General features: G+C 60.1%; 54 protein-coding genes and 1 tRNA gene. 28 read left to right on the top strand and 27 right to left on the bottom strand.

The features are described 5' to 3' along the window. Together ACTJK9_RS28230 and ACTJK9_RS28225 are read left to right on the top strand one after the other, a co-directional pair. A partial coding sequence (locus ACTJK9_RS28230) for an RHS repeat-associated core domain-containing protein (RefSeq protein ID WP_440817618.1) occupies positions 1 to 2,985 on the top strand: 2,985 nt, incomplete at its 5' end. After that, entirely contained in the window at positions 2,982 to 3,410 is a 429-nt protein-coding gene (locus tag ACTJK9_RS28225; protein WP_085613477.1) for a DUF6896 domain-containing protein, read from the top strand. The genes ACTJK9_RS28230 and ACTJK9_RS28225, both read left to right, overlap by 4 nt. Positions 3,411 to 3,438: 28 nt before the next feature. Here the strand turns inward: ACTJK9_RS28225 and ACTJK9_RS28220 are convergent, their stop codons facing one another. From ACTJK9_RS28220 to ACTJK9_RS28205, 4 genes are all read right to left on the bottom strand, one after another. Next, on the bottom strand, positions 3,439 to 3,603 hold the full coding sequence (locus tag ACTJK9_RS28220) for a hypothetical protein (protein ID WP_440817615.1): 165 nt from the start codon (positions 3,601 to 3,603) through the stop codon (positions 3,439 to 3,441). Between the two features lie 123 nt (positions 3,604 to 3,726). Next, positions 3,727 to 4,149, bottom strand: a complete 423-nt coding sequence (locus ACTJK9_RS28215; protein ID WP_085649385.1) for a YMGG-like glycine zipper-containing protein — start codon at positions 4,147 to 4,149, stop codon at positions 3,727 to 3,729. A gap of 137 nt (positions 4,150 to 4,286) precedes the next feature. Next, positions 4,287 to 4,655, bottom strand: coding sequence for a glycine zipper domain-containing protein (locus ACTJK9_RS28210; RefSeq protein WP_007952176.1), 369 nt, complete (start codon positions 4,653 to 4,655; stop codon positions 4,287 to 4,289). 310 nt (positions 4,656 to 4,965) lie between these two features. Further along, the gene (locus ACTJK9_RS28205) at positions 4,966 to 5,154 is read right to left on the bottom strand and encodes a hypothetical protein (RefSeq protein WP_039769953.1); all 189 of its coding nucleotides are present in this window, start codon (positions 5,152 to 5,154) and stop codon (positions 4,966 to 4,968) included. 242 nt (positions 5,155 to 5,396) lie between these two features. Between ACTJK9_RS28205 and ACTJK9_RS28200 the strand changes: the two genes are divergently transcribed. After that, the gene (locus tag ACTJK9_RS28200; protein ID WP_064594653.1) at positions 5,397 to 5,675 is read left to right on the top strand and encodes a hypothetical protein; all 279 of its coding nucleotides are present in this window, start codon (positions 5,397 to 5,399) and stop codon (positions 5,673 to 5,675) included. Between the two features lie 42 nt (positions 5,676 to 5,717). Here ACTJK9_RS28200 and ACTJK9_RS28195 read toward each other — a convergent pair whose 3' ends face one another. Continuing rightward, positions 5,718 to 6,038: a YbjQ family protein gene (locus ACTJK9_RS28195; RefSeq protein WP_039769949.1), complete on the bottom strand. Its 321-nt coding sequence runs from the start codon at positions 6,036 to 6,038 to the stop codon at positions 5,718 to 5,720. A 151-nt stretch (positions 6,039 to 6,189) separates the two neighbouring features. Next, positions 6,190 to 6,279: transfer RNA gene (locus ACTJK9_RS28190), tRNA-Ser, on the bottom strand. Between the two features lie 307 nt (positions 6,280 to 6,586). On the opposite strand from ACTJK9_RS28190, the gene ACTJK9_RS28185 reads away from it, so the two are divergent. From ACTJK9_RS28185 to ACTJK9_RS28175, 3 genes are all read left to right on the top strand, one after another. Then, a complete protein-coding gene (locus tag ACTJK9_RS28185) occupies positions 6,587 to 7,276 on the top strand; it encodes a crotonase/enoyl-CoA hydratase family protein (RefSeq protein WP_064594649.1) in 690 nt (229 codons plus the stop codon). Positions 7,277 to 7,492: 216 nt separating this feature from the next. Further along, on the top strand, positions 7,493 to 8,215 hold the full coding sequence (locus tag ACTJK9_RS28180; RefSeq protein WP_085613517.1) for a 1-acylglycerol-3-phosphate O-acyltransferase: 723 nt from the start codon (positions 7,493 to 7,495) through the stop codon (positions 8,213 to 8,215). Between the two features lie 134 nt (positions 8,216 to 8,349). After that, the gene (locus ACTJK9_RS28175) at positions 8,350 to 9,321 is read left to right on the top strand and encodes a magnesium and cobalt transport protein CorA (RefSeq protein WP_064594647.1); all 972 of its coding nucleotides are present in this window, start codon (positions 8,350 to 8,352) and stop codon (positions 9,319 to 9,321) included. 39 nt (positions 9,322 to 9,360) lie between these two features. Here the strand turns inward: ACTJK9_RS28175 and ACTJK9_RS28170 are convergent, their stop codons facing one another. From ACTJK9_RS28170 to ACTJK9_RS28160, 3 genes are all read right to left on the bottom strand, one after another. Continuing rightward, positions 9,361 to 10,083, bottom strand: a complete 723-nt coding sequence (locus tag ACTJK9_RS28170) for an amidotransferase (RefSeq protein ID WP_440817609.1) — start codon at positions 10,081 to 10,083, stop codon at positions 9,361 to 9,363. 95 nt (positions 10,084 to 10,178) lie between these two features. Further along, positions 10,179 to 12,323, bottom strand: a complete 2,145-nt coding sequence (locus ACTJK9_RS28165) for a 3-hydroxyacyl-CoA dehydrogenase NAD-binding domain-containing protein (protein ID WP_440817607.1) — start codon at positions 12,321 to 12,323, stop codon at positions 10,179 to 10,181. Positions 12,324 to 12,340: 17 nt separating this feature from the next. Further along, on the bottom strand, positions 12,341 to 13,546 hold the full coding sequence (locus ACTJK9_RS28160; protein WP_221399093.1) for an acetyl-CoA C-acetyltransferase: 1,206 nt from the start codon (positions 13,544 to 13,546) through the stop codon (positions 12,341 to 12,343). 624 nt (positions 13,547 to 14,170) lie between these two features. On the opposite strand from ACTJK9_RS28160, the gene ACTJK9_RS28155 reads away from it, so the two are divergent. After that, positions 14,171 to 14,950: a c-type cytochrome gene (locus tag ACTJK9_RS28155; RefSeq protein WP_440817621.1), complete on the top strand. Its 780-nt coding sequence runs from the start codon at positions 14,171 to 14,173 to the stop codon at positions 14,948 to 14,950. Positions 14,951 to 15,059: 109 nt separating this feature from the next. On the opposite strand, the gene ACTJK9_RS28150 is transcribed toward ACTJK9_RS28155, so the two are convergent. The 10 genes from ACTJK9_RS28150 to ACTJK9_RS28105 all read right to left on the bottom strand — a co-directional run bounded on the left by ACTJK9_RS28150 (position 15,060) and on the right by ACTJK9_RS28105 (position 24,031). Beyond that, positions 15,060 to 15,863: a transglutaminase family protein gene (locus ACTJK9_RS28150; protein WP_440817604.1), complete on the bottom strand. Its 804-nt coding sequence runs from the start codon at positions 15,861 to 15,863 to the stop codon at positions 15,060 to 15,062. Next, entirely contained in the window at positions 15,860 to 16,810 is a 951-nt protein-coding gene (locus ACTJK9_RS28145) for an alpha-E domain-containing protein (RefSeq protein ID WP_440817602.1), read from the bottom strand. Before ACTJK9_RS28145 ends, ACTJK9_RS28150 begins: the two co-directional genes overlap by 4 nt. Before the next feature lie 12 nt (positions 16,811 to 16,822). After that, entirely contained in the window at positions 16,823 to 18,232 is a 1,410-nt protein-coding gene (locus ACTJK9_RS28140; RefSeq protein WP_039769936.1) for a circularly permuted type 2 ATP-grasp protein, read from the bottom strand. A gap of 476 nt (positions 18,233 to 18,708) precedes the next feature. After that, positions 18,709 to 19,056 carry a ribonuclease E inhibitor RraB gene (locus tag ACTJK9_RS28135; protein WP_007959978.1) on the bottom strand — a complete coding sequence of 116 codons (348 nt, stop codon included), beginning with the start codon at positions 19,054 to 19,056 and terminating at the stop codon, positions 18,709 to 18,711. A gap of 210 nt (positions 19,057 to 19,266) precedes the next feature. Beyond that, complete coding sequence (locus tag ACTJK9_RS28130; RefSeq protein ID WP_085613485.1) at positions 19,267 to 19,500, bottom strand: hypothetical protein; 234 nt, start codon at positions 19,498 to 19,500, stop codon at positions 19,267 to 19,269. 184 nt (positions 19,501 to 19,684) lie between these two features. Beyond that, positions 19,685 to 20,560, bottom strand: coding sequence for a polyamine aminopropyltransferase (gene speE / locus ACTJK9_RS28125; RefSeq protein ID WP_011333216.1), 876 nt, complete (start codon positions 20,558 to 20,560; stop codon positions 19,685 to 19,687). Positions 20,561 to 20,694: 134 nt separating this feature from the next. Further along, complete coding sequence (locus ACTJK9_RS28120; RefSeq protein ID WP_007959984.1) at positions 20,695 to 20,886, bottom strand: PLDc N-terminal domain-containing protein; 192 nt, start codon at positions 20,884 to 20,886, stop codon at positions 20,695 to 20,697. Positions 20,887 to 20,956: 70 nt separating this feature from the next. Further along, positions 20,957 to 21,487 carry a hypothetical protein gene (locus tag ACTJK9_RS28115; RefSeq protein WP_440817598.1) on the bottom strand — a complete coding sequence of 177 codons (531 nt, stop codon included), beginning with the start codon at positions 21,485 to 21,487 and terminating at the stop codon, positions 20,957 to 20,959. 90 nt (positions 21,488 to 21,577) lie between these two features. Beyond that, positions 21,578 to 22,096, bottom strand: coding sequence for an ankyrin repeat domain-containing protein (locus tag ACTJK9_RS28110; RefSeq protein WP_440817595.1), 519 nt, complete (start codon positions 22,094 to 22,096; stop codon positions 21,578 to 21,580). Between the two features lie 96 nt (positions 22,097 to 22,192). Further along, positions 22,193 to 24,031 (bottom strand): long-chain-acyl-CoA synthetase, encoded by a 1,839-nt coding sequence (locus ACTJK9_RS28105; RefSeq protein ID WP_440817592.1) that lies wholly within the window; start codon positions 24,029 to 24,031, stop codon positions 22,193 to 22,195. Positions 24,032 to 24,420: 389 nt separating this feature from the next. Between ACTJK9_RS28105 and ACTJK9_RS28100 the strand changes: the two genes are divergently transcribed. Beyond that, positions 24,421 to 24,699, top strand: a complete 279-nt coding sequence (locus tag ACTJK9_RS28100) for a DUF3509 domain-containing protein (protein ID WP_039769924.1) — start codon at positions 24,421 to 24,423, stop codon at positions 24,697 to 24,699. A 78-nt stretch (positions 24,700 to 24,777) separates the two neighbouring features. Here the strand turns inward: ACTJK9_RS28100 and mtnC are convergent, their stop codons facing one another. The 5 genes from mtnC to aroC all read right to left on the bottom strand — a co-directional run bounded on the left by mtnC (position 24,778) and on the right by aroC (position 28,994). After that, positions 24,778 to 25,461 (bottom strand): acireductone synthase, encoded by a 684-nt coding sequence (mtnC, locus tag ACTJK9_RS28095; protein ID WP_221399088.1) that lies wholly within the window; start codon positions 25,459 to 25,461, stop codon positions 24,778 to 24,780. 4 nt (positions 25,462 to 25,465) lie between these two features. Continuing rightward, positions 25,466 to 26,011 (bottom strand): 1,2-dihydroxy-3-keto-5-methylthiopentene dioxygenase, encoded by a 546-nt coding sequence (locus ACTJK9_RS28090; protein WP_039770173.1) that lies wholly within the window; start codon positions 26,009 to 26,011, stop codon positions 25,466 to 25,468. Positions 26,012 to 26,102: 91 nt separating this feature from the next. Then, entirely contained in the window at positions 26,103 to 26,729 is a 627-nt protein-coding gene (locus ACTJK9_RS28085; RefSeq protein ID WP_007959997.1) for a methylthioribulose 1-phosphate dehydratase, read from the bottom strand. Next, complete coding sequence (locus tag ACTJK9_RS28080) at positions 26,726 to 27,871, bottom strand: MFS transporter (RefSeq protein ID WP_221399087.1); 1,146 nt, start codon at positions 27,869 to 27,871, stop codon at positions 26,726 to 26,728. The genes ACTJK9_RS28085 and ACTJK9_RS28080 overlap by 4 nt, the downstream gene beginning before the upstream one ends. Positions 27,872 to 27,902: 31 nt before the next feature. Further along, complete coding sequence (aroC, locus tag ACTJK9_RS28075) at positions 27,903 to 28,994, bottom strand: chorismate synthase (RefSeq protein WP_440817588.1); 1,092 nt, start codon at positions 28,992 to 28,994, stop codon at positions 27,903 to 27,905. A 130-nt stretch (positions 28,995 to 29,124) separates the two neighbouring features. On the opposite strand from aroC, the gene ACTJK9_RS28070 reads away from it, so the two are divergent. Both ACTJK9_RS28070 and ACTJK9_RS28065 read left to right on the top strand, forming a co-directional pair. Beyond that, entirely contained in the window at positions 29,125 to 30,078 is a 954-nt protein-coding gene (locus ACTJK9_RS28070) for an alpha/beta hydrolase (protein WP_039769918.1), read from the top strand. A gap of 96 nt (positions 30,079 to 30,174) precedes the next feature. Then, positions 30,175 to 30,966: a hypothetical protein gene (locus tag ACTJK9_RS28065; protein WP_085613492.1), complete on the top strand. Its 792-nt coding sequence runs from the start codon at positions 30,175 to 30,177 to the stop codon at positions 30,964 to 30,966. Between the two features lie 86 nt (positions 30,967 to 31,052). Here the strand turns inward: ACTJK9_RS28065 and prmB are convergent, their stop codons facing one another. Continuing rightward, the gene (gene prmB / locus ACTJK9_RS28060; RefSeq protein ID WP_064594620.1) at positions 31,053 to 31,961 is read right to left on the bottom strand and encodes a 50S ribosomal protein L3 N(5)-glutamine methyltransferase; all 909 of its coding nucleotides are present in this window, start codon (positions 31,959 to 31,961) and stop codon (positions 31,053 to 31,055) included. A 239-nt stretch (positions 31,962 to 32,200) separates the two neighbouring features. On the opposite strand from prmB, the gene ACTJK9_RS28055 reads away from it, so the two are divergent. From ACTJK9_RS28055 to ACTJK9_RS28035, 5 genes are all read left to right on the top strand, one after another. Beyond that, the gene (locus ACTJK9_RS28055) at positions 32,201 to 32,791 is read left to right on the top strand and encodes a cysteine hydrolase family protein (RefSeq protein ID WP_011333204.1); all 591 of its coding nucleotides are present in this window, start codon (positions 32,201 to 32,203) and stop codon (positions 32,789 to 32,791) included. Between the two features lie 131 nt (positions 32,792 to 32,922). After that, complete coding sequence (locus ACTJK9_RS28050) at positions 32,923 to 33,243, top strand: hypothetical protein (protein ID WP_007960009.1); 321 nt, start codon at positions 32,923 to 32,925, stop codon at positions 33,241 to 33,243. Positions 33,244 to 33,316: 73 nt separating this feature from the next. Then, positions 33,317 to 33,874 (top strand): Smr/MutS family protein, encoded by a 558-nt coding sequence (locus ACTJK9_RS28045; protein ID WP_039769915.1) that lies wholly within the window; start codon positions 33,317 to 33,319, stop codon positions 33,872 to 33,874. A 77-nt stretch (positions 33,875 to 33,951) separates the two neighbouring features. After that, on the top strand, positions 33,952 to 34,497 hold the full coding sequence (gene folE, locus ACTJK9_RS28040; RefSeq protein ID WP_003204506.1) for a GTP cyclohydrolase I FolE: 546 nt from the start codon (positions 33,952 to 33,954) through the stop codon (positions 34,495 to 34,497). Between the two features lie 101 nt (positions 34,498 to 34,598). Beyond that, entirely contained in the window at positions 34,599 to 34,970 is a 372-nt protein-coding gene (locus ACTJK9_RS28035) for a glutaredoxin family protein (RefSeq protein ID WP_085613494.1), read from the top strand. A 34-nt stretch (positions 34,971 to 35,004) separates the two neighbouring features. Here ACTJK9_RS28035 and ACTJK9_RS28030 read toward each other — a convergent pair whose 3' ends face one another. After that, positions 35,005 to 36,171, bottom strand: a complete 1,167-nt coding sequence (locus tag ACTJK9_RS28030; protein ID WP_440817581.1) for a PLP-dependent aminotransferase family protein — start codon at positions 36,169 to 36,171, stop codon at positions 35,005 to 35,007. Positions 36,172 to 36,253: 82 nt separating this feature from the next. Between ACTJK9_RS28030 and ACTJK9_RS28025 the strand changes: the two genes are divergently transcribed. The 4 genes from ACTJK9_RS28025 (at position 36,254) to ACTJK9_RS28010 (ending at position 40,638) form a co-directional block, all read left to right on the top strand. Beyond that, positions 36,254 to 36,697 (top strand): MarR family winged helix-turn-helix transcriptional regulator, encoded by a 444-nt coding sequence (locus ACTJK9_RS28025; RefSeq protein WP_039769905.1) that lies wholly within the window; start codon positions 36,254 to 36,256, stop codon positions 36,695 to 36,697. Positions 36,698 to 36,893: 196 nt separating this feature from the next. After that, the gene (locus tag ACTJK9_RS28020; RefSeq protein ID WP_440817578.1) at positions 36,894 to 38,243 is read left to right on the top strand and encodes an NCS2 family permease; all 1,350 of its coding nucleotides are present in this window, start codon (positions 36,894 to 36,896) and stop codon (positions 38,241 to 38,243) included. A gap of 87 nt (positions 38,244 to 38,330) precedes the next feature. After that, positions 38,331 to 38,960, top strand: a complete 630-nt coding sequence (locus tag ACTJK9_RS28015) for a LysE family translocator (protein WP_085649368.1) — start codon at positions 38,331 to 38,333, stop codon at positions 38,958 to 38,960. Between the two features lie 139 nt (positions 38,961 to 39,099). After that, the gene (locus ACTJK9_RS28010; RefSeq protein ID WP_440817575.1) at positions 39,100 to 40,638 is read left to right on the top strand and encodes a hypothetical protein; all 1,539 of its coding nucleotides are present in this window, start codon (positions 39,100 to 39,102) and stop codon (positions 40,636 to 40,638) included. Positions 40,639 to 40,760: 122 nt separating this feature from the next. Here ACTJK9_RS28010 and uraH read toward each other — a convergent pair whose 3' ends face one another. After that, the gene (gene uraH / locus ACTJK9_RS28005; RefSeq protein ID WP_011333195.1) at positions 40,761 to 41,114 is read right to left on the bottom strand and encodes a hydroxyisourate hydrolase; all 354 of its coding nucleotides are present in this window, start codon (positions 41,112 to 41,114) and stop codon (positions 40,761 to 40,763) included. Positions 41,115 to 41,543: 429 nt separating this feature from the next. Between uraH and puuE the strand changes: the two genes are divergently transcribed. From puuE to ACTJK9_RS27960, 9 genes are all read left to right on the top strand, one after another. Beyond that, entirely contained in the window at positions 41,544 to 42,470 is a 927-nt protein-coding gene (gene puuE, locus ACTJK9_RS28000; protein ID WP_064594599.1) for an allantoinase PuuE, read from the top strand. Then, positions 42,467 to 42,982: a 2-oxo-4-hydroxy-4-carboxy-5-ureidoimidazoline decarboxylase gene (gene uraD / locus ACTJK9_RS27995; protein WP_085613502.1), complete on the top strand. Its 516-nt coding sequence runs from the start codon at positions 42,467 to 42,469 to the stop codon at positions 42,980 to 42,982. The genes puuE and uraD overlap by 4 nt, the downstream gene beginning before the upstream one ends. 90 nt (positions 42,983 to 43,072) lie before the next feature. Then, on the top strand, positions 43,073 to 44,068 hold the full coding sequence (gene alc / locus ACTJK9_RS27990) for an allantoicase (protein ID WP_007960036.1): 996 nt from the start codon (positions 43,073 to 43,075) through the stop codon (positions 44,066 to 44,068). Positions 44,069 to 44,203: 135 nt separating this feature from the next. Next, the gene (locus tag ACTJK9_RS27985) at positions 44,204 to 44,707 is read left to right on the top strand and encodes an ureidoglycolate lyase (protein ID WP_027613342.1); all 504 of its coding nucleotides are present in this window, start codon (positions 44,204 to 44,206) and stop codon (positions 44,705 to 44,707) included. 51 nt (positions 44,708 to 44,758) lie between these two features. Further along, positions 44,759 to 46,072, top strand: coding sequence for a urate hydroxylase PuuD (locus tag ACTJK9_RS27980; protein ID WP_039769892.1), 1,314 nt, complete (start codon positions 44,759 to 44,761; stop codon positions 46,070 to 46,072). A gap of 169 nt (positions 46,073 to 46,241) precedes the next feature. Next, positions 46,242 to 47,600, top strand: coding sequence for a nucleobase:cation symporter-2 family protein (locus ACTJK9_RS27975; RefSeq protein ID WP_011333188.1), 1,359 nt, complete (start codon positions 46,242 to 46,244; stop codon positions 47,598 to 47,600). 87 nt (positions 47,601 to 47,687) lie between these two features. Then, positions 47,688 to 48,473, top strand: a complete 786-nt coding sequence (locus ACTJK9_RS27970) for an outer membrane protein OmpK (RefSeq protein WP_221399079.1) — start codon at positions 47,688 to 47,690, stop codon at positions 48,471 to 48,473. Position 48,474: 1 nt separating this feature from the next. Further along, a complete protein-coding gene (locus ACTJK9_RS27965; protein ID WP_129973340.1) occupies positions 48,475 to 48,816 on the top strand; it encodes a hypothetical protein in 342 nt (113 codons plus the stop codon). 30 nt (positions 48,817 to 48,846) lie between these two features. Next, positions 48,847 to 49,632 (top strand): outer membrane protein OmpK, encoded by a 786-nt coding sequence (locus ACTJK9_RS27960; protein ID WP_064594588.1) that lies wholly within the window; start codon positions 48,847 to 48,849, stop codon positions 49,630 to 49,632. Positions 49,633 to 49,698 lie beyond the last annotated feature (66 nt).

Genomic DNA, 49,698 nt, shown 5'->3' with positions numbered 1-49,698 from the left:
TTGTTGCTGCGCTATGAGCGAGCGCATCTGGTTGCGGTCGATTATCAGGTTTGGCGCGATGCGGTCTGGCGCACCGAGCAAACGCTGGCCAGCTACCGCTTTGATGCCCGCCATCGATTGATCGAGGCGTCGAACGCGGTCGGCGAGACTGAGCGTTACGACTACGACGACCAGCACGTCATCCTGCAACGGCAGCTGGCCGGCGGCGCGAGCTTCTTCTGGGAGTGGGAGCGTGCCGGCAAGGCAGCGCGTTGCGTGCGGCACTGGGCGTCGTTTTCGCAGATGGATACGCGTTACGTCTGGGATGACGCCGGCAGTGTCACGGTGCAGTACGTCGACGGCACTGAAGAAACCTACGTCCACGACGATACGGCGCGGCTGGTGCGTCAGGTCGCCGCCGATGGTGGCGAACAGCTCAAGGCCTACGACGCGCAGGGCCGGCTGATTGCCGAGCAGGATGCGCTGGGCGCGGTCACCGAATACCGCTATGACGACGCCGGGCGGCTGATCGCGCTGATTCCGCCGGACGATGCGCCGACGACCTACGAGTACCGCAACGGTTTCCTGCACAGCCGTTCGCGTGGCGATGCGGTGTGGACGTACCGGCGCAATGCCCAGGGTGATATCACCGAAGCGGTCGACCCGGATGGCCACGTCACCCATTACCACTACGACGCGCAGGGGCGGTTGCTGTCGGTCCGTTATCCGGACAGTGGTCGCCATGTGTTCATGTGGAACGACCTGGGCCAGTTGGTCGAGGAGAGTCTGCCGGACGGCGGGGTTCGCAAGTTTTCCTACGATGCCTTGGGGCGGCGGATTACGGCGCAGGACGAACATGGCGCGGTCACCCGTCATGCCTGGGACGCCGTTGGCCGGCTGATCCAGACCACCTCGCCGAATGGCGCCACCCGCGCCTGGTCCTACAGCGCCTACGGCCAGATCACCGCCGAACGCGATGAACTGGGGCGCATCACCCGCTACGAATATGACGACGACCTGCATTTGGTCAGCCGGCGGATCAACCCCGACGGCACGCGGCTGCAGTACCGCTACGACCATGCGCAGCTGCTGCTGACGGAAATCGAGAACGAGTCCGGCGAAAAGTACCGGCTGGACTACACGCCTACCGGACTGATCCGACAGGAAACCGGCTTCGATGGCCGGCGTACGGCGTATGTCTACGACCGCAACGGCCACCTGCTGGAAAAGACCGAGTACGGCGACGACGGCTCGACGCTGGTCACCACTTACCAGCGCGACAGCGCCGGGCGATTGCTGCTCAAGACCTTGCCGGACGGGGTCGAGGTCAGCTACCGCTATGACCGCCTCGGTCGGCTGGTCGGCGTGGATGACGGCCAGGATCACCCGCTGGCCTTCGAATACGACCTGCAGGACCGGCTGGTGCGCGAGCATCAGGGCTGGGGCACCTTGCGTTACACCTACGACGCCTGCGGCCAACTCACTCGCATGCGTCTGCCGGACAACAGCAAGCTCGACTACCACTACGCCAAGGGCGGCGCGCTGACCGCGATCGACCTCAACGGCGCCTTGCTGACCCGCCACGTCTACCAGCACGGCCGCGAACAGCAACGTCAACAAGGCCTGCTGCTCAGCGAATATGCCTACGACGAACAGGGCCGGTTGCGGGTTCATTCTGTTCATCAACATGACCGCGCGCTGTACCTGCGCCACTACAGTTACGCGGTCAATGGCAACCTCGCATCTATCGCCGACAGCCGTCACGGTCAACGTAGCTATTACTACGACGCCCTCGACCGTCTGGCCAGCGTGCGCCACACCCGCGACGACCTGCCGGAAAACTTCGCCCACGACCCGGCCGGCAACCTGCTGATGCAGGACCGTCCGGGGCCGGCACAGATCAAGGGCAATCGCCTGCTGATGCAGGGCGACCGTCATTACGACTACGACGCCTTCGGCAACCTGATCCGCGAACGCCGCGGCCGCGCGCAACAACTTGTCACCGAATACCGCTACGACAGCCAGCACCGCCTGATCGGCCTGACCCGCCCCGACGGCACCAGCGCCAGCTACCAGTACGACGCCTTCGGCCGGCGCATCCGCAAGACCGTCAATGGCCAGACCACCGAGTTTTTCTGGCAAGGCGACCACCTGATCGCCGAAAGCAGTAAAGAACAACACCGCAGCTTCATCTACGAACCCGGCACCTTCCGCCCATTGGTCATGCTCGACGGCAAAGGCCCGAAACGCGCCTGCCCGTTCTACTACCAACTCGACCACCTCGGCACCCCGCAGGAACTGACCGACTACAGCGGCGAGATCGTCTGGTCCGCCAAATACAGCGCCTACGGCAAGGTCACCTCGCTGGAGCTGGCAACCGAGGACTACCTGAACCAGCCGCTGCGCTTTCAGGGGCAATATTTCGATGACGAAAGCGGGCTGCATTACAACCGGCATCGGTATTACGACCCGGACGTGGGACGGTACCTGACGCCGGATCCGGTGAAGTTGGCGGGTGGGTTGAATCAGTACCGGTACGTGCCGAATCCGACGGGGTGGGTGGATCCGTTGGGGTTGACGTCCAACTGTCCGCCGCCGAACAAGCCGGGATGTCCGGTGCCGGATAACGTTAGTGGCAGTATGGCAATCGAGGGCAACCCACCGTTGCCTATCGTTAATCACGGTGTTGACCCAAAATCTTTAAAGCGGACACATGCGATTTCAGGAAAAACCTCAACTAAAGAAGTCGAGAAAATGGTGAATACAATGCGAAGCACGGGCTACGACAATCGATACCCCATAGACGTAGCGGAACACCAAGGCGAACTCTACATTTTGGATGGCCACCACCGCGCCGCCGCCGCTAGACAAACCTCCACCAACGTCAGTATTAAGCTAATAACAAATATTAGAGAGCACCACGGCACTCTAAACACCATTGAAGAGGTGTTGGAATCAGCACAAAGTATCGGAAACGACAGACTAGAGCACCGTAGAAGAAAATGACCAGACCTGAAATCACACTTGAAGATCTGATAACCGACTTCCTATCTAAAGTAGATATCGGCACGAAGCTATTAGAGGAAAAATTCGGCACCCGCAATATTCTGAGACTATGGCGTTCCAAACAAATAGAACGATGCGGAGAAATAAAGAATGGCGTTCAGTATGAGCTCCACGGCATTGGGTGCTTCATAATTTTCGCCACAGAGTCCGTGAATTTTGACTACGGGTCAGGCGATAGAATTGATGGATTTGATATTTGGCGCCTCTATTCATATGCCACCGACCGACCATTCAGATACAAAAAGTATTGTGACAAACAAACTCTCGAAAAAGAATTTAGAGAATATTTGTCCTCAAAAAAAATAGAAAAAATGTCTCCAATGGATGACCTGTATGTCCTGACAAGTCCTAACCAAACCCAATAAAACCCGGATGCGACAAGCATGCACCCCATTACTCATCATCATCAAAATCCTCATACTCAAGCTCCTCCTCACCCTCCATAAGCGGAACCGTCGCATCATCCATCAACGACCCCGGATCTTCATTCCCCGGATCATTGATAAACGGCAATCCGCTCGGGCCTTTTTCTTCCGTGCCTTCGGTTTCGGGAGTCATGGCGCACCTCATTAATCTCAAATGTGTAAAACGTTCGAAAAGTATGGCCGCTAATCGTTCCAGCGCATGACGCGCAGGCACAAAAAACCCGGCATAAAGCCGGGTTTCCGTAGAACCGATCACTCAACGATGACGGTTCTTGTGTTTGTTCTTGTGCTTGTGGCCGCCCCCGGAGTGCGACTTGCCGCCATCGTCACCCAGGTTGTTGCCGACCGCGCCACCCGCCGCGCCGCCCAAGCCTGCGCCGATGGTCGAACCGGTGGAGCCGCCGAGGCTGTTGCCGATCACTGAACCGCCAGCGGCACCGAGGCCACCGCCAATGGCGGCTTCCGTGCGGTTGCGTTTGTTCGCTCCGACGGCACTGCCGGCTGCACCACCAACACCAGCGCCCACCGCAGCACCGGTGCTGCCGCCGAGTTGGCCGCCAACCACGTTGCCCAGCGCGCCACCCAATCCGCCACCCACGGCGGCTGTGCCATCACCAGCGGCCATGGCGCCTTGGGCCACCAATAATCCCAAAACCAATGCGGATAATGTCAAGCGCATACAGACCTCACAAGTCCCGGATCGGGACGGTACGCCCGCGGAGGGGGCTATGTGGCATTGGAGGGGATTTCGGGAAAAACGTTCAGCAACGAAAAGGCCCGGCATCAAACCGGGCCTTTTCAGACATGCGTTGGCAATCAGTGACGTTTGTGACCCTTGGACAGGTTGCTGCCCACCGCACCACCGGCTGCGCCGCCCAGGCCAGCACCGATGGTGGCGCCCGTTCTGCCACCCAGGCTGTTGCCGATGACCGAACCGCCCGCCGCACCGACGCCGCCGCCGATGGCTGCTTTGGTACGAGCACCTTTTTTGGCAGCCAGTGCACTGCCGGCCGCACCCGCTACACCAGCACCAATCGCTGCACCGGTGCTGCCGCCCATTTTCTGGCCAACCACGTTACCCAGCGCGCCGCCGAGACCGCCACCCAGTGCGGCGGTACCGTCACCAGCCATTGCACCTTGAGCAACCAGAAGCCCCAGAACCAGAGCAGGCAGAGTTAAACGCATGACGAAAACCTCAACAGAAGGAAGAAAAAAGGGCGCAGATTGAATGCTGTTGTCGCGGCAATGTCCAGCGTTGCAGCGCACTTGGCGCCGATTGGACAGCGGATATGGAAAAGGTTTTATAACGGACAAAAAAAAGCCCGCTGGGGAGACGGGCTGGAGACTTGCTTTCTAACGGATGGCTTCACCCTACTCAGGCGGGTGTGAAAAGTTTGTGAAAAAACCGGACAAAAGCTTCAATCAATGTAGGACGCTTCTCTACCAGGCAGGCATAAAAAACCCCGTTCAATGACGGGGCTCTGCGGGATAGAACTCACTTTCTGGAGCGGGTGGTGACCTTGGGCAGAAACTTCGCCTTCGGGCCCTTGGGTGCCGTGGACTTGATCTTGCCGGTCTGCACCGGATCCTCGCCAAACCCGGCCTGATACTCCGTCTGGCCGCAGCGCACGCAATTGTTGAATGAAAATTCAGCCCCGTCGTCTTCGATGTACGGATCAGTCATCTTCGCTCCCCTTCTCAAATGCGGGCCGACACTGGCAAACCCTTTTGCCTGAAAAAATATCGACCTCCAAGGCTTTTGAGACTAGCCGGTCATTCCTGGACTTGTGGTTCAGATCACCCGGAGCCCGACGAATGGCCTACGGAAATTAAACACATTGGGGAACCGTTGGTCCCATGCGGCTAAAGATTTGCGGCGACCGGCCGCTGCCCTTTTTCCTACGCAATGAATCTCAAGGAGAGAACATGGAAATCAAAGGATTCCCGACACTGCCTGTTGTAAAACTCACGGATGAACAGATCGCCGCCGGCAAGGCCGGGGCGGAGAAACTCAAGGAAAAGATCGCTTCGGGTGAAATCGTCATCAAGCAGCCGACCGGACCGAGTCCGTTGCAGCCTGGCGTGATCTACCACCCGGACCCCGTTCAGCCAGTTCAACCCGGCGATACGCCGCCTCTCGTCGCGATCGACACGCCGCTGACCTACGATTCGAAAGGCACCATCCTGCTCAAACCGCAGGGCTGATTATCAGCACAGAGCCCATTCCGTTGAATGGGCTCACTAGCCTCAGCGCAACTTGACCGCCGTACCGGTCGCAAACACCACCACCATGCCACCCTTCCCTGCCGGCATGCTGATCTCGAAATCCACCCCGACCACCGCATCCGCCTGCAAAGCCCGCGCACGTTCCTTGATCTCGTCAGTCGCCTGGATACGTGCCTCCTTCAATGCCCGCTCCAGCGTCTGCGAACGCCCACCGAAAAAGTCGCGCATGCCCGCGAACATATCGCGAATCACATTCACGCCCTGCACCGACTCGGCACTGACGATGTCCAGATACGCCGTAATCTGCCGGCCTTCGATGGAGTGGGTGGTGGAAATGATCATGGAGGTCGTCCTTTTACATACCGGATAAAACCGCGATTGTAATGCCCTGGCAAAGGGAAGCCGAAGCAATCTCTGTGACCAAAAACCAGACGCCAGAATGCACAAAACCCCTGGCTTCTTTCGAAACCAGGGGTTTTGTTTACATCGAATTTGGCGGTGAAGGAGAGATTCGAACTCTCGATACAGTTTCCTGTATACACACTTTCCAGGCGTGCTCCTTAAGCCACTCGGACACTTCACCGTATCTCTTCAAACATGTTCTGTCTGTCGAGGCGCGCTAATGTAGTCGAAAGCTTTTCTGATGGCAAACTTTTTTTCAGAATTTTCATGCGGTTAAGCGAAAAAGCCGCGGCCGCCATCGAGAGTCCATGGCGATCCGGCCAATCTCGGGTAAACGCGGCCCTTCTATATAGGCGCGCAGGCGTCAGGCACCGGGCGCGTTGCAGCGCATCGGCCAGTAAACAGTGACTGGCGGGTCAGTCACAGTGCTTTACCTGACCGGCGACGGTGGGTAACGTCTGCCCATCTTTCTTATAAGGAATTGCGCCATGAGCGACCTGATTGCCTACCACCTCGAAGACGGTATCGCGACCCTGACCCTGAGCAACGGCAAGGTCAACGCCATTTCCCCGGACGTGATCGCGGCCTTCAACGCGGCGCTGGATCAGGCGGTGGCGGATCGTGCCATTGTGATCATCACAGGTCAGCCGGGCATTCTCTCTGGCGGCTATGACCTGAAAGTAATGACCGCCGGCCCTAAAGAAGCGGTGTCCCTGGTGACTGCGGGTTCGACCCTGGCCCGTCGTCTGCTGTCGCACCCTTTCCCGGTGATCGTTGCTTGCCCGGGCCATGCCGTGGCCAAGGGCGCGTTCATTCTGCTGTCCGCCGACTACCGGATCGGTGTCGACGGCCCGTTCAGCATTGGTTTGAACGAAGTGCAGATCGGCATGACCATGCATCACGCCGGTATCGAGCTGGCCCGTGACCGCCTGCGTCGCTCGGCCTTCCATCGCTCGGTGATCAATGGTGAAATGTTTGATCCGCAAAGCGCAGTGGATGCCGGTTTCCTCGACAAGGTTGTAGCGGCCGAAGAGCTGCAAGGCGCTGCCCTCGCCGCTGCGCGTCAGTTGAAGAAGATCAACATGACCGCGCACAAGAACACCAAGTTGAAAGTGCGCAAGGCGCTGCTGGAAGCCCTGGACAACGCGATCATTCAGGATCAAGAGCATCTGGGCTGATAGCCGGCTTGCACCGATTCAGAAAAGCCCGACCGTCGTGTCGGGCTTTTTCTTACACGCCCAGTTAAAAACTCTGCGGCAGCTCTAGGACGCCTCTGACCAACAAGTCGGAAACATGCGCTTAAACATCGCCCATCTCCGGACTCTATAGCGGCAATTGCCGAAAACAGTGCACATCCGTACACTGCGCCACCTTTTGTCCCGATGGGCCTGAAAATGCTGTTCGTGTTTCGTATGTTGTTGATGGGCCTGCACTTTATTCTGGCGGGAATCCTCGGTGTGATCCTCGGGCTGTGCCGCCCATTCAATCCGGACAACAGTCGCCTGTGCGCCCGTCTCTATGCACTGCCGGCCATGTGCATTTTGCGTTTGCGAGTGAAAGCCGATGTCGGGCCGTTGATGAACAAACCCGACAGCTGCGTGATTATCGCCAACCATCAGTCCAACTACGACCTGTTCGTGTTCGGCAACGTGGTGCCGCGCCGTACCGTGTGCATCGGCAAAAAGAGCCTGAAGTGGGTGCCACTGTTCGGGCAACTGTTCTGGCTGGCGGGCAACGTGTTGATCGATCGTGGGAACGCGCACAAGGCGCGTCAGTCGATGCTGACCACCACCGACACTTTGCAGCACAAAGACACCTCGATCTGGGTCTTCCCGGAAGGCACCCGCAACCTGGGTGAAGAACTGCTGCCATTCAAGAAAGGTGCGTTTCAGATGGCCATCGCCGCCGGGGTACCGATCGTTCCGGTGTGTGTCAGCAGCTACATCAAGCACATGCGCCTGAACCGCTGGCACAGCGGGAAAGTTCTCATACGCTCGCTGCCGGCGATTCCTACCGCTGGCCTGACCATGGATGACATGCCCATGCTCATCAACCAGTGCCGCGAACAGATGCGCGAATGCATCGATGCGATGGACCGGCAGCTGCAAGCTGCGTGAAAAAGAAGCCCGCCCTGTGCGGGTTTTCTTTTGCCCGGTGAACTGTGCAGATTTCACTGACTCTCAAGCAGCGACACGGCTAAGCTGAAGCCATGTCTCCCCTGCCATCTGCCAAGAAGAAGTGAATCACCACCATGGGTCGAGTTGTTGCTGCTGCGGTTTACAGCGCTGGTAAGAAAGTCACCAACATTTCCCTCGACGAAGGCGCGGCCTGGGCCGCCAAGACCGGCCACTTCGTCTGGATCGGCCTCGAAGAGCCGAGCGCCCAGGAACTGTCCAACCTGCAACGCCAGTTCAACCTGCATGAACTGGCCATCGAAGACGCTCTCGAAAAACACAGCCGGCCGAAGCTGGAAACCTTTGGCGACGCGCTGTTCATCGTCACCTACTCGCCGGTGCGCGAACACGGGATTCTGCAGTTCATCGAAACCCATATCTTCGCCGGTAACGGCTACATCATCACCGCCCGCAACGGTCATTCGGCGTCCTACGCCCAAGTGCGCCAGCGCTGTGAGGCACGGCCGCTGCTGCTGGAACACGGGGAAGATTTCGTACTGTATGCGCTGCTGGATTTCGTGATCGAGAACTATCAGCCGGTGGGCGAAGCGATCCACGCCGAGATCGATGAGCTGGAACGCAACGTGCTGTGCAGTGCGCTCAATGAACACGACATCCAGAAACTCCATGGCCTGCGCCGAGACGTCTTGCGTTTGCGCCGTTACGCGGCGCCGATGGTGGAAATCGGCGAGGAGCTGCAGAAGCTGAGCTTCCCCTTCATCGACAAGAACATGCGCCCGTATTTCCGTGATGTGCAGATCCATGTGACGCGGCAGATGGAAGACCTGACCACCTTGGCCGACATTGCAAGCCAGACCATCGAAATCGGCGTGCTGCTGGAAGCCTCACGACAAAGCGTGGTGCAACGAAAATTCGCTGCGTGGGCGGCGATTCTGGCGTTCCCCACGGCAGTGGCGGGGATCTACGGGATGAACTTCCAGAACATGCCGGAGCTGAGCTGGCACTACGGTTATTTCGGCGTGCTGGGCTTTATCACGGTCGGCTGCGTGAGCCTGTGGGCGAGCTTCAAGAAATCGGGCTGGCTATGAGAAAAAACGCCCCCGTGCAAAGCACGAGGGCGTTCGAATTCAAACGGCGGTCGGCTTGTGCGCCACGAAGCGCATCATCCATTCCGCAACGGTGGTGCCGTGGTGCTGATGTTCCAGGCTGGCCACACCCTTGCTGTACACCTGCTCGCCCAGCGCTTCCTGACGCAGATCCAGCAGCGCCCGCGAGTAGTCGTGAATGAATTCCGGATGCCCCTGGAAGCACAGCACCTGATCGTTGATGTGGTACGCGGCGAACGGGCAGAAATCGCTGGAAGCAATCACCGTGGCGTTCTCCGGCAACGCCGTGACCTGATCCTGGTGGCTGATCAACAGCGTCAGCTCTTCGCGCACCGGGCTCATCCACGGCGCCTTGGCCGCCAGTTTGTAGTTGTGAATGCCGACACCCCAGCCTTGAGTAGCACGCTCGCTCTTGCCGCCCAGCAACAGCGCCAGCAGCTGATGGCCGAAGCACACGCCGAGCAGTTTGTCGCCCCGCTCGTAGCGGGTCAGCAGGTATTGCTTGAGGGTCTGGATCCACGGGTCGGTGCCGAACGAGTCGGCCTTGCTGCCGGTGACCAGATACGCATCGAAAGTCAGGTCATCACTCGGATAGTCGCCCTGCATCACGTTGTACACCGTGAACTCGGCGGCGATCGGCTGTTGCGAGAACAGGCGCTGGAACATCTGCCCGTAACCCTGATATTCATCGACCAGTTCCGGACGCAGGATGTCGGTTTCCAGAATGCAGATGCGTAGCGACATAAAAAATACCTGACACGTGATGGGAATAATGCACACGCCAGAGCCTGCCTTGAAACCACCCGGCAAGGCAAGCCCCGAAATGCGTCCCCGCCCCGTTAGAACAACTCGCCCTTCGCGGCTTTTTCCAGCAGCAACGCAGGCGGTGCGAAACGCTCGCCGTACTGTTCCGCCAGGTACTGCGCCCGCGCGACAAAGTCCTTCACGCCATATTGGTTGATGAACTGCAACGCGCCGCCCGTCCATGCCGCAAAACCGATGCCGAAGATCGAGCCGACGTTGGCGTCCGCCGTCGAGGTCAGCACGCCCTCCTCCACACAGCGCACGGTTTCGATGGCCTGCACGAACAAAAGTCGATCACGCACATCCTTGGGCGAAATCTGCCCGTCTGATTTCTCGAAACGGGTTTTCAGTTCGGGCCACAGATGTTTCTGCCCCCCCGCCGGGTACTCATAAAAACCGCCTCCCGCTGCCTTGCCCGGCCGCTTGTATTCGTTGAGCAGCAAGTCAATCACGGCGAACGCCGGGTGCTCAATCAGCGGTTTCCCTTCTGCCTGCAGGTCTTTGGCCGTTTGCTGACGGATATGGCTCATCAGGCTGAGGGAAACTTCGTCGGAGATCGCAAGAGGCCCGACAGGCATCCCGGCCTTGCGGGCTTCGGTCTCGATCATCGGCGCACTGACGCCCTCACCCAGCATGGCAATGCCTTCATTGGTAAAGGTGCCGAATACTCGAGAAGTAAAGAAGCCGCGACTGTCGTTGACCACAATCGGGGTTTTCTTGATTTGCAGTACGAAATCGAACCCGCGTGCGAGGGTTTCGTCGCTGGTTTGCGCGCCTTTGATGATTTCCACCAGCGGCATCTTTTCCACCGGGCTGAAGAAGTGCAGGCCGATGAACTTGCTTTGATCCGGCACTGCGGTCGCCAACCCCGTGATGGGCAAGGTCGACGTGTTGGAAGCAATCACCGCGTCGGCGCCGACCACCTGCTGTGCTGCTGCCGAGACCTTGGCCTTGAGATCACGATCCTCGAATACCGCCTCAATGATCAGATCGCAACCTGCCAGATCGGCGTCGCTTTCGGTCGGATGGATGCGCGCCAGCACCGCTTCACGCTGCTGCGCAGTCATCTGCCCGCGAGCGACTTTCTTGTCCAGCAATGCCGCCGAATGCGCCTTGCCCTTTTCCGCAGCCGCGAGGTTGATGTCCTTGAGCACCACGTCGATCCCGGCCGATGCGCTGACATAGGCGATCCCGGCGCCCATCATGCCCGCTCCGAGCACGCCCACTCGCTTCGTCACATAAGGTGCCAAACCCTGCGGCCGTGAACCGCCGGCATTGATTTCATTGAGCTGGAACCAGAACGTGCCGATCAGGTTTTTCGAGATCTGCCCGGTGGTCAGTTCGGTGAAGTAGCGGGTTTCGATCAGGTGCGCCGTGTCGAAATCCACCTGCGCACCTTCCACCGCCGCGCACAGAATCTTCTCCGGCGCCGGCAACGTGCCCTGGGTTTTGCTGCGCAGGATCGACGGCGCAATCGCCAGCATCTGCGCGACTTTCGGATTGGAGGGCGTGCCGCCGGGAATCTGATAGCCCTTCACATCCCAACGCTGCACCGCCGCAGGATTGGCCAGAATCCAGGCCCGGGCCTTGGCCAGCAGCTCATCGCGATCCGCTGCCAGTTCATCAATCAGCCCCGCCTGCAACGCCTGCTGCGGACGGACTTTCTTGCCTTCGAGCAGATACGGCAAAGCCTTTTCGATGCCCAGCATGCGCACCATCCGCACCACGCCACCGCCGCCCGGCAACAGGCCGAGGGTCACTTCCGGCAAACCGAGCTGCACCGACGCATCGTCCAGCGCCACGCGGTGGTGGCAGGCCAGGCAGATTTCCCAGCCGCCGCCGAGCGCCGCGCCGTTGATCGCCGCGACCACCGGTTTGCCGAGGGTTTCCAGGGTGCGCAACTGGCCCTTGAGGGTCAGCACCATGTCATAGAAGGCCTTGGCTTCGGGCTTGCCGACCTTGATCAGTTCATTCAGGTCGCCGCCGGCGAAGAAGGTTTTCTTGGCCGAGGTGATGATCACCCCGGCGATGTCATCTTTTTCCGCCAGCAGTCGGGCGACGCTTTGAGCCATGGCCTCGCGGTACACCGCGTTCATGGTGTTGGCGCTCTGGCCCGGCATGTCGATGGTCAGGAGAACGATGCCGTCCTGGCCTTTTTCGTAACGAATGGCTTGGGTCATGACAGGATTCCTTGGGGTCAGAGGCGTTCGATGATGGTGGCGATGCCCATGCCGCCGCCGACGCACAGCGTCGCGAGGCCGTAGCGCAGGCGTCGGGCTTCCAGTTCATCGAGCAAGGTGCCGAGGATCGCGCAACCGGTGGCACCCAGCGGATGGCCCATGGCGATCGAGCCACCATTGACGTTGACCTTGTCCGGATCTACGGCCATGTCCTTGATGAATTTCAGCACCACCGAGGCGAACGCCTCGTTGACTTCAAACAGGTCGATGTCTTCCACCCGCAGCCCGGCCTTGGCCAACGCCTTGCGAGTGGCCGGCGCCGGGCCGGTGAGCATAATGGTCGGATCGGTGCTGGTGACCGCCGTGGCGACAATCCGCGCCCGGGGTTGCAGGCCCAACGCGCGTCCCTTGGCCTCGGAGCCGATCAACATCAGCGCCGCGCCGTCGACGATCCCCGAGCTGTTGCCCGGCGTGTGCACATGATTGATCCGTTCGACGTGGCTGTAGACCCGCAGCGCCGTGGCGTCGAAGCCCATCTGGCCAATCATTTCGAAACTCGGTTTGAGCTTTCCCAGACCTTCAAGGGTCGACTCGGCTCGGATGAACTCATCGTGATCGAGCAGGATAATGCCGTTCTGGTCCTGCACCGGCACCAGCGACTTGCTGAACGAACCGTCGGCCCGGGCACGGGCGGCTTTCTGTTGCGAGTGCAGCGCGTAGGCATCGACGTCCTGCCGGCTGAAGCCTTCAAGGGTGGCGATCAGGTCGGCGCCGACGCCTTGTGGCGTGAAGTGGCTGTGCAGATTGGTCTGCGGGTCCAGCGCCCAGGCGCCGCCGTCGCTGCCCATCGGCACGCGGGACATGGATTCGACGCCGCCGACCACCACCAGCTCTTCGAACCCGGAGCGCACTTTCATCGCTCCCAGGTTCACCGCTTCCAGCCCGGAAGCGCAGAAGCGGTTGATCTGCACGCCGGCGACGCTGACGTCCCAATCGGCCACCTGCACGGCGGTCTTGGCGATGTCCGAGCCCTGATCGCCAATCGGCGTAACACAGCCAAGCACCACGTCATCGACCTGGCTGGTGTCCAGCGCCGTGCGTGCCTGCAAAGCGGTCAGCAGCCCGGCCACCAGGTTCACCGGCTTGACGCTGTGCAGCGAACCGTCGGCCTTGCCCTTGCCACGGGGCGTGCGTAACGCGTCGAAAATCAAAGCTTGGGTCATGACGTCCTCGAACCTGTGCGGTGAGTGAAATTCGTGCTGTCACTGTTGTCTTCGCAGGCGACGGATTCAATGACCACAGCGCTCAATGACGTTGACGCGCACGCTCAGACGGACGGTCATCCATGGCTTGGTTAACCGGTTCAGGTGCGCGAGCTGTCTAGCAAACGGGCGGCAAAGAAGCTGGCAATGGGCCTCATGCCTTTTAAATCGCGATAGGTGGTAAATACATACGAAATGGATCTAAGCGAAGCGTGACGCGGGCCCTAAGGTGAAGATGTACGTCGTTGTCGTCGGGTTTTGCCGAGACAGGTGTTCGCTACAGGAAGTGCAGCGCTTGCCGTCATGGATATGCAGGCAGGCATCAGGAAATAACAAAAAAGGCGGTCAAGCCATGTTCAAACAACCGAAAGTTCGTCAAGCAGGACTCATTCTTTTCGCCACGACGCTGTTGTTGATTCTGCCGAACCTCACCAAGGTCATCGGCTGATTCAAGCGGCAGGTATTGTTTATCGCCACTGAAAATGTGACTGGCCCGCTATCCGGGCCAGCGTGGCTGTGCCAACCTTTGCGCACTTCCACGACACGGACGGCGATCACTTGAAAACGCTCATTCTGTTCGGGGCCATGCTGCTGAGCATGCCCCTGTCTGCCGCGCAGCTGAACCTGGAGCTGGGCGCGAACAGCCGCACCTGGCAGACCGAGGAATTGCTCAAGCATCCACAGGTACAAACCCTCACGGTCAAGAATGATGTGTCCTACAAGAAGGACATGACTTATCGGGCCGTGCCCATTGCCGCGCTGCTGACCGGCATCAAACCGGACGATCACCTGCAAGCCGTGGCGCTGGACGGTTTTGCCGCAGAGCTGTCCGCCGCGCCGCTACTGAACAATAAAGGCTCGCGCGCCTGGCTGGCCATCGAGGATCCGGCGCAGCCCTGGCCGCCGCTGTCGGAAGGCAAGCACAGCGCCGGGCCGTTTTATCTGGTGTGGACCGATCCGCAGGCCGGCAATATCAGCCCGGAACAATGGCCATTCGAAGTGGCGAGCATCAAGCGCATGGCGCCGGTGGCCGAGCGCTTCCCTGCCCTGTTGCCGGATCCTGCGCTGAAGGCCGATGACCCGGTGAATCAGGGTTTCGCGCTGTTCCAGAAGAATTGTCTGGCGTGCCATCGCCTGAATGGCGCGGGCGATGCGCAGTTTGGGCCGGATCTGAATATCCCGTACAACCCGACGGAGTACTTCGGCGCGGACTTCCTCAAGCGCTACATCCGCGATCCTCAGAGTCTGCGTCAGTGGCCGCAGGCGAAGATGCCGGGGTTTTCTGCCGAGGTGTTGCCGGATGCGGATCTGCAGAAGCTGATCGGGTATTTGCAGCATATGGCCGGGCGCAAGGTTAAGCCTTGATGCCTTCCTTGTGGGAGCGAGCCTGCTCGCGATGCGGTGTCTCAGTCATGCACGTGCCGGCTGAAAGATTGCCATCGCGAGCAGGTTCGCTCCCACAGGAGTAGTGCGGTTATTGCTGCTGAACCGAGATCACCGGCGTCGGCGACACCAGCACTTTCGCATGCATCTGCTCTGACCCGCCGCCCCGGCGCATGCCGCGCACCGGGCAGGCATCCAGATAATCCAGACCCACTGCCAGTTTCAGGTGTCGCTCCGGCCGCGCCAGTTCATTGGTCACGTCAAAGCTGTACCACGCGTCATCGATCCAGGCTTCGGCCCAGGCGTGGCTGGCCAGATGTTCGCAATCCTCGCTGTACAGATAACCCGACACATAGCGTGACGGCACCCCGAGGCTGCGCGCACAGGCCAGAAACGCGTGGGCATGATCCTGGCAAACGCCTGCCCGCCCGGCAAACGCTTCGGCGGCGCTGGTGTCGACTTCGGTGGCGCCCGGTTTGTAGGTCATGTGCTGGTTCAGCCCGTGCATCAGGTCGATCAGTGCATTGCGGTCACGTCGCTGCTTGCAGGATTGTTCGGCAAACGCCCGCAACGCCTCGTCAGCCTCGGTCAGCCGGGTGAACCGCAGGAACGGCAGCGCCGACTGACTCTCGTGCTCCGCCTCGCGCAATTCGTCGATATCAACCTGCCCCCGGGCGCCGATGATGATCGCTTCGTGGGGCTCGTCCATGGTCAGCACGTGCAGGATGTTGCCGAACGGATCGAGCTGGGCGCGCACCGGGCGCGGCAGGTCAAGCTGCCAGCTCAGCACGTGCTGACGCTCGCTGTCGTGGGGTGTCAGGCGCAGGTACTGGATGCTCGCGCGCACCTGATCTTCGTAGTGATAGGTGGTCTCGTGGCTGATGGAAAGTCTCATGCGGCCTCCAGGTAGGAACTGTGAATGGCGTTGCCCAACTGGCGCACCAGCGGGATGAATTCGGTGAGCCAGGCGTGCAGCCCTTCCTCGAGAATTTCTTGAATACCGGTGTAGCGCAGACGCGCGTCCATTTCCGCCGCCAGTCGTTGCGCGGGACGACCGTTGGCCCCAGGCAACTGCGCCAGAATCTGGTCGATTTCTTCGGTGCAGGCCCGCAGCGAGCGCGGCACATCGGCGCGCAACAGCAGCAATTCCGCCACATGCCGGGCGCCGGGCGCGTCGCGATAGATCTCGGTGTACGCCTCGAACGAGGACAGCGCCCGCAACAACGCACTCCACTGGTAATAGGCGTGGGCCGTGCCGTCGCTGACCGCTTCGGCCTGATCGCCGGCCATCTCGTAACGGGCGTCGAGCAGACGCAAGGAGTTGTCCGCCCGCTCGATAAACGTACCCAGCCGAATGAAACGAAACGCGTCGTTGCGCATGATCGTGCCGTAGGACGCGCCCCGAAACAGGTGCGAACGCTCCTTGATCCACTCGCAAAAGCGGCTCATGCCGTAGCGGCTGAGGCCCTGATTGGCGATCCCGCGGATTTCCAGCCAGGTGGCGTTGATGTTTTCCCACATGTCCGCGGTGATCCGCCCGCGCACCGCGTGGGCGCTGGCTCGCGCCGCGCCGAGGCAGCTGTAGATGCTCGCCGGGTTCGCCGCGTCGAGGGCGAAGAAGTGCAGCAATCGCTCGGCATGCAATTCGCCGTGGCGTTCCAGGTAATCGTCCAGCGTGCCGGTGATCAGCAACGGCATCGCCAGTTCGTGCAAACCGTCGCCACGGCCGTCCTGCGGCATCAGCGACAGCGAATAGCTGACATCGAGCATCCGTGCGAGGTTTTCCGCCCGCTCCAGGTAACGCGACATCCAGTACAGATCCGAGGCAGTTCTACTTAACATGGCAGGCTTCCTTCAATCCTCGACCACCCAGGTGTCCTTGGTTCCGCCGCCCTGGGATGAATTCACCACCAGAGAGCCTTCACGCAGGGCGACACGGGTCAAACCGCCGGGCACGACCCGGGTTTCGCGGCCGGACAATACAAACGGGCGCAGGTCGATATGGCGCGGCGCAATGCCGTTTTCGACAAAGGTCGGACAGGTCGACAGCGACAGCGTCGGTTGCGCGATGTACGCGTGGGGCTTGGCCTTGATCCGCTCGCGGAACGCATCGATTTCCGCGGTCGTCGCCGCCGGCCCCACGAGCATTCCGTAACCGCCGGAGCCCTGGGTTTCCTTGACCACCAGATCTGGAAGATTGGCCAGGACATGGGAAAGCTCGGACGGGTTACGGCATTGCCAGGTCGGCACGTTCTTCAGGATCGGTTCTTCGTCGAGGTAGAAACGGATCATCTCGGTGACAAACGGATACACCGATTTGTCATCCGCCACGCCGGTGCCGATGGCATTGGCCAGCACCACGTTGCCGGAGCGATAGGACGACAGCAGTCCCGGCACGCCGAGCATCGAGTCCGGGCGGAAGGCCAGCGGATCGAGGAACGCGTCGTCGAGCCGGCGGTAGATCACGTCCACCGCTTTCGGGCCGTCGGTGGTGCGCATGAAGACTTTGTCGTCGCGCACGAACAGGTCCGCGCCCTCCACCAGTTCCACGCCCATTTCCCGGGCGAGAAACGCATGCTCGAAAAACGCGCTGTTGAACCGTCCCGGTGTCAGCACCACCACACTCGGGTCGTCGATCGGACTCGAGCTTTTCAGGGTATCGAGCAGCAGGTTCGGGTAATGGTCGATGGGCGCGATGCGCTGGGCCGCGAACAGCTCGGGAAACAGACGCATCATCATCTTGCGGTCTTCGAGCATGTAGCTCACGCCGCTCGGCGTACGCAGGTTGTCCTCGAGCACGTAATACGTGCCGTCGCCGTCACGCACCAGATCGACGCCGGAGATGTGCGAATAGATATCGCGATGCAAATCCAGCCCCTGCATCGCCAACTGGTATTGCTCGTTGGCCAGCACTTGTTCGGCGGGAATGATCCCGGCCTTGATGATGCGCTGCTCGTGGTAAAGGTCGGCGAGGAACATGTTCAACGCCTTGACTCGCTGAATGCAGCCGCGCTCGACAATCCGCCATTCGCTGGCGGGAATGCTGCGCGGAATGGTGTCGAAGGGAATCAGACGCTCTGTCCCCTGCTCGTCCCCGTAGAGCGTGAAGGTGATCCCGGCGCGATGGAACAGCAGATCGGCCTCGCGTCGCCGCTGGGCCAGCAGCTCGTCAGGTGTCTCGGCCAGCCACCGGGCAAACTCCCGGTAATGCGGGCGGATCTGGCCGCCGGCATCGTACATCTCATCAAAATAGGTGCGGATCATGCCGTACTCCTTGTCACTCCGGACATACAGGCCTTCGCAAGGCCCGTGCCATCGGCATAAACGCTTTGATTTCAATCGGTTGGATATTCACGCCACACGCACCGCACCATTCCTGTGCGGCAAATGCTCCAACCTGATCGCCCCCGCTTCATTGCGACGCAGTCCCGTCGCCTATCACCAGCATAGTCAGAGTTGATTTCACTGCCCGCAGGCCACTGCGGATAATCCGCGCATCCGCTGCAAAAACGTCGTTGACGAAGTATGCAGCCTCACTGATCCGGCTTGCCTCGGCAGCCCTTTCGGCCGTAACCCTGACCGGTTTCCTCTCCTTCCGGTCTTCCCTTTCAGCCACCTTTTCAGGTGGCTTTTTTTTGCGCCGGTTTCTTGTTTCAGGGTTTTGCCATGCGCTTTCGGGCCATAGAAACGACAACGGCCGACCCGAAGGTCAGCCGTAGCTCGACGTGTTGCGAGAGTGATCAGTTCAAACGGTGCCGGTTGCGGATCTCCTGTTTCACGCCCCAGCCTTCGATGATGCCGCCCAAGGGCTCGACCACCGCCGAGAAGCCCTGCTCGAAATCGCCAATGTCGTCGTAGGTTGCGTACATCACCTTGCTCAATTCCAGAGACCAGGCGCCGTCGTCGCGCGCACTGACCTGGGCATTGATGGATTCACCGCGAAATTTGCCTGCCGCCCTGCGCGCCCGCTCCTCGTCCGGGAAAATGGCGTAGAACTCGATGGGATGGAATCGGGAAAAATCGAAACCGCCTTCTTTCATGCGGCGCAGCACGCTGCTGCTGATGTCTTCTTGATAGGCTGTGCTCATGAATCGTCCCCCTCGCATAGATGGATAGACTTTCCGTATTCCCTGCACTGGCCCAAAGGGCCCGGGTGCTTACGGCAACCGCGTTGCCGGCGGGAAACAAGCATGTAGCTGACAAGACCAGACCTTAGCGATCCGTTCGCTGATCTCGCTTGCAGAGTAGCCCCAAGATAGAGCTGCTGCCAAGGCCTGGTACATGAAGAAAATGAAGATTCAGATTGGGGTGATGCTGCGGATTTCGATGCTGTTCTGGGTTTTCAGGCTTTTCACTCCGGCATCGGCGGTGCGCCCTTCCAGATCGTTCAGGTCTAGCTCGGCGGCGACAGGAAGCAGTCGTTCCTTGATCAATCGTGCGGCCTCATCGTCGCTAGGGCATTCCGCACGCTCGAAGACTTCATCGACAATTTCACCGTGATCATCCACGAAAGTGACTTTCCACTTTTGCATTGGAGCCTCCTCGAACAAACCCGCAAATGGGCTTACCTCTATCTCGACTTTTGTCAGGATTGATCGTTCAAAAGGTTTACAGCCGCCGAACATGAAAAAAAGTTATCCCATGTGGAAGCGGGCTTGCTCGCGAAAGCGAACGNTTCGCGAGCAAGCCCGCTCCCACAGGGGTTTTACAGTGCTTTTAGTCGTTGCTTGGCTTGTTCACCGCCTGCAGCACGTATTGCGGCAAGGCGAAAGCACCGATGTGGATTTCCGGGTTGTAGTAGCGGGTGACGATGCCGCTGCCGATGAAGCGCTGTTGCAGAACTTCGCGGCTCAGCTTGCGGTAGGCCGGGTTGGTCGAGCCCCAGGCGAAGGTCATCGAACCGCCGATGTAGGTCGGTACGGCCGCCTGATAGAAGTGCCAGTCCGGGAACAGGCTGCGCAGGCGGCCGGCAGTGGTTTTCACTTCTTCGATCTGCATGAACGGCGTGCCGTTCTGGGTCACGAGGATGCCGCCCTCGTTCAGGCAGCGGTGGCAGGCCTGGTAGAAGTTTTCCGAGAACAGCACTTCGCCCGGGCCGATCGGGTCGGTGGAGTCGGAAATGATCACGTCAAATTTTTCGGTGGTGGTGGCGACGAAACGCATGCCGTCGTCGATCACCAGGTTCAGGCGTGGATCGTCGTACGCACCGCTGGAGTGGTTCGGCAGAAACTCTTTGCACATGTCGACCACGGTGCCGTCGATCTCGACCATGGTGATGTGCTCGACGCTGGCATGTTTGGTCACTTCGCGCAGCATGCCGCCGTCGCCGCCGCCGATGATCAGCACGCGCTTGGCGGTGCCGTGGGCGAGGATCGGCACGTGGGTGAGCATTTCGTGGTAGATGAACTCATCGGCTTCGGTGGTCTGGATCACGCCGTCCAGCGCCATCACCCGGCCCATGCGCGGGTTCTGGAAAATCACCAGGTGCTGGTGTTCGGTGCGCACTTCGTGCAGCAGTTTTTCCATGCGAAAACGCTGGCCGTAGCCTTCGTAGAGGGTTTCCAGGTATTCGCTGGTCTTGGTGACGGTCATGGTGAAGTGCTCCGATGAATGCGCGGGCGCCAATCGTCAGGTTCGATTGCCCGGGAAAGGCGCGCATTCTACGTTGCCGAAGATGACAGGTCGAACCTCAGTTCATCGGCCCGACCCGATCAGGGTGCGAACGGTCAGATCCGCACATTGCCCCGCGGCCCGGCAATCGCCCAGATAATCAGGCCCAGCACCGGCAGGAGGATGATCAGCAGCACCCAGAGGATTTTCATCCCGGTCTCGGCGCCGCTTTTCAGCACATTGATGATCGCCCAGATGTCGAGCGCAAGAATGATCAGGCCAACCAGGCCGTTGAACGTGGAACCCATGGTGTCGCTCCAGAATAGTGGCATGCACTTTTAGGATAGACGGTCGCGCACAGGGTTCCCTTTTATTGCGTCAGACGTGAACGGCGACCTTCAAGGCTTCCAGCGACGGCGCGGCGGCAATGCCGACTTCGGCGCACAGATCCAGCACGCGCGGCACGTCGTTGCCGTAGGCCAGCACCACTTGCAGCTCGTCGTCGAGCAACTGGCTGAAGTTCATCAACGTGTAACCGCCGTTTTCCTTGTTCAGGCTGCTCATCTGTACCTGGATGCGGTTGAGCGCGGTCAGCGCCTCGGTTTTGGCCAGTTGCTTGGGCTTGAGGTTGAATTCGACGCCCGGGCCGAACGAGGCAACGATCTGCGCGAACAGGTCGGCGTAGGTGTCGGCCTGGAACAGCACGGTCTCCGGCAGGCTGCCGACCACCACCCACTCGCCCAGCGGAATCGGGAAAGTGTCGTCGTAGTTGATGTCCGGGTTGGCGGTCAGAAAAGCGTCGGCATCGGCGTAGGCCTGTGCCGCTTCGTCAGCGACCTTCAGGATCTCGTCTTCGCCCATGCAGCCGGAGCTGATTTTGCTGATGAGTTCGGCGAGTGCGGCTTTCATGGGGGCGGATCCTGTGGCGAAGAGAATTTTGAGGGCGCGAAGGATAGCGCATTCTCGCCTTCGCCACAGAACAGGTTCCGGCCAGCGGCCTCAGCCCAGCAGTTTTTCCAGCTGCGCGGTGGTGTCCACAGCGCCCATGGTGCGGGCCGCGTCCAGCGCGGTGACGCCATTGGCATCCTTGGCTTTCGGGTCGGCGCCCTGATCGATCAAGTAGTCGACGATTTCAACGCGGTTGAACATCGCCGCCATCATCAGCGCCGTGCGGCCATCGAAGGAGGCGCCTTCAATCTGCGCCCCACTCTCGACCAGGGCCTTGACCACGGCCAGATCACCCTTGAACGCCGCGCCGGCAATCGGGCTCTGGCCGTTGCCATTGCGTTGTTCCGGATCGGCCTTGTGCTTGAGCAGCACCTGCACCGCGTCCACGTGACCGTAATAGCTGGCGAGCATCAGCAGGGTGTCGCCTTTGCTGTTGGTCAGGTTCACCGGCAGACCGGCAGTGATCAGGCGATCGAGCATCACCGCGTCGCCCTCGCGCGCCTTGTTGAACACCTGTTCAGTGAATTCGGCGGCTTCTTCGGGGGTCATCTGGCGGCTTTGGTCAGACATGGTTCACTCCACTTTCGGTCAATCGGAAAGCCGATAGTTTCCCGAGCGCGGCGATAGCTGTCATCCCCTTTTTTCCGAGTCCGCCGATAGCCAATATCAATAGCGGTATTTGCCTGCCCGAATGTCGGCAAGAATTTCATCCGTCACCTGCACGTAGGTTTCGGTCCCCGGCAGCCAGGCATAAATCGGGTCATCCCCCGTCAGGCTGGGGTCGAAGCCTTCGTTTTTCAGGCGCGTCTTCTGGTACTTGAAGGTGCCGGTGGTTTCCATCTTGACCTTGACCCGCAGGAACAGCGGCACCGCGTAGGCCGGCATGCGTTGGCGGGCGAAGGCCAGCAATTCGGCGAAATCCAGGGTCGCCAGCGACTCGGCCGGGGTGATCGCCGCCATCCCGGCGCGACCGTTGGTGTTGGGGATTTCCACGCCATAGGCCACGGCTTCGGAAATGTGCGGATGCTGGAGCAGCAGGTTTTCGACCTCGGTGGTCGAGACGTTCTCGCCCTTCCAGCGGTAGGTGTCGCCGAGGCGGTCGACAAACTGCGCATGGCCGAAACCGATGTTGCGCAGCAGATCGCCGGTGTTGAAGAAGCGGTCGCCCTTGGTGAACACGTCCTGCAACACGACCTTGGCGGTTTTCTGTGGATCGGTGTAGCCGTCCAGCGGTGCCTTGTCGTCGATCCGCGCCAGCAGCAGGCCCCGCTCGCCCCGGCCGACCTTGCGCATGAATCCGTCATCGCCGCGAATCGGCTCGCCGCTGTCCTGGTCATAGGCGACCAGTTCCCAGGCCATCAGCGAGAAACCGATGGTGTTGTCGAAATTGAGGATGTTGGTGAAGCCGATATTGCCGTCGCTGGCCGCGTACAGCTCGCAAATGTGATCCACGCCGAAGCGGGTCTTGAACTCGGCCCACGCGCCGGGCCTCAGGCCGTTGCCGATCATCTTGCGCACGTCGTGACGGCTGTCGTCGGCGCTGAGCGGCTGATCCACCAGATACCGGCACAACTCGCCGACGTAGCCGATGGTGGTAGCGCGGTAACGACGCACATCGCTCCAGAACTGGCGGGCGCTGAACTTGCGGCGAATGGCGAAACCCGACGCGCCATTGACCGCCGACCCCCAGCACACGCAAAGCCCGGTGGCGTGGTACAGCGGCAAGGTGCAATAGACGATGTCGTCCGGGCGCATATCGAGGGCGATCACGCCGAAGCTCGCCGAACTGCGCATCCAGCGTCCGTGCTTGAACACGCCGGCCTTGGGCAAACCGGTGGTGCCGGAGGTGTAGATATAGAAACAGGGGTCATCGAAAAAAATCTGCCGGCTGCTGGCCGGGTTATCGCCCGAGGCGTCGGCACTGGCGCTGATCAGATTGACGTAGCCTTCGGGCGCGATGCCCGGATGGCTGAAGGTATCCTGATCGGCAACGAACCAGGCGCGCGCTGCCGGGATCGACACTTGCTCGCGTACCGCCGCAAACGCCGGCAACAACTCTTCACCGACGACAATCGCCGCCGGCGTCACCAGATTGATACTGTGGATCAGCGTATCGCGGGTCTGCGAGGTATTGAGCAGCGCGCTGACCGCGCCGACCTTGGCCAGCGCCAGAATCGTCACCAGCAGTTCCGGGCGGTTTTCAATGAACACCGCCACCACATCGCCCTTGCCGATGCCCTGCCCGTTCAGATAGTGGGCGATGCGGTTGGCCCACTGGTTGACCTGTGAATAACTCAGCACCACCTCGCCCGACAGCAGCGCGGGGCCCTCGGGATTGCGCAGGGTCGCCTGCTCGAATGTCCAGCCCAGGCCACAGGTTTGGGTCGGATCCGTGACGTTGGCCACCTTCATGCCTTTCACCACCCGAGGGATGGCTTTGGCAATCATCGGCAGCTTGCGGAGCATCATGCCCCAGGTAATCGTGTCGCTAGGCGCGTGGCGCATGGCAGCTCCCGTTCGACCTTGACGTGCAGGCCGGATTTTTATTGTCGGGCAATCGGGTGACGGAACCGGCGCTTCTCGAGCGAGGGTCGAGGCCGAAAATACGTCAGGGCTTCTCAGGCTGTACACGCGGTTTTTGCAATGTTTTGTATCCGCCCGGCGCTGCAACGCACAGCGGGATTCCGGCCGCAGATATTGGTTCCATCGGATCGACAATGATCCCGCAAAATGCAGGATGCACGATGGCCATTCATGCAGATTGCACGACGGACAAAATTCTACTTAATCATAAGTCATTGATTTATAAAGATTTAAAAAAACATAAATGCTGGCACAATCGCTGCAACTCCCTATACATGCTTGCCATTCAAGTGCATACGGAGCTGAAAGACATGAACCTGATCCAAGAAAAATTTACCTCCCTGTTCTCCAACTTCGCCGTCACCACCCAGCCCCGTCCCGATGGCGGGATTCTGCTGACGCTGAAGAGTGCCGACGGCAAAGTGTTCAAGCGTGCACTCACCTATCAGCAATTGCATACCGGTGACCAACTGTCGTGGGCGATCAGCGCGATCCGTCGTGATCTGGCAGAACAAGCCAGCGAGCTGCCGCAGATCGGCATGTTGCAAAGCCAGCAGCGTTTCGCCCTGCCGACTTATCACTCGATGTAATTCGAACACCGTATAAACAGACAGGCCGTGGAGCTTTCGCTTCACGGCCTGTTTTTTTTGCGCGTCGATTGGGTGAACTCAGAACGCTTCCGGCTCAATCCCGGTAAAGCTGTCGACGGTCACATGCCCTGCCAACTCCCCGCCTTCACGGGCCAGCCCGCAGGTTTGCAGGCCGGCAGCCTGGGCAGCATCGAGTTCCTGGACGATGTCGGACAGGAACAAGATCTCCTGCGGCTCGACCCCGATGGCCTGCTGGATGTTGCTGTACGACTGCGCTTCGCGCTTGGGGCCCGACGTGGTATCGAAGTAGCCACTGAACAGCGGCGTCAGATCCCCTGCTTCCGAGCAGCCGAAAATCAGCTTCTGCGCCTGGATCGAACCGGACGAATAAACAAACAGTTGATACCCGGCCTGATGCCAGCGCTGCAGCGCTTCAACGGCGTCCGGGTAAACATGGCCTTTCAACTGGCCGGCCTGATAACCCTGCTCCCAGACCATGCCCTGCAACGCTTTGAGCGGCGTGGCTTTGCGGTCTTCGGCGATCCACGCCAGCAGAATTTCCACGACCCGCTCGACGTCAGCCTGCGGTTCGTTGCTGTCGCGGCGCACGGCGTCCAGTTGCTCGGCAACATCTGCGCGCTGAGCGTTCTGGCGAACGAAATCCGGCAGGTGCTTGGCGGCATACGGAAACAGCACGTCGAACACAAAACTCACCGCGCTGGTGGTGCCTTCGATGTCGGTGAGAATGACCTTGATCGACATTGGCTCAGTCCTCCAGACGCGGGAAGCGGCCGGCGATGTCTTCGCCGGTGAAATTGGCGACCCAGCCTTCAGGGTTGTTGAACAGGCGGATTGCCACGAAGTGCGGGTTCTCGCCCATGTCAAACCAGTGTTTGGTGCCGGCCGGCACCGAAATCAGGTCGTTCTTCTCGCACAGCACGGCGTAGACGTAATCATCGATGTGCAGGGTAAACAGACCGCGACCGGCGACGAAGAAACGCACTTCATCTTCGCCGTGGCGATGTTCTTCGAGGAACTTGGCGCGCAACTCGGCTTTTTGCGGGTGATCGCTGTTGAGGCTGATGACATCGACGGTGATGTAACCGCGCTCGGTCATCAGTTTATCGATCTGCTCTTTGTAGGCACCGATCACTTCTTCCTGGCTGGCGCCCGGCTGGATCTTCGCGGCGGCTTGCCAGCGGTCGAAGCGCACGCCCTGCTCGGCCAGGGTCGAGGCGATGTCTTCGAAATGGGTCAGCACCTTGTTCGGAATCTCGGGGCTGGAAACGTGATAGACGGACAGGCTGCTCATGGGGCATTCCTCGGTATCGGCCTTGCCGTCCGGTTCTTTCAGACCGGTCGGGCACTGCATTCATCAGGCAAAGGGGCTGGTTCTGGTGAAGTCAGCCTTGGCGGTTCATGACGCTGCGGGTCTTCAACTCGCATTCAAACAGGAATTCAAAGGCCTCGATCTGACGCAGCGCGTCACTCATCTGCGCGCCCCAGGTGTAGAGGCCGTGGCCGCGAATCAGATAACCCACGCAATCGGGATGGGCGTCGAGCCAAGGCTGCACCTTGGCGGCGAGGCGCGCAATGTCCTGATCGTTGTCGAAGATCGGCACGCGCACCCGGGATTCGTGGGTGGAGATGCCGCTGAAGGCTTTTTGCAGTTCGTAATCTTCGAACTCGATGAAGTCTTGCGGCGTCAGGCGCGACAGCACCGTGGCGTTCACCGAGTGGGTGTGCAGCACCGCGCCGATCTCCGGGCGCCAGCTGTAGAGCTGGGTATGCAGGAGGGTTTCGGCGGACGGTTTTTTGCCGGGCTCCAGGCTGTTGCCGGACAGGTCGGTGGCGAGCACGTCGTCCAGGCCCAACTGGCCCTTGTGCTTGCCGGACACCGTCAGCAGCGCTTCGCTCGGTGACAGGCGCGTCGAGTAATTGCTGCTGGTGGCCGGCGACCAGCCGCGACCATAAAGAAAACGCCCGGCGTCGACAATTTGCTGGGCAAGCTGTTCACGGGTAAGGCTCATGGCCTGTCCTCTTGCATTCGAATGGCAATGATAACGGCAGCGGCGAGCGCTGCGAGACTGGCAATACTAAAGGTCAATGTCGCGCCGAGGGCATTCCAGCTGTAGCCGGAATACAACGCGCCGAGCGCGCCACCGGTGCCGGCCAGCGCTGCATACAGCGCCTGGCCCTGCCCTTGCTGACGCGCGCCAAAGCTACGTTGCACGAACGCGATGGCAGCCGCATGAAAGCTGCCGAACGTCGCCGCATGCAGCACCTGGGCAAACAACAGGACCCACAGGAATTCGGCGAACGAACCTAGCAGCAACCAGCGCAACGCCGCCAGCAGAAAACTCGCCATCAGCACCCGCCGCAGGGAAAAACGCGCGAGGATCAGGCTCATGGCCATGAACATCAGCACTTCTGCCACCACGCCGACCGCCCAGAGCATGCCGATCACGCCACGGCTGTAGCCCAAGCGTTCGAGGTGCAGGGTCAAAAATGTGTAATACGGCCCGTGGCTCATCTGCATCAGCGCCACGCAACCGTAAAACGCCAGCACCCCGGGATTGCGCAGTTGCTTGAGAAAGCCTTCGCCCGTCGGCCGGTTGCCCTGAGGCGGTTGTGCGTTCGGCACCCACAGGCTACTGAGCACGATGCCGGCCATGATCAACACCAGCGCCGCCGGGTAGATATCGAGGCTGAGCCACTCGAACAGGCGACCGAGGGCGACCACGGTGATGATGAAACCGATCGAGCCCCACAGCCTGATCTGACTGTAGCGGGAGGTCTGGCCCTGCAAATGCGCCAGGGTGATGACTTCGAACTGCGGCAGCACCGCGTGCCAGAAGAATGCATGCAAGGCCATGACCATCGCCAGCCAGGCGTAGGTCTTGCTGACAAAAATCAGCGAGAAGGTCAACAGCGTGCAAACCGCACCAAAGCGCACAATGGCCAGGCGCCTGCCGGTGTAATCGCCGAGCCAGCCCCAGATGTTCGGCGCCACGCAGCGCATCAGCATCGGGATCGCCACCAGCTCGCCGATCCGCGCGGCACTGAAACCGAGGTGATCGAAGTACAGCGCCAGAAACGGCGCCGTCGAACCGAGCAAGGCGAAATAGAAGAGATAGAAACTGGACAGCCGCCAGTACGGGAGCGCCGCCACGCTCAGACCGCAGCGGCAGTGAGTTGACCCATCAGAGCTGGCCCAGCACCGGGGTGCTCACGCGCACATCGGCGTTCTGGCCACGGTGGCGCAGCAGGTGATCCATCAGCACGATGGCCATCATTGCCTCGGCAATCGGCGTGGCGCGGATACCGACACATGGGTCGTGACGGCCCTTGGTAATGACATCGACCGGGTTGCCGTCGATGTCGATCGAACGGCCCGGGGTGGTGATGCTCGAAGTGGGCTTCAACGCCAGATGCGCGACGATCGGCTGCCCCGAGGAGATCCCGCCAAGGATGCCGCCAGCGTTGTTGCTGAGGAAACCTTCCGGAGTCATTTCATCGCGGTGCTCGGTGCCACGTTGGGCAACGCAGGCAAAACCGGCGCCGATTTCCACGCCTTTGACCGCGTTGATGCTCATCAGCGCATGGGCCAGTTCGGCGTCGAGACGGTCGAAGATCGGCTCGCCCAGGCCCGGCATCACGCCTTCGGCAACCACAGTGATCCTGGCGCCGACGGAGTCCTGATCGCGACGCAACTGGTCCATGTAGGCTTCCAGCTCCGGCACTTTGTCCGGATCCGGGCTGAAGAAGGCGTTCTGCTCGACCGATTCCCAGGTCTTGAACGGGATTTCGATCGGGCCGAGCTGGCTCATGTAGCCGCGAATGACGATGCCCTGGCTGGCCAGGTACTTCTTGGCGATGGCGCCGGCCGCGACGCGCATGGCGGTTTCCCGCGCCGAGCTGCGACCGCCGCCGCGATAGTCGCGCTCGCCGTATTTGTGGTGGTACGTGTAGTCGGCGTGGGCCGGGCGGAACAGGTCCTTGATCGCCGAGTAGTCCTTGGACTTCTGGTCGGTGTTGCGGATCAGCAGACCGATGGAGCAACCGGTGGTGCGGCCCTCGAACACCCCGGAGAGGATCTCGACTTCGTCGGCTTCCTGGCGCTGGGTGGTGTGGCGGCTGGTGCCCGGCTTGCGACGGTCAAGGTCGCGTTGCAGGTCTTCAAGGGAAATCTCCAGGCCCGGCGGGCAGCCGTCGACAATGGCGACCAACGCCGGACCATGGCTTTCGCCCGCGGTGGTGACAGTGAACAGCTTGCCGTAGGTATTGCCGGACATGCAGGACGCTCCGTTAAATCGAACCCAGATTCGTGATGCGCGCCAGTATACGCAGGCTAACCGAGTAGTTCATCCTCGAACCTTAGCGGTGTGGGTGAGTCCAACCGGCACCTTGGCAAATGATGGCGTGATGATGCTGCGAGTTTTGATCTTGAGCCTTTCCCTGTTTACCGGCTTCGTCCAGGCGACTGTCCTGCAACGTCCGGTCACGTTGACGACTGACAACGGCGAACTTTTCGGCTCGCTGTTGCTGCCCAAATCCGACAACCCCGTGCCGGTTGTCCTGATCCTTTCAGGCTCGGGTCCTACCGATCGTGACGGAAACAACCCCGACGGTGGACGCAATGACAGCCTCAAGCGACTGGCCTGGGTGCTGGCCAAACACAACATCGCCAGTGTGCGTTTCGACAAGCGCGGCGTGGCCGCCAGCCTGGCGGCAACCCCGGACGAGCGAAACCTGTCGGTGGAAGCCTACGTGGCGGACGCTGTGGCCTGGGGGCAGAAACTGAAAGCCGATCCGCGCTTCGGTCCGTTGATTTTGCTGGGCCACAGCGAAGGTGCATTGATCGCCAGCCTGGCGGCGCCGAAGGTGGACGCCGCCGCGGTGATCTCCCTCTCTGGCACAGCCCGGCCCATTGATCAGGTACTGCGCCGGCAACTGGCCCGCAGCCTCCCTCCTCCTTTGATGCTGCGCAGCAACGAATTGCTCGACAGCCTCAAGGCCGGGCGCACCGACGACAATGTGCCGGCGCCCTTACAGGTGATTTTCCGTCCGAGTGTGCAGCCGTACCTGATTTCGCTGTTCCGTCAGGATCCGGCGGCGGCCTTCGCTCAACTGCAAATGCCGGCGCTGATCGTGCAGGGCAGCAACGACATTCAGGTTCAGGTCGATGATGCGAAATTGCTCAAGGCTGCCAAACCGGACGCGCAACTGGCGCTGATCGAAGGCATGAACCACGTGTTGCGCATCGTGCCAAACGACGTGAAGCGGCAATTGGCGTCCTACAAGGATCCGAATTTGCCCTTGGCGGCTGAACTGGGGACACGCGTCCTTGAATTTATTGACGGACTTCGCACCCGTTAAGCTCTTTTACCCTCCAGTCTTGCAGAAAACGGCCGATAAGCCTTTGTCGCCAGCGTACTGGCTGGCGGCAAGCAGCTTGGACAGGATCTCGCCGTTATGACCGATACCCAGACTTCACCCGACACCACCGCTGAAAAAGACGCACCGCCAGCGGTCGAGCTGCCATGGGCGGATGTCCACGTCGAGCACCACAAGATGCTCCGCCTGGCGCCGTTGCAGACCGACCGCAACACCGGCGGGCGGCCGCTGCGTTTCGTTGAATTCGGATACGCCGAGCGCAACGGCAAAGAACACAGCCTGATGCGCATGGCGATCAAGTTGCCTGCTCAGCGTGTGCGCAAAGAACAGAATCATCTGGACGTGTGGGTCGATCACACGACCAAACGCGTGCATTTCGGCCCGGACAGCGGTCTGCAGATCGAACCGATGAACCGTGGCATCGGCCGCTTCATGGCCGCCCAGGGCATCAACTGGGCGAAAAAACGCTGGCCCACCTACACCGTCGACGGCATGGACTTGAACAACAAGGACGCGCTGAACGAAGACACTCGCTTGCGCCGCGATCACTTTTTGCGGGTGCATGGCTTTGATGTGGCTTACGCCGACGCCCAGCATTTGAAGGGCAGCGTCAAGGAAGTGAAGGTTGGTGACTTGCTGGGCGACTGGAACAGCGAGAAGCTGCAGATCGTCGAAATTCTTGAAGCTGCGCAAATGCTGCAGCAGGCCGAGCAGAACCTCGCCGAGCAGGAAGTGAAGCTGAAGAAGCAGGAAGACAAGGTCAGCAAGTTCAAACGCGAAGACGCCGGGTTGCGGTTCACCATTACTTGTCTGGTGGCGTTTGCGGTGTTTCAGGCTGGGTTGCTGATCTGGATTGCAACGCACCGTTGATGGCTTGAGACCACGGTACCGCCATTCGCGAGCAGGCTCGCTCCCACAGGGGAATGCATTTCAGCTGTGGGAGCGATTCATGCCATTTAGACGCGGGAAGCGAAGAGTGCCTGATGGGCGCGGCACTGTTCGGCGGTCAGCATGAACACGCCATGCCCGCCGCGCTGGAACTCCAGCCAGGCGAAATCGACTTCCGGGTACAGCGCTTCGACGTGTACCTGGCTGTTGCCCACCTCGACAATCAGCAGACCCTTCTCGGTCAGATGATCCGCCGCTTCGGCGAGCATCCGGCGTACCAGGTTCAAACCGTCGTCGCCGCAGGCCAGGCCCAGTTCCGGCTCGTGCTGGTATTCGTCCGGCATGTCGGCGAAATCTTCCGCATCGACGTAAGGCGGGTTCGACACGATCAGGTCGAAACGCTGGCCCGGCAGGCCATCGAAACCATCGCCCTGCACGGTGAACACCCGCTCATCGACGCCATGGCGCTCAATGTTCTGGTTCGCCACTTCCAGCGCTTCGAACGACAGATCCGCCAGCACCACTTCGGCATTCTGGAACTCGTAGGCGCAGGCGATGCCGATGCAACCGGAGCCGGTGCACAGGTCGAGAATCCGCGCAGGTTCGTCACCGATCCATGGGGCAAAACGGTTTTCGATCAGCTCGCCAATCGGCGAACGCGGGATCAGCACGCGCTCATCGACGATGAACGACATGCCGCAGAACCAGGCTTCGCCCAGCAGGTAAGCGGTGGGAATGCGTTCTTCGATGCGGCGCTTGAGCAGGCGCTGAAGATTGACCAGTTCATCGTCTTCCAGCGCGCAATCCAGATAGCTGTCAGCGATTTCCCATGGCAGGTGCAAGGCACCGAGCACGAGCTGCCGGGCTTCGTCCCAGGCATTGTCGGTGCCATGGCCGAAAAACAGATCCTCCCCATGGAAGCGGCTGACGGCCCAACGAATGTGGTCGCGCAGGGTACGAAGTCGGGAAGTGATCACGGGGCAGAACTCCAGAAAAAACGACTGGCGATTCTAGCAGCCAAAACGCGCCGCGACGACGCAGGAAAGATCCCGGGGCGACGGTAGGACTCTTCCGATTTTCCCCTCGGCTATTGAACAGATCGTGTAACTTGACAAGGCTGCAGGCCAGCAACGACGGTGTCTACGATGGTAGCGATTCACAGAACCGCTCAGCCAGAGGACAATGTCGCAAAAGCCCCACCCGAAGGAGCCCCAGAATGTCCGTTCCAAAAACGATGTTTCAACTCAGCGGTCGCGGTTACGCAGCGGCCACGTTGAGCCATGCCACCGTGGTCATCATCGATGCCCAGAAAGAGTACCTCAGCGGCCCGCTGGCCCTGAGCGGCATGGACGCGGCTGTCGCGAACATCAAACAACTGGTTGCCGCCGCCCGCGCGGCCGGCCGGCCGATCGTGCATGTGCGCCACCTCGGCACCGTCGGCGGTCTGTTCGACCCGCAGGGCGAACGCGGCGAGTTCATCCCCGGCCTGGAACCCCAGGGCGATGAAACCATCATCGGCAAGTTGCTGCCGAGCGCTTTTCACGGCACCGAACTCTACGATCGTCTGCAAACCATCGGCTCGCTGGACCTGATCGTCTGCGGTTTCATGAGTCACTCCAGCGTCAGCACCACCGTGCGCGCGGCGAAGAACCTGGGTTTCCGCTGCACCCTGGTCGAAGATGCCTGTGCCACCCGCGATCTGCCATTCAAGGGCCGCGTGCTCAGCGCCGAACAGGTGCAGGAAGCGGAAATGGCGATCATGGCTGACAACTTCGCTACCCTCGCCCTGACCCAGGATCTGATCTGATCTTCCGTAAATGAGCGGCTCAGCCCGCCGCTCATCTGCAAAAACCTCGCATTTGCTTCAATTACCCTAGCCTCAGGAACAACCCGGTCAACTCCCGGTCGAAGGGCCGATACCCATTGAGGAAGGTCGGAATGAAGTTATCCGATGGATTTGACGCACGCCGCTTGCGGCCCAAAGGCCAAAGCAACTGGCGATTTCGATTCGGCGCGGCGATTGCGGCCATACTGGCGACGTTCGGCGTGCTGCTGGCGATGGCCGGGGCCGCCAGCCTGCTGGGGCGCCCACCGGCGCTCGGCGACCTGAACGCAACCCCGCTCGGCTCCGCAATCATTCTCGCAGTCGGCCTGCTGTTCCTGTATTTCGGCGTGGCCCTGTGGCGTCGTTGCCGGCGTCGCGCACGGCAATCGCGAGAATTGAACATGTCCCCGCACCTGATGAAAAAACACGATTGATCGACGGCCTGGCTTTTTGCCGGGCCGTTTTGTATCCGTTTGGGTAAACTGGCCGCCCTTCGCGGAGGCTGATATGCAAGACGACGATTTTTCCCTGTTCAAAAGTGCGATCCAAGGCGTCAAGCCGATCAAGCACGACCGCGCCGACACCGGCAAACCCAAGGCTGACCGAGACCGGATCGCCAAGCTGCGCCAGTCCGCCACCGTGCGCACCGACACCACCACCGTTGACGGCCTGTCCGATCAGTTCGTGATTGACGTCGGCCCCGAAGACGAGCTGATGTGGGCCCGTGACGGCGTGCAGGAAAGCCAGATGCGCAAGCTCAAGATCGGGCAGATCCCGTTCGAAGGCAGCCTCGACCTGCACGGCATGAGCGTAGAAAAAGCCCGCGAAACCCTCTGGGCGTTTCTCGCCGAAGCGACCAAATTCGAAATCCGCTGCGTGCGCGTCACCCACGGCAAGGCTGTGCGTCTGGACGGCAAGCGGCCGATGATCAAAAGCCACGTCAACACCTGGCTGCGCCAGCATGCGCAAGTGCTGGGTTTCTGCTCGTGCCAGGCGAAACATGGCGGCGCCGGCGCCGTGTATGTGATGCTCAAACGCACCATGATGGAAGGCCGCGACGAATAATCCCGTCACACCGAACTTGCAGGGTCGTGTCCGCCACCGTACCCTTGCCCTTTGCGAAAATCCCCACAGGTAGTTTCATGTCCCTGGAACAGAATTACACCGCGATTCTCGGCCAACTGGGCGAGGACGTCTCCCGCGAGGGCCTGCTCGACACGCCAAAGCGTGCCGCCAAAGCCATGCAGTACCTCTGCCGCGGTTATGAACAGACGCTCGAAGAGGTCACCAACGGTGCCCTGTTCAGCTCCGACAACAGCGAAATGGTGCTGGTCAAGGACATCGAGCTCTACTCGTTGTGCGAACACCACCTGCTGCCGTTCATCGGCAAGGCCCACGTCGCGTACATCCCGAGCGGCAAAGTGCTAGGCCTGTCGAAGGTCGCGCGGATCGTCGATATGTACGCCCGCCGCCTGCAGATTCAGGAAAACCTCAGCCGCCAGATCGCCGATGCGGTCCAGCAAGTCACCGGCGCGCTGGGCGTGGCCGTAGTGATCGAGGCCAAGCACATGTGCATGATGATGCGCGGTGTGGAGAAACAGAATTCGTCGATGATCACTTCGGTGATGCTCGGTGAGTTCCGTGAAAACGCAGCGACCCGCAGCGAGTTTCTCAGCCTGATCAAGTAATGCGTGACAGAAAAAACCGGCGTTGATCGCCGGTTTTTTTTCGTCCGTGAAAAATCGGGTAAGCTGCGCGCCTTCTTCAATCTCCCTGTGAGGCTTGTAACGTGTTCGTCAAAGCGCTTCGTGTCGGCCTCGGCCAACTGATCATCTTCCTTGATTTCCTCACCCGCCCGGGCAAGAAGCAGCGCCCCGCCGCTGCCCAGGCTCAGGTTGATGCCGCCGCCAGGAGCCTGACCCTGTATCAGTTCCACGCCTGCCCGTTCTGCGTGAAGACCCGCCGCAGCCTGCGCCGCCTGAACGTTCCGGTGGCCCTGAAGGATGCGAAGAACAACGAGCAGGATCGCCAGACCCTGCTGGAAGAGGGCGGCAAGATCAAAGTGCCGTGCCTGCGCATCGAAGAGAACGGCCAGACCACCTGGATGTATGAGTCGAACACGATCATCGAGTATCTGAACCAGCGGTTCGCCGCAGTCTGAATCAAAAAAACCGGCCTGATGAAGGCCGGTTTTTTCATGCGGCCTCGGCGGCCTGCGCCTGGCGCACCACCGCTGCCAGGCGTTTGAGCCCTTCGTCCAGTCGAGCCGGGTCGATGTGACTGAAGTTCAGGCGCAGATGACCGGGGTTGCGATCCGGATCGGGAAAGAACGGTTCGCCGGGCATGAACGCCACATCGTTGGCCAGCGCGGTGTTCAGCAACGTGCGGGTGTCCAGCGGTTGCTTCAGGGTCAGCCAGAAAAACAGCCCGCCCTGCGGCGTGTTCCAGTCCGCCAGATCGGCGAAATGGGTTTCCAGCGCCACTTGAAAGGCATCGCGGCGCTGACGATAGAAGCCACGCAATTCACTCAAGTGCTGCTGATATTTCTCACTGCCAATCCACTGCAATGCCTGCCACTGACCGATGCGGTTGGTGTGCAGATCCGCCGACTGCTTGAGTTTGAGCAGATGCGGAAACAGGTCCGGACTGGCGATCAGGTAGCCGACGCGCAGACCCGGCAACAGGGTTTTGGACACGGTGCCGGTGTAGATCCAGCTGGATTTCTTGAGGCGCCCGGCAATCGGCTGGGCGCTGGCGCCGTCGAAGGTCAGCTCGCGGTAAGGCTCGTCTTCGATCAGGGTCACGCCGAATTCGTCGAGCAATGTCGCAACGGCTTCGCGCTTGGCTTCGCTGTAGCGCACGGCCGATGGGTTCTGGAAGGTCGGAATCAAATAAATGAACGCCGGGCGGTGCTGCTCCAGACGCTGGCGCAACTGTGCGAGGTTCGGGCCATCAGCCTCCAGCGGCACGGTCAGGCAATCGGCGCCGAACAGCTGAAAAATCTGCAAGGCCGCCAGATAGGTCGGTGCTTCGAGCAGGATTTCGGTGCCCTTGTCGATGTACAGCTTGGCCGCCAGGTCCAGAGTCTGCTGGGAACCACTGACTACCAGCACCTGACTCGCCTCACACGGCAAACCCAGTGCCCTCGCCTCTGCTGCCAGCGCTTCGCGCAGTGCTGGCTCACCTTCACTCATGCCGTACTGGCCGAGAGAAACTGGCATCTCAGCCCACTCGACCTTCGGCAACATGGCTTCAGCCGGCAAACCGCCAGCGAAAGACATCACTTCCGGACGCTGGGCCGCGGCAAGGATTTCACGGATCAGAGAACTTTTGAGGCGCGAGACACGTTCGGAAAAAGCCATGGAAGTCACCGCTAGCGAGGCATGGGAAAAATGAGTCAAACTTGTTGACTGAAATTACGACACCTCACTCGGAAACGTCAACATGCTTGACCTTAAAAACTGCGCCAGCCAACAACAGGCCATGGAAGCCTTCTTCTTCGGTTATCAGGCGTTCACCGCCAAGGCTGACGAAATGCTCGAGCGTCGCGGCCTGTCCCGAGTGCATCAACGCATTGTGTTTTTCATAGCTCGCTATCCGAACCTGAGCGTCAAGGAATTGCTCGCGCTGCTCGGCGTCAGCAAGCAGGCGCTGAACATGCCGTTGCGGCAATTGCAGGAAATGCACCTGGTGAACAGCGTGGCGTCCGAGACCGATAAACGTAAACGCCTGCTGGAGCTGACCGTCGAAGGTGCGAAATTTGAGCAGGCGCTGCGTCGTGAACAGGTGAAATTGCTCGAGCGCGTCTTTGCCGAAGCCGGCGAAACGGCGGTCAACGGCTGGCTGGCGGTCAATCTGGCGCTGGGAACCAATCGCCCAACCGAGTGATATAGCTCGATCACCAGTCTTTTCGTCTACAAAACCAAAAACAATATTTGCTTTATTTGTACACAAAAGCATAATCCACAGCGTGCGAGTTCCTGACCGCATGGTCAACAAATTCGCGTATGCCTCAAAGGACCGCTGCCACCCCTCATGGGTCCGGTCCTGGAAATAACAATAAAACTCTTGAGGAGTACTCGCTGTGGAAAGCCGCAAATCCGAAGCATCGACGCTGGAACTCTCGCCGCCGTTACGCACTGGCCTGCTTGAGCGCATCTTCAAACTCAGCTTGCATGGCACCACGGTGAAGACCGAGCTGATTGCCGGTCTGACAACCTTCATCACCATGGCCTACATCATCTTCGTCAACCCGAACATCATGGCCGATGCCGGGATCGATCACGGTGCAGCCTTCGTCGCCACCTGTATCGCCGCCGCGCTGGGCTGCCTGCTGATGGGCCTCTACGCCAACTGGCCGGTGGGCCTGGCGCCGGGCATGGGTCTCAACGCTTTCTTCACCTACACCGTGGTCGGCACCATGGGCTACAACTGGGAAACCGCCCTCGGTGCGGTGTTCGTCTCGGGCGTGCTGTTCATGATCCTGACCTTTTCGCGGATTCGCGAATGGCTGCTCAACAGCATTCCGGTCAGCCTGCGCTATGCGATGGGTGCCGGCGTGGGTCTGTTCCTCGGGCTGATCGGCCTGAAAACCGCCGGCATCGTCGTCGATAGCCCGGCCACCCTGATCAAGCTCGGCTCGCTGCGTGAACCCGGTCCGCTACTTGCCGCCATCTGCTTCCTGATGATCGCGATCCTCAGCTATCACAAAGTGTTCGGCGCAATCCTCATCAGCATCATCACCGTGACACTGGCCGGTTGGGGAATTGGTCTGGTGCACTACGAGGGCATCATGTCCGCGCCGCCAAGCCTGGCGCCAACCTTCATGGCCATGAACGTCGTCGGCGTGTTCAACGTCAGCATGATCAGCGTGGTGCTGGCCTTCCTGTTCGTGCACATGTTCGACACCGCCGGCACCCTGATGGGCGTCGCCCAGCGCGCTAACCTGGTGAACCCTGACGGGCGCATCGAAAACCTGTCCCGCGCCATGAAAGCCGACTCCGCCTCCAGCGTATTCGGCGCGGTAGTTGGTGTCCCTCCCGTCACCAGCTACGTGGAAAGTGCCGCCGGCGTGGCCGCTGGTGGTCGGACTGGTCTTACCGCCGTCACCGTGGGTGTGCTATTTATAGCCGCGATGTTCTTTGCACCGCTGGCCGGCATGATTCCCGCCTATGCCACCGCTGGCGCGCTGATTTATGTAGCGATGCTGATGATGGGCGGCATGGCGCACATCGAATGGGACGAAGCGACCGACAGCATTCCGGCGATCGTCACCGCGATCATGATGCCGCTGACCTTCTCGGTCGCCGACGGTATCGCGCTGGGCTTCATTACCTATGTCGCGCTGAAGGCCGGCACCGGTAAATACAAGGAAATCTCCGTCAGCCTGTGGGTGCTCTGCGCGATCTTCATCGCCAAGTTCATCTTCCTGTAAGCACTACGCGGTTCATGCTTCAAAACAGCCTCACCTCACCGGGTGGGGCTTTTGCACATTCTTGATAACGATAAAAAGGAGCAAGTGATGAGTCTGGAAACCTGGCTGCTGTTCAGCGGCGCTGCGCTGGTGGTGATCCTGATTCCGGGGCCGCTGTCGTTGCTGATGATCAGCAACAGTCTGAATTACGGTCTACGCCGTTCCTACCCGGCCTTTCTGGGTGGCGTGAGTGCATCGATCTGCCTGCTCAGCGCTTCGGCTCTGGGCCTGGGTGCCCTGCTGCTGGCATCGGAAAAGCTGTTCAGCGCATTGAAGATCGTCGGCGCCCTGTACCTGTTCTACCTCGCCTGGCAGAGCTGGCAGCAATCGCGTCAGCCATCGGTCGGGGCCGAAGTCCCGAATGCAGCGCCGGCTCCACGCTTTCGCGCGCTGTTCGGTCGAGCCTTTGTACTGGGTGCAAGCAATCCAAAAGATATCCTGTTCTTTGCCGCCTTCCTGCCGCAGTTCCTTAATGCCGAGCAGCCATTTCTGCAACAACTGCTGGTGATGATCGCGACCTGGACGGTGCTTGATCTGTTGTGCAAGCTGACCTACGGCCTCGGCGCCCACGGCGCGGCGCGTTACCTGCGCAGCGGCAAGGGCCAGAGCTGGTTCAACCGCATCAGCGCCGGATTGTTTGGTGGCGCAGGGGCGGCATCGTTGCTGAGCAGCCACTGACCCCGGCACACCGGCTGACACCTGGAAACATCTGATTCGGTGCGTAGACATATCTACCGCATTTCGCCGAGTCGATTCATTGAACATCCAGCCTCTCCCGTCCGGAGAGACATGAATCGACTCTGCGAGTACCTATCCCATGAGCCCCAAACGTCCAACACGCCCCAAACCAGCAACCTCATCACAGGAATCGAACGTCGGGATCCGCGATTCAACGATTCCGATCATTTCACGTCCACCCCCGACAGCCCCTCATCACGGTATCGACGCAACACCCACAATCGCCCCGCGCGAGTTTGTTCATACATATCCCGAACACAGTGTCCTTGAGATCGTCGACCTCCCCGCTGACACGCTGATCACCCCTGTCGCTCCCCACATGCCGATCGACCAGTATTTTCTCCCACCGAGACTGCTCACCCGCCTGCCCGATCCCGATCCACGATCAGGCATTCGATCAGCCGGGGCGCTGAGGCACTATGTCGATCTCCAGGAAGGTGGAACAGTGCTGGTCGGCAACGATGCGGAAAACGGTTTCAGGGCCAGGCTTGCGAGTGAAATCAACCCTTCCGGCCCTTGGCTCGAACAGATAGAAGGCTCACTTCAATGGCGCGTACGCTCGAGGGCTGAAACCGACGACGCGCCTTCCACCCTGTTCATCAGTCGCGTGCCAGTGCCGCAGGACGCTGCCACATCCGGACAATGGGCTGACCCGTGGCGACAATGGGAACCTCCTCTCCATCACCGATCGCCAGACGACATCATCGTCGACGGAATCCATTACAAATTGCTGCCGCGTGGCACCGATGCCGGAGATCCGATCGTATATATCAAGAACCCGGAGCACATGATTTACGACTTCGCGCTGCTGGAGCGGGTTCTGCGAAGAGATTTCATGCAACAACCCCGTGGCGCGATCCGCGTACCTCCTGCGTTTCACTGGGAAATCGACCCGAATCCGCCCTTCCAGCAACCGTTGACGGACTATGTCGCCAATCGGTTTCCACAACTGTCCCAAACCACGGTCCGCAACGTGGCCAGACACCAGTTCGTCCTCGCCAATGGCGGCGACATTGCCACGGGCAGCGGACTTACCCGGCTCAGGCAAACCTTCAATGACTGGCGCATGGGCAACGATGCACTGCGCCCGGAGCTGGCCGATCCACTGCTGATGCTGCCGATACTGCATACGTCCAGCAACGCCCACAGCAACGATCTGACGCTGGAGCTTCCGACTCCCAATACGGACGGCTCCCTGCAACGACTGGACTTCGATCCGGAGAGGTTTCGGCCGCAATGGCGAAATTACATGTTGACGCAGTCAGCGGTCGACCTGAAGCGCTTCATGGCGTACGTGCTGCGACACAATGGCTACGAAGTTTTCGATCCCAGCAGGGCAACCGTATATCCAACGTTGGTTCTTCGCCAGAAGATGCACGACTTTGTGTATTGCCTGAGCCTATATCGCGTCAGGGGCCGGAAAATTCATCGGCTGACGAATCTCGAGCCGAACGACTTCGACGCACGACTGGAGCATCTGGTCGACCCGCCGGCAGCACAGGTGGTCAGAGAGGCACATGCACAAAACCGGTTGATCTGGCTCAAGGGTGGATCTCAAATACTCGCCTCCCACGCGGATACCGTTTTCATCGTCAGGGACAATGACGCGAGGCTTTGAAACCGTGACTCTGCCTGCCGGTGGTGGTTCGAAACGCAAAAAAAAGCCCGCAGTGTGAGCGGGCGAAAGACCAAAGAAGCTATATGCGCAGTCGCTTCCCGGTGGGGGCAGCTGCTTGGGGGTCAGCTGCCCCGATAGGTGGAATAGCTGTAAGGCGAGATCAGCAACGGCACGTGGTAGTGATCCTGTTCGGCAGAGATGCCGAACCGCAGCACCACCACGTCCAGAAATGCCGGCTCCGGCAACTGGACGCCACGGGCGCGGTAGTAATCGCCGGCGTGGAACTGAACCTGATAGACACCGGTACGGTAGTCATCGCCTTGCAGCAGCGGCGCATCGACCCGGCCATCGCTGTTGGTAAGCGCACTGGCGACCAATTCCAGGTGCGAACCTTCAACGCGGTACAGCTCGACCTTGATCGAGCTGCCCGGGCAACCGTGTGCAGCGTCCAAAACGTGTGTTGTCAAACGTCCCATTGATTCTGCGCGCCTGCCTGCGTGGAGCAGTCAGGCCTCGCGCCTCCCGAAGTCAGTTGAAAAGGAGACCGCACCGTTTCGGAGCACGAAAAGCTGCGGCGAGCGACTGATTAAGACACTTTTAAAAAAAATTGTACACAATAAAAACGACATTTTTCCTCTCACCCCCAGCCTCCGCCGATTTTCCGCTGCTCAGCCCTCGAACCATACATTCATTGAACCTCTGATCCATTAGCTGACTGATCAGGCAGATTTCTTGCAGGCTCTCACCGTTATCAGCAAAAGAGGACGGCCGGTGAAAAATGCGAAAATTCAGGCTTACAAATTGAGAATAAAGTTGTATACAATCAGCCCATCGCTGTGACGCCAGCTGCCATCCCATCTTCAAGGCGCCACACAATCTGTCAACGAATAAGAAGGAAGACTGCAGTGAGCGCTGACTACCCACGCGACCTGATCGGTTACGGCAGTAACCCTCCTCACCCACACTGGCCGGGCAATGCCCGGATCGCCCTGTCCTTCGTACTCAATTACGAAGAAGGTGGCGAGCGCAACATCCTGCATGGCGACAAAGAATCGGAAGCCTTCCTCTCGGAAATGGTCGCGGCCCAGCCTCTGCAAGGCGCGCGCAACATGAGCATGGAATCGCTTTACGAGTATGGCAGTCGCGCCGGCGTCTGGCGGATCCTGAAACTGTTCAAGGAATTCGACATTCCGCTGACCATCTTCGCCGTGGCCATGGCCGCCCAGCGTCACCCGGATGTGATCCGCGCGATGGTCGCGGCCGGTCACGAGATCTGCAGCCACGGCTACCGCTGGATCGACTACCAGTACATGGACGAGGCGCAGGAACGCGAGCACATGCTCGAAGCGATCCGCATCCTCACCGAACTCACCGGCGAGCGCCCGCTGGGCTGGTACACCGGTCGCACCGGCCCGAACACTCGTCGTCTGGTGATGGAAGAAGGCGGTTTCCTCTACGACTGCGACACCTACGACGACGACCTGCCCTACTGGGAACCGAACAACCCGACCGGCAAGCCGCACCTGGTGATCCCGTACACCCTGGACACCAACGACATGCGCTTCACCCAGGTCCAGGGTTTCAACAAGGGCGACGATTTCTTCGAATACCTCAAGGATGCGTTCGACGTGCTTTATGCCGAAGGCGCCGAAGCGCCGAAGATGCTGTCGATCGGTCTGCACTGCCGTCTGATCGGCCGTCCGGCGCGTCTGGCTTCGCTCAAGCGCTTTATCGAATACGCTAAAAGTCATGAACAGGTGTGGTTCAGCCGCCGCGTCGACATCGCACGTCACTGGCACGAAACCCACCCGTACCAAGGGGCTGCCAAATGAGCACCTTTCAAACCCTGCAACCGTCGACCCTGAGCCGCGACGCCTTCGTCAACGCCTTCGCCGACATCTACGAACACTCGCCATGGGTGGCCGAGAAGGCCTTCGACCTGGGCCAGGATGCGTCGATCGACCAGATCGAAACCCTGCACCAGCGCATGAGCGACATCCTGTTGAGCGCCGATCACGCCAGTCAGCTGGCACTGATCAACGCTCACCCGGACCTGGCCGGCAAAGCTGCCGTCCAGGGCGAGTTGACCGAAGCCAGCACCCATGAACAGGCTGGCGCCGGTATTCACCAATGCACGGCCGAAGAGTTCCAGCGCTTCACCGAGCTGAACGACGCCTACAAAGCCAAGTTCAAGTTTCCCTTCATCATGGCGGTAAAAGGCAGCAACCGGCATCAGATCCTCGCGGCGTTCGAAACGCGCATTCACAACCCGGTCGACACCGAGTTCAAATGCGCGCTGGCGGAGATCAACAAGATCGCCCTGTTCCGATTACTGACTCTCTAGCAAGCCTGGCCCGAGAAACCTCTAGAACGCTTGTGTTTCCCAGGGCCCTGCAAGCATCCCCAGCCACTTATTTAAAGGCAGACAAGAAGAATGAAAGCTTACGCCGTACCTTTCGAGAAGTTCGTCAACCTGGCCGATGCCCGTCTGGGCACCAAAATCATCTCGGTCACCGATGACTGGTTTGCAGACGCCAATCGTCTGTTTCAGCCGACCCCGGCCGTGTGGAAGGAGGGCGTGTTCGATGACAACGGCAAGTGGATGGACGGCTGGGAGTCCCGCCGCAAGCGCTTCGAAGGCTACGACAGCGCGGTGATCCGCCTGGGCGTACCGGGTTCGATCAAAGGCGTGGACATCGACACTTCATTCTTCACCGGCAACTTCCCGCCATCGGCCTCGCTGGAAGCGTGCTTCCTGGCGTCGGGCGAGCCGGACGAAAACACCCAGTGGACTGAAGTGCTGTCGGCCGTCGAACTGCAAGGCAACAGCCACCACTACCACGAAATCAGCAACGACAAGGCGTTCAGCCACCTGCGCTTCAACATCTACCCGGATGGCGGCGTGGCCCGTCTGCGCGTGTACGGCATTCCGTTCCGCGACTGGTCGGCTGTTGGCGACAACGAGCAAGTCGACCTGGCCGCAGCCCTCAACGGTGGCCGCGCCCTCGCCTGCTCCGACGAACACTTCGGCCGCATGAGCAACATTCTCAACCCGGGCCGTGGCATCAACATGGGCGACGGCTGGGAAACCGCACGTCGTCGTACCCCGGGCAATGACTGGGTGATCGTCGCGCTGGGCCACCCGGGCGAGATCGAAAAAATCATCGTCGACACGCTGCACTTCAAGGGCAACTACCCGGACACCTGCTCGATCCAGGGCGCGTTCGTCAAGGGCGGCACCGACAGCCAGATCGAAACCCAGTCGCTGTTCTGGCGTGAACTGCTGCCGAGCCAGAAGCTGGAAATGCACGCCGAACACACCTTCGTCGAGCAGATCAAGGCACTGGGCCCGATCACCCACATCCGTCTGAACGTGTTCCCGGATGGTGGTGTGAGCCGCCTGCGCGTTCTCGGCAAGGTCGCTAAATAAGCGGTGCGCCCTTCGCGAGCAAGTCGAATCGTCGCACCGCCGCTCCCACAGGGGAATGCGATCGAATGTGGGAGCGGGCTTGCTCGCGAAGGCGTCAGAACCAACAACACAGAACTCAACGAAAAGAAGAACAGCATGCGCACACTGACGATTGAACCGCTGACCAAAGAAGCCTTCGCCCCTTTCGGTGACGTGATCGAAACCGACGGCAGCGATCACTTCATGATCAACAACGGTTCGACCATGCGCTTCCACAAACTGGCGACGGTCGAAACCGCGACGCCTGAGGACAACGCGATCATCAGCATCTTCCGCGCCGACGCGCAGGACATGCCACTGACCGTCAGCATGCTGGAACGCCATCCGCTGGGCAGCCAGGCTTTCATTCCGCTGCTCGGCAACCCCTTTCTGATCGTGGTCGCGCCACTTGGCGATGTACCTGTATCAGGCTTGGTCCGCGCCTTCGTCACCAACGGCAGGCAGGGCATCAATTACCATCGCGGCGTCTGGCACCACCCGGTGCTGACGATCGAAAAGCGGGATGACTTCCTGGTGGTTGATCGCAGTGGCACAGGCAATAACTGCGATGAGCATTTTTTCAAAGAGGATGAGCGTTTGATCCTCGCCCCCCACCAATAAGAGAAGGTCTGATCACTCGACAACAAGAGTGACAGGCGAGAGGTAAAGACTGTGGAAGCACATCTGTTGGAATGGCTGAACCTGAGCGTGCGCTGGGTTCACATGATCACTGGCGTGGCCTGGATCGGCGCGTCGTTCTACTTCGTCTGGCTGGAGAACAACCTCAACCGCGTCAATCCGAAAACCGGTCTTGCCGGTGATCTGTGGGCGATCCACGGCGGCGGTATCTATCACCTGGAAAAATACAAACTGGCCCCTCCGTCGATGCCGGAGAACCTGCACTGGTTCAAATGGGAAGCCTATTTCACCTGGATGTCGGGGATCGCGCTGCTGTGCGTGGTGTTCTACTCCAACCCCGTGCTCTACCTCGTGGCACCCGGCAGCGGCCTGACCGGCCCTGAAGGCGTGGCCATCGGCATCGGTTCGCTGATCGCCGGCTGGTTCATCTACGACTTCCTCTGCGACTCGCCTCTGGGCAAGAAACCTGCCCTGCTCGGCTTCATCCTGTTCGTGCTGATCATCGGCGCGGCGTATGGCTTCAGCAAGGTATTCAGCGGTCGCGGTGCCTACCTTCACGTCGGCGCGATCATCGGCACCATCATGGTCGGCAACGTGTTCCGCATCATCATGCCGGCCCAGCGCGCCCTGGTCGCCGCGATCGCCGAGAACCGCACGCCGGATCCGGCCCTGCCGGCCAAAGGCCTGCTGCGTTCGCGTCATAACAACTACTTCACCCTGCCGGTGCTGTTCATCATGATCAGCAACCACTTCCCGAGCACCTACGGCAGCCAGTACAACTGGCTGATCCTGGCCGGGATCGCGGTGTTGGCGGTGTTGGTGCGTCACTACTTCAACACCCGTCACGACAGCCACAAGTTTGCCTGGACCCTGCCAGTGGCAGCGGTGGGCATGATCAGCCTGGCGTACGTCACCGGCCCGGCGCCGATGTCGACCGCGCCGGACGTGGCCAAGGCACCTGCGAAAATCGAGTACCAGCCACTGCCGGAAACGGCGCTGGGTGGTGGCGCGAAACCGGCTGAAGCGGCACAACCAGCCGCCCCTGCTGCACCGGCCGCAGCTCCCGCTCAGGCGTCCAATGCGGGCCCGGGTTTCGACAAGGTGCACTCGGTGATCCAGGAACGCTGCGCGGTCTGCCACTCGGCCAAACCGACCAGCCCGCTGTTCAGCGCGGCACCGGCCGGTGTGATGTTCGACACCCCCGAGCAGATCCGCCAGAACGCGGCGCGGATCCAGGCGCAAGCCATCACCACGCAGATCATGCCACTGGGCAACATCACGCAGATGACCCAGCAGGAACGTGACCTGATCGGTGCATGGATCGCCCAGGGAGCCCAGACCAACTAAGCAGTAAAAGCATCGCTGGCAAGCCAGCTCCCACAGGGTTTTGCACTGCCTGTGCGGGAGCTGGCTTGCCAGCGATTAGCCGCAACGCGGTTTACCTGATGCAAAGAAACAGCTGTGAGCAACCCGGCAGCTGTTCAATCACAAGAATAAAAAAGATCCGAGGTGTTGCATGTCCGAGCTGTCCAAAGCGCGCATCCCCGACGCACCCGCCATTCAGCGTTTGCCCCTTTTGCAACTGATCCTGGTCGGTCTGCAACATGTACTGCTGATGTATGGCGGCGCCATCGCGGTACCGCTGATCATCGGACAGGCCGCTGGCCTGAGTCGTGAAGAAATCGCCTTCCTGATCAACGCCGACCTGCTGGTCGCCGGCATTGCCACCATCGTGCAGTCCTTGGGCATCGGCCCGATGGGCATCCGCATGCCGGTGATGATGGGCGCCAGTTTCGCCGCCGTCGGCAGCATGGTCGCCATGGCCGGCATGCCCGGCATCGGTCTGCAGGGAATCTTTGGCGCCACCATCGCCGCCGGGTTCTTCGGCATGATCATCGCGCCGTTCATGTCCAAGGTCGTCCGCTTCTTCCCGCCGCTGGTGACCGGCACGGTCATCACCTCGATCGGTTTGTCGCTGTTCCCCGTGGCCGTGAACTGGGCCGGTGGCGGCGCTGGCGCCGCTCAATTCGGTTCACCGATTTATCTGGCCATCGCCGCACTGGTGTTGGCCACCATTCTGTTGATCCACCGCTTCATGCGCGGTTTCTGGGTCAATATTTCCGTGCTGATCGGCATGTGCCTGGGCTACGTGCTCTGCGGCGCCATCGGCATGGTCGACCTGAGCGGCATGGCCAACGCGCCGTGGGTTCAGTTCGTCACCCCGCTGCATTTCGGCATGCCGAAGTTCGAACTGGCACCGATCCTGTCGATGTGTCTGGTGGTGGTGATCATCTTCGTCGAGTCCACCGGGATGTTCCTCGCGCTGGGCAAGATCACCGGTCAGGAAGTCTGCCCGCGCATGCTGCGTCGCGGCCTGCTGTGTGATGCCGGCGCGTCGTTCTTCGCCGGTTTCTTCAACACCTTCACCCACTCCTCCTTCGCGCAGAACATCGGCCTGGTGCAGATGACTGGCGTGCGCTGCCGGTCGGTGACCATCGTCGCCGGCGGTCTGCTGATCGTCCTGAGCCTGCTGCCCAAAGCCGCGTTCCTGGTGGCATCGATTCCACCGGCGGTACTGGGAGGCGCGGCGATTGCGATGTTCGGCATGGTCGCGGCCACCGGCATCAAGATCCTGCAAGAGGCCGACATCGGCGACCGTCGCAACCAATTGCTGGTGGCGGTGAGCATCGGCATGGGCCTGATCCCGGTGGTGCGTCCGGAGTTCTTCGCCCACCTGCCATTGTGGATGAGCCCGATCACCCACAGCGGGATCGCCATGGCCACCCTCAGCGCGCTGACGCTGAACCTGTTGTTCAACATCCTCGGTGGCGCCGAACGCGCCGCGATCAACGACTGCCACGCACACCCGCACTGATCCGAAGAGTAAAAAAAGGGGGCTCGCCCAAGCCTGCCCCCTCGCGACAGCTTTGCCTCAAACAATAAAAACAAGAGGGAGCAACAGATGATCCGGACTCAAACCAGCGTGTTGTTGGGCGGCGGCCTGCTGGCCGCATCGCAAGCCATGGCCGGCGATTTATTGCTGTGGCAGACCAACAGCCTGAGCTACCTGTACGGCAAGAACTTCGCGATCAACCCGTCGATCCAGCAGACGGTGACGTTCGAGCACGCCGACAAGTGGAAGTACGGCGACAACTTCCTGTTCGTCGACAAGATCTTCTACAACGGCCAGGAAGACCGCAACAAAGGGCCCCACGCGTTCTATGGCGAATTCAGCCCGCGCCTGTCGTTCGGCAAGATCTTCGACAAAAAGCTGGAATTCGGCCCGATCAAGGACGTACTGCTGGCCATGACCTACGAGTACGGCGAAGGCGACAGCGAGGCCTACCTGATCGGCCCCGGCTTCGACCTCAAGGTACCGGGCTTCAACTATTTCACCCTGAACTTCTACCGCCGCCAGACCGAAGGCCCGCGCCCCGGCGACGGCGTCTGGCAGATCACCCCCGGCTGGTCCTACAGCATTCCCGTGGGCAATTCCGACCTGTTGATCGACGGCTATCTGGACTGGGTGGTCGACAACGATCAGAACTCGCGCGGCACCTATCACGCCAACCTGCACATCAACCCGCAGATCAAATACGACCTGGGCAAAGCCCTCGGCTGGGGTGAAAAGCAGGTGTACGTCGGCACCGAATACAGCTACTGGAAAAACAAATACGGGGTCGAAAACACCCACAGTTTCGACACCAACCAGAACACCGCCAGCCTGCTGGTCAAGGTGCACTTCTAAGATGACCCGCAACCGTGCCCCGTACCTGTCGTCGGTGCTCTGTTGCGGGGCACTTGAGGCCTGGCCGTTGAGTCAGTATTCTCCGCGGCCTCCTGAATTCGGTCTAAAAAAAAGCCCGAATTTAATTTCTGACCGAAAAGCCAACTTATCCAGGCTTCGGTCAGTACCGAGGCATCCCGAAAACACGCTCAATCGACTGTTTTTCAGCAGCCGACGGGCGTTTTTTTGCTTTTCGAAAAGCCTTGGCTCAGCTCTTGCTAACAGCATGAAAGCTGACCGGATGGATGATTTTTTGCTGCAACGAAAAAAGGCGCCACACCAGAGCGCCGACTCAAAAAAATAAACGTGGAACACCTACTTTGGGAGCAACCGAATGAAACGTATGTGCACCAGCCTGATGCTTGCGGGATCGCTGCTGGCAGGGGGTCAGGCCATGGCCGACGGCCTGCTGCAATGGCAGAACAACAGCCTGACCTACCTCTATGGCAAGGACTTCCAGGTCAACCCGCGCATTCAGCAGACCGTCACCTTCGAACACGCCGATGCCTGGAAGTACGGCGACAACTTCGTGTTCGTCGACAAGATCTTCTACAACGGCAAGGATGACGGCGGTGTCGGCTCGAACACTTACTACGGCGAAATCAGCCCGCGTCTGTCGTTCGGCAAGATCTTCGATCAGAAACTGGCTTTCGGTCCGGTCACCGACGTACTGCTGGCCATGACCTACGAATTCGGTGAAGGCGATACCGAGTCGTACCTGATCGGTCCAGGCTTTGACCTGGCGATCCCGGGCTTCGACTACTTCCAGCTGAACTTCTACCAGCGCCACACCGAAGGCTCCCGCGCCGGTGACAACGTCTGGCAGATCACCCCGGTCTGGTCCTACACGATTCCGGTCGGCGACTCGAACATCCTGATCGACGGCTTCATGGACTGGGTGGTCGACAACGACTCCAACTCCAAAGGCGATTACCACGCCAACCTGCACTTCAACCCACAGGTCAAATACGACCTGGGCAAGGCGCTGAGCATTGGCGAGAAGCAGCTGTATGTGGGTGTCGAGTACGACTACTGGTCGGACAAGTACGGGATCAAGGACAGCCAGTACTTCAAGACCGATCAGAGCACCACGAGCTTCCTGGTGAAGTTCCACTTCTGATCCTGGTGTCAGTGGCGTCTGAAAGGACGCCTTCGCGAGCAAGCCCGCTCCCACACTGGTTTTGTG

Source organism: Pseudomonas sp. 22082, assembly GCF_052046055.1.
Classification (GTDB): Bacteria; Pseudomonadota; Gammaproteobacteria; order Pseudomonadales; family Pseudomonadaceae; genus Aquipseudomonas; species Aquipseudomonas pharyngis.
The sequence above is the reverse complement of the archived record's forward strand: the minus strand, read 5'-3'. Positions and strand labels throughout refer to the sequence as shown.

Bases quoted from the DNA above. Each gene is read 5' to 3' on its own strand.
- ACTJK9_RS28070 (WP_039769918.1), top strand. From the start codon at position 29,125: ATGATGCTGCGAGTTTTGATCTTGAGCCTTTCCCTGTTTACCGGCTTC.
- ACTJK9_RS28100 (WP_039769924.1), top strand. From the start codon at position 24,421: ATGAACCTGATCCAAGAAAAATTTACCTCCCTGTTCTCCAACTTCGCC.
- aroC (WP_440817588.1), bottom strand. From the start codon at position 28,994: ATGTCCGGCAATACCTACGGCAAGCTGTTCACTGTCACCACCGCGGGC.
- ACTJK9_RS28055 (WP_011333204.1), top strand. From the start codon at position 32,201: ATGTCCGTTCCAAAAACGATGTTTCAACTCAGCGGTCGCGGTTACGCA.
- ACTJK9_RS28085 (WP_007959997.1), bottom strand. From the start codon at position 26,729: ATGAGCCTTACCCGTGAACAGCTTGCCCAGCAAATTGTCGACGCCGGG.
- uraH (WP_011333195.1), bottom strand. From the start codon at position 41,114: ATGGGACGTTTGACAACACACGTTTTGGACGCTGCACACGGTTGCCCG.
- ACTJK9_RS28030 (WP_440817581.1), bottom strand. From the start codon at position 36,171: ATGGCTTTTTCCGAACGTGTCTCGCGCCTCAAAAGTTCTCTGATCCGT.
- ACTJK9_RS28205 (WP_039769953.1), bottom strand. From the start codon at position 5,154: ATGACTGATCCGTACATCGAAGACGACGGGGCTGAATTTTCATTCAAC.
- ACTJK9_RS28140 (WP_039769936.1), bottom strand. From the start codon at position 18,232: ATGATCCGCACCTATTTTGATGAGATGTACGATGCCGGCGGCCAGATC.
- ACTJK9_RS28220 (WP_440817615.1), bottom strand. From the start codon at position 3,603: ATGACTCCCGAAACCGAAGGCACGGAAGAAAAAGGCCCGAGCGGATTG.
- ACTJK9_RS28165 (WP_440817607.1), bottom strand. From the start codon at position 12,323: ATGACCCAAGCCATTCGTTACGAAAAAGGCCAGGACGGCATCGTTCTC.
- ACTJK9_RS28025 (WP_039769905.1), top strand. From the start codon at position 36,254: ATGCTTGACCTTAAAAACTGCGCCAGCCAACAACAGGCCATGGAAGCC.
- ACTJK9_RS28150 (WP_440817604.1), bottom strand. From the start codon at position 15,863: ATGAGACTTTCCATCAGCCACGAGACCACCTATCACTACGAAGATCAG.
- ACTJK9_RS28170 (WP_440817609.1), bottom strand. From the start codon at position 10,083: ATGTCGCTACGCATCTGCATTCTGGAAACCGACATCCTGCGTCCGGAA.
- ACTJK9_RS28155 (WP_440817621.1), top strand. From the start codon at position 14,171: ATGCTGCTGAGCATGCCCCTGTCTGCCGCGCAGCTGAACCTGGAGCTG.
- ACTJK9_RS28185 (WP_064594649.1), top strand. From the start codon at position 6,587: ATGAGCGACCTGATTGCCTACCACCTCGAAGACGGTATCGCGACCCTG.
- ACTJK9_RS27960 (WP_064594588.1), top strand. From the start codon at position 48,847: ATGAAACGTATGTGCACCAGCCTGATGCTTGCGGGATCGCTGCTGGCA.
- ACTJK9_RS28225 (WP_085613477.1), top strand. From the start codon at position 2,982: ATGACCAGACCTGAAATCACACTTGAAGATCTGATAACCGACTTCCTA.
- ACTJK9_RS28130 (WP_085613485.1), bottom strand. From the start codon at position 19,500: ATGCAAAAGTGGAAAGTCACTTTCGTGGATGATCACGGTGAAATTGTC.
- mtnC (WP_221399088.1), bottom strand. From the start codon at position 25,461: ATGTCGATCAAGGTCATTCTCACCGACATCGAAGGCACCACCAGCGCG.
- ACTJK9_RS28105 (WP_440817592.1), bottom strand. From the start codon at position 24,031: ATGCGCCACGCGCCTAGCGACACGATTACCTGGGGCATGATGCTCCGC.
- ACTJK9_RS28160 (WP_221399093.1), bottom strand. From the start codon at position 13,546: ATGACCCAAGCTTTGATTTTCGACGCGTTACGCACGCCCCGTGGCAAG.
- ACTJK9_RS27985 (WP_027613342.1), top strand. From the start codon at position 44,204: ATGCGCACACTGACGATTGAACCGCTGACCAAAGAAGCCTTCGCCCCT.
- ACTJK9_RS27975 (WP_011333188.1), top strand. From the start codon at position 46,242: ATGTCCGAGCTGTCCAAAGCGCGCATCCCCGACGCACCCGCCATTCAG.
- folE (WP_003204506.1), top strand. From the start codon at position 33,952: ATGTCCCTGGAACAGAATTACACCGCGATTCTCGGCCAACTGGGCGAG.
- ACTJK9_RS28090 (WP_039770173.1), bottom strand. From the start codon at position 26,011: ATGAGCAGCCTGTCCGTCTATCACGTTTCCAGCCCCGAGATTCCGAAC.
- ACTJK9_RS28115 (WP_440817598.1), bottom strand. From the start codon at position 21,487: ATGAAAGCCGCACTCGCCGAACTCATCAGCAAAATCAGCTCCGGCTGC.
- ACTJK9_RS28120 (WP_007959984.1), bottom strand. From the start codon at position 20,886: ATGGGTTCCACGTTCAACGGCCTGGTTGGCCTGATCATTCTTGCGCTC.
- ACTJK9_RS28015 (WP_085649368.1), top strand. From the start codon at position 38,331: ATGAGTCTGGAAACCTGGCTGCTGTTCAGCGGCGCTGCGCTGGTGGTG.
- ACTJK9_RS28175 (WP_064594647.1), top strand. From the start codon at position 8,350: ATGGGTCGAGTTGTTGCTGCTGCGGTTTACAGCGCTGGTAAGAAAGTC.
- ACTJK9_RS28050 (WP_007960009.1), top strand. From the start codon at position 32,923: ATGAAGTTATCCGATGGATTTGACGCACGCCGCTTGCGGCCCAAAGGC.
- ACTJK9_RS27970 (WP_221399079.1), top strand. From the start codon at position 47,688: ATGATCCGGACTCAAACCAGCGTGTTGTTGGGCGGCGGCCTGCTGGCC.
- alc (WP_007960036.1), top strand. From the start codon at position 43,073: ATGAAAGCTTACGCCGTACCTTTCGAGAAGTTCGTCAACCTGGCCGAT.
- ACTJK9_RS28145 (WP_440817602.1), bottom strand. From the start codon at position 16,810: ATGTTAAGTAGAACTGCCTCGGATCTGTACTGGATGTCGCGTTACCTG.
- ACTJK9_RS28180 (WP_085613517.1), top strand. From the start codon at position 7,493: ATGCTGTTCGTGTTTCGTATGTTGTTGATGGGCCTGCACTTTATTCTG.
- ACTJK9_RS28045 (WP_039769915.1), top strand. From the start codon at position 33,317: ATGCAAGACGACGATTTTTCCCTGTTCAAAAGTGCGATCCAAGGCGTC.
- ACTJK9_RS28215 (WP_085649385.1), bottom strand. From the start codon at position 4,149: ATGCGCTTGACATTATCCGCATTGGTTTTGGGATTATTGGTGGCCCAA.
- uraD (WP_085613502.1), top strand. From the start codon at position 42,467: ATGAGCACCTTTCAAACCCTGCAACCGTCGACCCTGAGCCGCGACGCC.
- ACTJK9_RS28200 (WP_064594653.1), top strand. From the start codon at position 5,397: ATGGAAATCAAAGGATTCCCGACACTGCCTGTTGTAAAACTCACGGAT.
- ACTJK9_RS28210 (WP_007952176.1), bottom strand. From the start codon at position 4,655: ATGCGTTTAACTCTGCCTGCTCTGGTTCTGGGGCTTCTGGTTGCTCAA.
- ACTJK9_RS28010 (WP_440817575.1), top strand. From the start codon at position 39,100: ATGAGCCCCAAACGTCCAACACGCCCCAAACCAGCAACCTCATCACAG.
- ACTJK9_RS28065 (WP_085613492.1), top strand. From the start codon at position 30,175: ATGACCGATACCCAGACTTCACCCGACACCACCGCTGAAAAAGACGCA.
- speE (WP_011333216.1), bottom strand. From the start codon at position 20,560: ATGACCGTCACCAAGACCAGCGAATACCTGGAAACCCTCTACGAAGGC.
- ACTJK9_RS28195 (WP_039769949.1), bottom strand. From the start codon at position 6,038: ATGATCATTTCCACCACCCACTCCATCGAAGGCCGGCAGATTACGGCG.
- ACTJK9_RS28110 (WP_440817595.1), bottom strand. From the start codon at position 22,096: ATGTCTGACCAAAGCCGCCAGATGACCCCCGAAGAAGCCGCCGAATTC.
- ACTJK9_RS28135 (WP_007959978.1), bottom strand. From the start codon at position 19,056: ATGAGCACAGCCTATCAAGAAGACATCAGCAGCAGCGTGCTGCGCCGC.
- ACTJK9_RS27965 (WP_129973340.1), top strand. From the start codon at position 48,475: ATGACCCGCAACCGTGCCCCGTACCTGTCGTCGGTGCTCTGTTGCGGG.